Annotated in this window: 55 protein-coding genes (2 of these 55 cut by a window edge); 25 read left to right on the plus strand and 30 right to left on the minus strand. The window is 67.3% G+C overall.

From position 1 onward, the window contains the following. Window positions 1-557, plus strand: the 3' portion of a protein-coding gene (locus tag BKE09_RS09040; protein ID WP_075675521.1) for a siderophore-interacting protein. Its footprint begins 241 nt before the window's first position; 557 of the gene's 798 nt are visible here — the last part of the coding sequence; its start codon lies off the left edge, out of view; its stop codon occupies window positions 555-557. Between the two features lie 73 nt (window positions 558-630). On the opposite strand, the gene BKE09_RS09045 is transcribed toward BKE09_RS09040, so the two are convergent. Beyond that, on the minus strand, window positions 631-1,464 hold the full coding sequence (locus tag BKE09_RS09045) for a hypothetical protein (RefSeq protein WP_075675522.1): 834 nt from the start codon (window positions 1,462-1,464) through the stop codon (window positions 631-633). 281 nt (window positions 1,465-1,745) lie between these two features. On the opposite strand from BKE09_RS09045, the gene BKE09_RS09050 reads away from it, so the two are divergent. Then, entirely contained in the window at window positions 1,746-2,147 is a 402-nt protein-coding gene (locus BKE09_RS09050) for a hypothetical protein (protein WP_075675523.1), read from the plus strand. Between the two features lie 196 nt (window positions 2,148-2,343). On the opposite strand, the gene BKE09_RS09055 is transcribed toward BKE09_RS09050, so the two are convergent. Further along, complete coding sequence (locus tag BKE09_RS09055) at window positions 2,344-3,051, minus strand: YceI family protein (RefSeq protein ID WP_005415047.1); 708 nt, start codon at window positions 3,049-3,051, stop codon at window positions 2,344-2,346. 75 nt (window positions 3,052-3,126) lie between these two features. Next, complete coding sequence (locus BKE09_RS09060) at window positions 3,127-3,717, minus strand: malonic semialdehyde reductase (protein WP_049443517.1); 591 nt, start codon at window positions 3,715-3,717, stop codon at window positions 3,127-3,129. A gap of 126 nt (window positions 3,718-3,843) precedes the next feature. On the opposite strand from BKE09_RS09060, the gene BKE09_RS09065 reads away from it, so the two are divergent. The 6 genes from BKE09_RS09065 (at window position 3,844) to BKE09_RS09090 (ending at window position 7,828) form a co-directional block, all read left to right on the plus strand. Then, window positions 3,844-4,803, plus strand: a complete 960-nt coding sequence (locus BKE09_RS09065) for a mitochondrial fission ELM1 family protein (protein ID WP_075675524.1) — start codon at window positions 3,844-3,846, stop codon at window positions 4,801-4,803. A gap of 193 nt (window positions 4,804-4,996) precedes the next feature. Then, the gene (locus BKE09_RS09070; protein WP_014645731.1) at window positions 4,997-5,224 is read left to right on the plus strand and encodes a hypothetical protein; all 228 of its coding nucleotides are present in this window, start codon (window positions 4,997-4,999) and stop codon (window positions 5,222-5,224) included. A 48-nt stretch (window positions 5,225-5,272) separates the two neighbouring features. After that, window positions 5,273-6,124: a DUF2145 domain-containing protein gene (locus tag BKE09_RS09075; RefSeq protein WP_075675525.1), complete on the plus strand. Its 852-nt coding sequence runs from the start codon at window positions 5,273-5,275 to the stop codon at window positions 6,122-6,124. A 19-nt stretch (window positions 6,125-6,143) separates the two neighbouring features. Next, window positions 6,144-6,647 carry a hypothetical protein gene (locus tag BKE09_RS09080; protein WP_075676663.1) on the plus strand — a complete coding sequence of 168 codons (504 nt, stop codon included), beginning with the start codon at window positions 6,144-6,146 and terminating at the stop codon, window positions 6,645-6,647. Between the two features lie 32 nt (window positions 6,648-6,679). Continuing rightward, on the plus strand, window positions 6,680-7,192 hold the full coding sequence (locus BKE09_RS09085; protein WP_014035766.1) for a hypothetical protein: 513 nt from the start codon (window positions 6,680-6,682) through the stop codon (window positions 7,190-7,192). 75 nt (window positions 7,193-7,267) lie between these two features. After that, complete coding sequence (locus tag BKE09_RS09090; protein WP_075675526.1) at window positions 7,268-7,828, plus strand: queuosine precursor transporter; 561 nt, start codon at window positions 7,268-7,270, stop codon at window positions 7,826-7,828. 232 nt (window positions 7,829-8,060) lie between these two features. On the opposite strand, the gene glnE is transcribed toward BKE09_RS09090, so the two are convergent. Beyond that, window positions 8,061-10,856: a bifunctional [glutamate--ammonia ligase]-adenylyl-L-tyrosine phosphorylase/[glutamate--ammonia-ligase] adenylyltransferase gene (gene glnE / locus BKE09_RS09095; protein WP_075675527.1), complete on the minus strand. Its 2,796-nt coding sequence runs from the start codon at window positions 10,854-10,856 to the stop codon at window positions 8,061-8,063. Between the two features lie 364 nt (window positions 10,857-11,220). Between glnE and BKE09_RS09100 the strand changes: the two genes are divergently transcribed. Next, window positions 11,221-12,735, plus strand: a complete 1,515-nt coding sequence (locus tag BKE09_RS09100) for an acetyl-CoA hydrolase/transferase family protein (RefSeq protein WP_014035763.1) — start codon at window positions 11,221-11,223, stop codon at window positions 12,733-12,735. Between the two features lie 162 nt (window positions 12,736-12,897). On the opposite strand, the gene BKE09_RS09105 is transcribed toward BKE09_RS09100, so the two are convergent. The 9 genes from BKE09_RS09105 to BKE09_RS09145 all read right to left on the minus strand — a co-directional run bounded on the left by BKE09_RS09105 (window position 12,898) and on the right by BKE09_RS09145 (window position 23,930). Next, complete coding sequence (locus tag BKE09_RS09105; protein WP_075675528.1) at window positions 12,898-14,262, minus strand: VOC family protein; 1,365 nt, start codon at window positions 14,260-14,262, stop codon at window positions 12,898-12,900. A 165-nt stretch (window positions 14,263-14,427) separates the two neighbouring features. Beyond that, on the minus strand, window positions 14,428-14,916 hold the full coding sequence (locus tag BKE09_RS09110; RefSeq protein ID WP_075675529.1) for a hypothetical protein: 489 nt from the start codon (window positions 14,914-14,916) through the stop codon (window positions 14,428-14,430). Between the two features lie 31 nt (window positions 14,917-14,947). Beyond that, a complete protein-coding gene (locus BKE09_RS09115) occupies window positions 14,948-15,700 on the minus strand; it encodes an HAD family hydrolase (protein ID WP_049412263.1) in 753 nt (250 codons plus the stop codon). 95 nt (window positions 15,701-15,795) lie between these two features. Beyond that, entirely contained in the window at window positions 15,796-16,206 is a 411-nt protein-coding gene (locus BKE09_RS09120) for an EF-hand domain-containing protein (protein ID WP_014035758.1), read from the minus strand. A gap of 232 nt (window positions 16,207-16,438) precedes the next feature. After that, window positions 16,439-16,810: a hypothetical protein gene (locus tag BKE09_RS09125; RefSeq protein WP_014035757.1), complete on the minus strand. Its 372-nt coding sequence runs from the start codon at window positions 16,808-16,810 to the stop codon at window positions 16,439-16,441. Window positions 16,811-17,174: 364 nt separating this feature from the next. Continuing rightward, window positions 17,175-17,888, minus strand: a complete 714-nt coding sequence (locus BKE09_RS09130; protein ID WP_075675530.1) for a M15 family metallopeptidase — start codon at window positions 17,886-17,888, stop codon at window positions 17,175-17,177. Beyond that, a complete protein-coding gene (locus BKE09_RS09135; protein ID WP_075675531.1) occupies window positions 17,821-19,362 on the minus strand; it encodes a serine hydrolase in 1,542 nt (513 codons plus the stop codon). The genes BKE09_RS09130 and BKE09_RS09135 overlap by 68 nt, the downstream gene beginning before the upstream one ends. Before the next feature lie 32 nt (window positions 19,363-19,394). Continuing rightward, entirely contained in the window at window positions 19,395-22,394 is a 3,000-nt protein-coding gene (locus tag BKE09_RS09140) for a TonB-dependent receptor (protein ID WP_075675532.1), read from the minus strand. Window positions 22,395-22,445: 51 nt separating this feature from the next. Further along, a complete protein-coding gene (locus BKE09_RS09145; protein WP_075675533.1) occupies window positions 22,446-23,930 on the minus strand; it encodes a transglutaminase-like domain-containing protein in 1,485 nt (494 codons plus the stop codon). 132 nt (window positions 23,931-24,062) lie between these two features. On the opposite strand from BKE09_RS09145, the gene BKE09_RS09150 reads away from it, so the two are divergent. From BKE09_RS09150 to BKE09_RS09175, 6 genes are all read left to right on the plus strand, one after another. Further along, a complete protein-coding gene (locus tag BKE09_RS09150; RefSeq protein ID WP_075676665.1) occupies window positions 24,063-25,499 on the plus strand; it encodes an SH3 domain-containing protein in 1,437 nt (478 codons plus the stop codon). After that, window positions 25,500-26,594: a dipeptide epimerase gene (locus BKE09_RS09155; RefSeq protein WP_075675534.1), complete on the plus strand. Its 1,095-nt coding sequence runs from the start codon at window positions 25,500-25,502 to the stop codon at window positions 26,592-26,594. A gap of 373 nt (window positions 26,595-26,967) precedes the next feature. After that, window positions 26,968-27,816 (plus strand): MurR/RpiR family transcriptional regulator, encoded by an 849-nt coding sequence (locus BKE09_RS09160; RefSeq protein ID WP_075675535.1) that lies wholly within the window; start codon window positions 26,968-26,970, stop codon window positions 27,814-27,816. Between the two features lie 15 nt (window positions 27,817-27,831). Next, the gene (locus BKE09_RS09165) at window positions 27,832-28,593 is read left to right on the plus strand and encodes a L,D-transpeptidase family protein (protein ID WP_075675536.1); all 762 of its coding nucleotides are present in this window, start codon (window positions 27,832-27,834) and stop codon (window positions 28,591-28,593) included. Next, entirely contained in the window at window positions 28,590-29,885 is a 1,296-nt protein-coding gene (locus BKE09_RS09170) for an amino acid permease (protein WP_075675537.1), read from the plus strand. The genes BKE09_RS09165 and BKE09_RS09170 overlap by 4 nt, the downstream gene beginning before the upstream one ends. A 141-nt stretch (window positions 29,886-30,026) precedes the next feature. Further along, window positions 30,027-30,350: a hypothetical protein gene (locus BKE09_RS09175; protein ID WP_075675538.1), complete on the plus strand. Its 324-nt coding sequence runs from the start codon at window positions 30,027-30,029 to the stop codon at window positions 30,348-30,350. Window positions 30,351-30,457: 107 nt separating this feature from the next. On the opposite strand, the gene yiaA is transcribed toward BKE09_RS09175, so the two are convergent. Next, on the minus strand, window positions 30,458-30,910 hold the full coding sequence (gene yiaA / locus BKE09_RS09180; RefSeq protein ID WP_014645710.1) for an inner membrane protein YiaA: 453 nt from the start codon (window positions 30,908-30,910) through the stop codon (window positions 30,458-30,460). 169 nt (window positions 30,911-31,079) lie between these two features. Between yiaA and BKE09_RS09185 the strand changes: the two genes are divergently transcribed. Further along, a complete protein-coding gene (locus tag BKE09_RS09185; RefSeq protein WP_075675539.1) occupies window positions 31,080-32,246 on the plus strand; it encodes a PQQ-dependent sugar dehydrogenase in 1,167 nt (388 codons plus the stop codon). A 70-nt stretch (window positions 32,247-32,316) separates the two neighbouring features. Here BKE09_RS09185 and BKE09_RS09190 read toward each other — a convergent pair whose 3' ends face one another. The 4 genes from BKE09_RS09190 to folB form a co-directional block, all read right to left on the minus strand. After that, window positions 32,317-32,871 (minus strand): hypothetical protein, encoded by a 555-nt coding sequence (locus BKE09_RS09190; protein WP_075675540.1) that lies wholly within the window; start codon window positions 32,869-32,871, stop codon window positions 32,317-32,319. Window positions 32,872-33,003: 132 nt separating this feature from the next. Next, window positions 33,004-35,178 carry a glycoside hydrolase family 3 N-terminal domain-containing protein gene (locus tag BKE09_RS09195; protein ID WP_075675541.1) on the minus strand — a complete coding sequence of 725 codons (2,175 nt, stop codon included), beginning with the start codon at window positions 35,176-35,178 and terminating at the stop codon, window positions 33,004-33,006. 128 nt (window positions 35,179-35,306) lie between these two features. Then, window positions 35,307-36,578, minus strand: coding sequence for a mechanosensitive ion channel domain-containing protein (locus BKE09_RS09200; protein ID WP_075675542.1), 1,272 nt, complete (start codon window positions 36,576-36,578; stop codon window positions 35,307-35,309). A 62-nt stretch (window positions 36,579-36,640) separates the two neighbouring features. After that, window positions 36,641-36,994, minus strand: a complete 354-nt coding sequence (gene folB, locus BKE09_RS09205; protein ID WP_014035740.1) for a dihydroneopterin aldolase — start codon at window positions 36,992-36,994, stop codon at window positions 36,641-36,643. Between the two features lie 359 nt (window positions 36,995-37,353). On the opposite strand from folB, the gene BKE09_RS09210 reads away from it, so the two are divergent. Beyond that, window positions 37,354-38,019 (plus strand): hypothetical protein, encoded by a 666-nt coding sequence (locus BKE09_RS09210; protein ID WP_075675543.1) that lies wholly within the window; start codon window positions 37,354-37,356, stop codon window positions 38,017-38,019. A gap of 42 nt (window positions 38,020-38,061) precedes the next feature. Here the strand turns inward: BKE09_RS09210 and tsaD are convergent, their stop codons facing one another. Beyond that, window positions 38,062-39,087 (minus strand): tRNA (adenosine(37)-N6)-threonylcarbamoyltransferase complex transferase subunit TsaD, encoded by a 1,026-nt coding sequence (gene tsaD, locus BKE09_RS09215; protein ID WP_075675544.1) that lies wholly within the window; start codon window positions 39,085-39,087, stop codon window positions 38,062-38,064. A gap of 166 nt (window positions 39,088-39,253) precedes the next feature. Between tsaD and rpsU the strand changes: the two genes are divergently transcribed. The 6 genes from rpsU to BKE09_RS09245 all read left to right on the plus strand — a co-directional run bounded on the left by rpsU (window position 39,254) and on the right by BKE09_RS09245 (window position 44,477). Then, a complete protein-coding gene (gene rpsU / locus BKE09_RS09220) occupies window positions 39,254-39,469 on the plus strand; it encodes a 30S ribosomal protein S21 (RefSeq protein WP_002808376.1) in 216 nt (71 codons plus the stop codon). A 133-nt stretch (window positions 39,470-39,602) separates the two neighbouring features. Next, the gene (locus tag BKE09_RS09225) at window positions 39,603-40,046 is read left to right on the plus strand and encodes a GatB/YqeY domain-containing protein (RefSeq protein ID WP_014035737.1); all 444 of its coding nucleotides are present in this window, start codon (window positions 39,603-39,605) and stop codon (window positions 40,044-40,046) included. Between the two features lie 158 nt (window positions 40,047-40,204). Continuing rightward, window positions 40,205-41,149 (plus strand): YihY/virulence factor BrkB family protein, encoded by a 945-nt coding sequence (locus BKE09_RS09230; protein WP_075675545.1) that lies wholly within the window; start codon window positions 40,205-40,207, stop codon window positions 41,147-41,149. 60 nt (window positions 41,150-41,209) lie between these two features. Next, window positions 41,210-42,949 carry a DNA primase gene (gene dnaG / locus BKE09_RS09235; protein WP_075675546.1) on the plus strand — a complete coding sequence of 580 codons (1,740 nt, stop codon included), beginning with the start codon at window positions 41,210-41,212 and terminating at the stop codon, window positions 42,947-42,949. Window positions 42,950-42,976: 27 nt separating this feature from the next. Continuing rightward, entirely contained in the window at window positions 42,977-43,477 is a 501-nt protein-coding gene (locus BKE09_RS09240) for a protein tyrosine phosphatase family protein (protein WP_075675547.1), read from the plus strand. Between the two features lie 28 nt (window positions 43,478-43,505). After that, window positions 43,506-44,477: a bile acid:sodium symporter family protein gene (locus BKE09_RS09245; protein ID WP_049457760.1), complete on the plus strand. Its 972-nt coding sequence runs from the start codon at window positions 43,506-43,508 to the stop codon at window positions 44,475-44,477. Window positions 44,478-44,575: 98 nt separating this feature from the next. On the opposite strand, the gene BKE09_RS09250 is transcribed toward BKE09_RS09245, so the two are convergent. The 5 genes from BKE09_RS09250 to BKE09_RS09270 form a co-directional block, all read right to left on the minus strand. Next, window positions 44,576-45,382: a calcium-binding protein gene (locus BKE09_RS09250; RefSeq protein WP_075675548.1), complete on the minus strand. Its 807-nt coding sequence runs from the start codon at window positions 45,380-45,382 to the stop codon at window positions 44,576-44,578. 145 nt (window positions 45,383-45,527) lie between these two features. Continuing rightward, complete coding sequence (gene cyoE, locus BKE09_RS09255) at window positions 45,528-46,421, minus strand: heme o synthase (RefSeq protein WP_014035731.1); 894 nt, start codon at window positions 46,419-46,421, stop codon at window positions 45,528-45,530. Between the two features lie 4 nt (window positions 46,422-46,425). Further along, window positions 46,426-47,589: a COX15/CtaA family protein gene (locus BKE09_RS09260; RefSeq protein ID WP_075675549.1), complete on the minus strand. Its 1,164-nt coding sequence runs from the start codon at window positions 47,587-47,589 to the stop codon at window positions 46,426-46,428. 10 nt (window positions 47,590-47,599) lie between these two features. After that, on the minus strand, window positions 47,600-48,169 hold the full coding sequence (locus BKE09_RS09265; protein ID WP_042358441.1) for a hypothetical protein: 570 nt from the start codon (window positions 48,167-48,169) through the stop codon (window positions 47,600-47,602). A 95-nt stretch (window positions 48,170-48,264) separates the two neighbouring features. Further along, window positions 48,265-48,981 (minus strand): SURF1 family protein, encoded by a 717-nt coding sequence (locus tag BKE09_RS09270; RefSeq protein WP_075675550.1) that lies wholly within the window; start codon window positions 48,979-48,981, stop codon window positions 48,265-48,267. A 57-nt stretch (window positions 48,982-49,038) separates the two neighbouring features. Between BKE09_RS09270 and BKE09_RS09275 the strand changes: the two genes are divergently transcribed. Then, a complete protein-coding gene (locus tag BKE09_RS09275; RefSeq protein ID WP_049444502.1) occupies window positions 49,039-49,257 on the plus strand; it encodes a twin transmembrane helix small protein in 219 nt (72 codons plus the stop codon). Between the two features lie 20 nt (window positions 49,258-49,277). Here the strand turns inward: BKE09_RS09275 and BKE09_RS09280 are convergent, their stop codons facing one another. Genes BKE09_RS09280 through BKE09_RS09305 form a run of 6 tightly spaced genes read right to left on the minus strand, consistent with a single transcriptional unit; the run spans window position 49,278 to window position 54,116 of the window. After that, entirely contained in the window at window positions 49,278-50,153 is an 876-nt protein-coding gene (locus BKE09_RS09280) for a cytochrome c oxidase subunit 3 (protein WP_014035726.1), read from the minus strand. 13 nt (window positions 50,154-50,166) lie between these two features. Next, window positions 50,167-50,757, minus strand: coding sequence for a cytochrome c oxidase assembly protein (locus BKE09_RS09285; protein WP_014035725.1), 591 nt, complete (start codon window positions 50,755-50,757; stop codon window positions 50,167-50,169). Continuing rightward, window positions 50,754-50,990: a hypothetical protein gene (locus BKE09_RS09290; protein ID WP_075675551.1), complete on the minus strand. Its 237-nt coding sequence runs from the start codon at window positions 50,988-50,990 to the stop codon at window positions 50,754-50,756. Before BKE09_RS09290 ends, BKE09_RS09285 begins: the two co-directional genes overlap by 4 nt. An 8-nt stretch (window positions 50,991-50,998) precedes the next feature. Continuing rightward, a complete protein-coding gene (ctaD, locus tag BKE09_RS09295; RefSeq protein ID WP_014035723.1) occupies window positions 50,999-52,606 on the minus strand; it encodes a cytochrome c oxidase subunit I in 1,608 nt (535 codons plus the stop codon). A 59-nt stretch (window positions 52,607-52,665) separates the two neighbouring features. Beyond that, entirely contained in the window at window positions 52,666-53,628 is a 963-nt protein-coding gene (gene coxB, locus BKE09_RS09300) for a cytochrome c oxidase subunit II (RefSeq protein ID WP_075675552.1), read from the minus strand. Between the two features lie 11 nt (window positions 53,629-53,639). After that, on the minus strand, window positions 53,640-54,116 hold the full coding sequence (locus BKE09_RS09305) for a DUF2244 domain-containing protein (protein ID WP_014035721.1): 477 nt from the start codon (window positions 54,114-54,116) through the stop codon (window positions 53,640-53,642). A 274-nt stretch (window positions 54,117-54,390) separates the two neighbouring features. Between BKE09_RS09305 and putA the strand changes: the two genes are divergently transcribed. Then, on the plus strand, window positions 54,391-56,221 hold the 5' portion of the coding sequence (putA, locus tag BKE09_RS09310; RefSeq protein ID WP_075675553.1) for a bifunctional proline dehydrogenase/L-glutamate gamma-semialdehyde dehydrogenase PutA. 1,388 nt of this gene lie beyond the right edge of the window; only the first 1,831 of its 3,219 coding nucleotides appear in the window; it begins with the start codon at window positions 54,391-54,393; its stop codon lies off the right edge, out of view.

Raw genomic sequence — 56,221 nt, forward strand, 5'->3', positions numbered from 1 at the left:
CCTCGCCGTCGCGTGACTACACCCCGCGCTGGTGGGACCACGAATCCGGCGAGCTGGCCATCGACTTCGTGCTGCACGACCAGGGCATTGCCGGGCCGTGGGCCGAGCAGGCCCAGCCGGGCGACGTGCTGGTGATCGGTGGCCCGCGCGGCTCGTTCGTGGTGGCCGACAGCTACGACGCCTATGTGCTGATCGGCGATGAAACCGCGCTGCCGGCCATCGCCCGCTGGCTGGACGTGCTGCCGGACGGTGCCGAGGTGCAGGCCTTCATCGAAGTGAGCGATGAGGCCGAACGCCAGGACCTGCCGCAGTACGAGAACGTGCGCATCCACTGGCTGGAACGCAACGGCTTCCCGGCGGCCAGCAGCACGCTGCTGGAAGACATGCTGACCGATTTCGAAGCACCGGACGGCGATGTCTTCTACTGGATCGCCACCGAATCGCGCCGCGCGCGGATGATGCGCAAGTTCATCGAAGGCCACCTGGGCGTGCCGCGCGACTGGATCCGCTCGACCGGCTACTGGAAGGCGCACCCGGACGAAACCGACGGCGATTGATCAAAAGGCGGTGGGTGCGGACCGTTGGTCCGCACGCCTTCCAATGGGTAGTGCCGGCCGCTGGCCGGCAACCTCATGAACCTTCGGCAGGAACCTGCAGCTGCCGGCCAGCGGCCGGCACTACCGCGTTGGATGCCACCCGCCGCGTCCACCCGAACCGCTGCGCGGCCCAGATCTCCACCGCCACCAGCAGCGCGATGACCAGCAGCGGCAGCAGCAGCCCGAAGTACACGCCGGGCATCATGCCGTTGATCTGCGCCTTCACCAGCCGCAGCACGCCACGGGTGTGCAGCAGCTCATCGACGTGCATCGTCAGCGCCTCGCGCACCACCTTGGGCTCCAGGCCAATCGTGCCGGCCTTGTCCACCAGCGTGTCTTCCACCATGCCGCGCAGCAGGCCTTCGCGCACTTTGCCGATCACCCAGCCGGTGCCGCGTGCCAACGGGCCGTTGCCAAGACGATCAAGGCCGGGCAACGGATGTTCGCTGAGGTAGGCCGAGGCGATGGTGTCGGCCACATCGCCCACCGTGCCCTGGCTGCGCAATGCCTCGCGCATGCGCGGGTCGTCCAGTGAATCGGTGAAGCCTTCGCTCCAGCCTTGCACCAGGGTCTGCAGGTGCGGCTGGAAATGATCGAGCTGCTTGAACAGCGCGCGGTGCGCACCGGCAGTAAAGCCCAGCTGCAGGCCGAAGAAGGCAGTAGCCAGCGGCAGCAGCACCACGTAACTGGCCAGCAGCCAGTGATGCCAGCGCTTGCGCCGCTGCAACCAACCACGGCGGTGAAGCCAGCGCCAGCCGAGGGTGCCCAACACCAGGCCAAGCAGCGTGCCAAGCACGCTGCCGCCCACCAGATCGAGCACGCTCAGGCCCGACCAGAATTCGTTCAACCAGTACTGCGCGTCCTGCATGGGTCTTCCTTCCGTGGGTGATACAGCGGGCCATTGTAGAGCCGAGCCCACGCTCGGCTGCTCCTTGCCTCCGGTGGGTGCGGACCGCCGCCGACTGGAGGGTGCGAACCGCCATCGACTGGTGGGTGCAGACCGCCATCGACTGGTGGGTGCAGACCGCCATCGACTGGTGGGTGCGGACCATTGGTCCGCACACTCCCATGCAATTACCGGCCAGCGGCCGGCACGACCCGGCAAGCAATGCGACAATCGCGCTCCTTTCCTGCAGCAATGAGGCCCACATGGCCAAACTGACCCTGGCCAGCGTGGACGCGCTGCGTACCCGCTTTGCCGATGACGCCGCCTGCGATGCCGCACTGGCCGCCTTCGCCGATACCGCTGCGCTGCACGTACCGCTGCGTGAGCTGGTGGAGGCACAGCACCGTTACCTGCAGGCCGAATTCGAAGTGGCGCAGGTGGCCGACGTGCTGCGCCGCGACCAGAAGTACGCGCCGGTGGGCCGGCCGTCGATCAACATCGTGCAGCTGCGCAAGCAGCAGGCCGCGACCAAGCAGGCGGCACTGATCGCACGCCAGGTGGTGGCACAGGCCGCGCAGACCTTCGTGCGGGTGAGCGGGCTGGCGGTGAAGGCCAAGCAGAGCCCGAGCGAAGCGTGTGGGGTGTGGTTGGGCGCGCTGCGCTGAGCGATCGTGCGGACCAACGGTCCGCACCCACCAAATGTAGGTCCGCACCCTCCCAATGCAGGTTGGCACCTAGCGGGTAGTGCCGGCCGCTGGCCGGCAACCCCGTCAGCATCGGGTACCTCGCATGCAGAACCCAAAAAGAAGGCCCGCTTTTCAGCGGGCCTTCTGCCTTCTCACGACGAGTGAGCGGGGTGCATCAAGCCGCCGGCTTTTCGCCGGTGGCTTCGGTGGTGATGCGGATCTTCACTTCATCGCTGACGTTCGGGGCGTAGGCGCCGACACCGAAATCGCTGCGCTTCAGGGTGGTGGTGGCATCGAAGCCGGCGGCCGGAACCTTGGCCATCGGGTGCTCGCCGCCGCCATTGACGGTCACGTCCAGGGTGACCGGCTTGGTGATGCCCTTGATGGTCAGGTCGCCGGTGACGGTCAGCTTGTTGGTGCCGGCCGCTTCCACCTTGGTGCTCTTGAAGGTGGCATCGGCGAACTTGGCGGCGTCGAAGAAGTCGGCGCTCTTCAGGTGCTCGTCGAACTTGGCGGTGAAGCTGTTCAGGCCGCTCAGCGGCAGCTTCACTTCCACGGTGGACTTGGTCACGTCTTCAGCGTTGTACACCAGGGTGCCTTCGACGTTGCCGAAGTGCGCGCTCGGGTTGGAGAAGCCGAAGTGGCTCCACTGGGCCAGCACGTCGGTGTGGCTCGGGTCCAGCTTGTAGGTGCCCGAGGCGATCTTGATCGCTTCGGCGGCCGGCGCAGCGGCGGCGGCATCGGCAGCCGGGGTGGCGGCCTGCTCGGTGGTGGCCGGGGCGGCGGCATCGGCCGCCGGGGCAGCGGTGTCGGCCGGCTTGGAGCAGGCGGCGATGGCCAGGGTCAGGGCCAGCGGCAGCAGCAGTTTACGGGTGGCGCTCATCTCAGGAACTCTCCGGATCGTAGGGTGGGTACAGCAGGGACCGCCAAGGGGGCGGCCCGGAATCGATACAGCGACTTACGCGATGCGCGCCGCTTCGTCGAACGACAGGCGCGGCAGACGCGGGAACAGGCCCGCCGGGTCACCGTAACCCAGGTTGACCAGGAAATTCGACTTGATGGAGGTGCCGGCGAAGAAGGCTTCATCCACCTTGGCCGCATCGAAGCCGGACATCGGGCCGGCATCCAGGCCCAGCGCGCGCGCGGCCAGGATCAGGTAGGCACCCTGCAGGCTGCCGTTGCGGATGGCGGCTTCGTGGCGGCCTTCCTGCGGGCCGTCGAACCAGGCCTTGGCATCGGTGTGCGGGAACAGGTACGGCAGCTTTTCGTGGAAGTCCAGGTCGAAGCCGATGATGGCGGTGACCGGGGCGGCCATGGTCTTGGCCAGGTTGCCCTCGGACAGGGCCGGGGCCAGCTTGTCCTTGGCTTCCTTCGAGGTGACGAAGACGAAGCGGGCCGGCGTGGTGTTGGCCGCGGTCGGGCCCCACTTCACCAGGTCGTACAGTTCCTGCAGCAGGCTGGCCGGGACCGGCTTGTCGAGGAAGGCGTTCTGGGTACGGGCAGTGCGGAACAGCTGATCGAGGGCAGCAGCGTCGAGCGCGTGGGACATCGGTGGATCTCCAGGGCGGCTAAGGGAAGTCAGTGCCCGCGGGCGGCGCGGGGCGAATCGACGAGCCGCAGTGTAGAGTGTCGCGACTGTTGCAACACCCAGCAGGGCTGAAACGAATTAATGCCAATGGTGAAACGATCGAGCGCGCCCTGGACGGTCACAGACGGCCGCGCGGGCAATGTCCGCCAGGCGGTCGCGCTGGCCTCGGCGCTGCGCCAGGGCACCCATCGGCCGCTGCTGCTGCAGCCACGCGCGCCCTGGCGCTGGCTGTCGCCGCGCCGCCTGCCCGGCGATGTGAACGGCTACGGCGAGGCCTTCGCGACACTGGCCGCCGAGGCTCCAGCGCTGGCGATCGGCTGTGGCCGCCAGGCCGCCGGTGCCTTGCGCGTGCTGCGTGCGCGCGGCAGCCAGGTGGTGCAGATCCTCGACCCGCGCATCGGCGCCCGCCACTGGGATGTGGTGGTGGTGCCCGAACACGACGCCCTGCGCGGCAGCAATGTGTTGACCCTGCTCGGCAGCCTCAACCCGGTGGACGACGACTGGCTGGCCTGGGGCCGCGCCGCGTTCGCCGGTTTCAGTACCCTGCCCGGCCCGCGCACTGCGCTGCTGGTGGGCGGGCCGACGCCGCTGGCGCCGTGGGATGAGACGGCGATGGTCGGCGTGTTCCAGGCGCTGGCCGACCAGATCCGCAGCGAAGGCGGCAGCCTGCTGGCCACCACCTCGCGACGCACGCCGCCGGCCTTGGCCGAGATCCTGCGCGCGAAATTCGCCGACCTGCCGCACGTGATCTGGGGCGATGGTGGCGACGGCACCAATCCCTATGGCGGCCTGCTCGGCTGGGCCAACCGCGTGGTGGTCTCGCCCGATTCGGTGAACCTGCTCTCTGAAGCCTGCGCCACGCGCATGCCGGTGATGGTGGCGCTGGCCGATACCGTGCAGGGGCGGTTGGCGCGCTTCCAGCAACAGCTGCGCGAGCGCGGGCGATTGCAGGCGCACTGGCTGGACTGGCAGTACGACCGCATCGAGCCACTGCGCGAGACCGCGCGGGTGGCGGCAGAAGTGAAAGCGCGGCTGGCATTGCGGTAGTGCCGGCCGCTGGCCGGCAATCCTGGGCGTCTGGAAGCACGGTAGTGCCGGCCGCTGGCCGGCAACGCTGTACGCATTGCCGAACACTTGCCGGCCAGCGGCCGGCACTACCCGGGGTGCCCAGCGATTTCTGAACATTTCGATCCAGCTGCACGGTTAGAGTCCAGCTTCCCCCATCACTCTGAACGTCTTCATGCGTACCCTGCTCCTGCTGCCCCTGGCCCTGCTCGCCGCGTGCTCCACCGCGCCCACCGAGCTGGACCCGATCTCCTATCAATGCCAGCAGCAGCTGGACGCGTACCGCGAACAGCCGGCGCTGCGCGATCCAAAGGGCCAGCGCCCGCCATTGCCGGTGGCCCCGATCAGTGACGCCTGCGACAAGGAACTCAAGCGCAAGGGCGTGGACCGCCCGCTGCGCTGACCAGCGTATGATCGGCGCGCGGGCCTGCCCGCCGTTGAAGGTATCGACATGGATCGTTTTTCCCGCCTGCCCCGCGCCGCGCTGCTGATTGCCAGCCTGCTGGCGACCGCACCGGCATGGGCGAACAGCACCGAGTGCCGCGAGCGCTACCCGAGCGTGGCGTCGCAGGCGGCGATGCTGGACGTGGCCTGGACCACCGCCGAACGCCTGGACGCGCTGCCCGATGTGGACGTGGTGGTGGCCGCGCGCGGTGGCCAGGACCTGAGCCGCTATGGCCTGCGCCACAGCCACCTGGCGTTCCTGCTGCGCGAGGACGACGGCCGCTGGCGCGCGATGCACCTGCTCAACCGCTGCAAGACCGACAGCTCGCAGCTGTATCACGAAGGGCTGGGCAACTTCGTCGGCGAGAGCGGTGGCCATACCGACCTGCGCATCGGTGTGCCGTCGGCACCGTTGCGTGCCGCACTGCGCGCGATGCTGGTGCCGCCGTCGATCCAGCCCAAGGCGCTGCACGAGACAAAGTACAACGTGGTCGCCTACCCGTTCGCCACCGACTACCAGAACTCCAACCAGTGGGTGCTGGAAGTGCTGGCCGCGGCGATGGCGCAGGCCGAGGGCGCGCCGGCCATCGTCAAGCGCGAACAGGCGCAGCAGTGGCTGCGCCAGCAGAAGTACCAGCCCAGCGTGCTGCATATCGGCCTCGGCAAGCGCGTGGGTGCGCGCCTGTTCGTGGCCAACGCCACCACCACCGACCATCCGGCCGGCGAGCGCATCTCCGGCAATTATTCGGTGGTGACGGTGGAATCGGTGTTCGACTTCCTGCACCAGCGCAGCCAGCTGCAGCAGGAACTGGTGATCCCCCATGTGCCAGTGGCCGGTGCCACTGCCGCCACGCCTTGAATTGCACGAGGAGAACGACATGCGTCCACTGCATACCGCCCTGTTGTCGATGGTGATCGTCGCTGGCCTGGCCTGGTCGACGGCCGCACACGCCGAACGCCGCATCGTGATCATCCATGACCCGGGCCCGCAGGGGCCCAGCCTGGAGATGTCCACGCAGATGGTGGCCTCGGCCCGCGCGGCGGCAGCGGAGGAAGCCCAGGATGCGGCCGACGCGGGTCGCCCGTTGGCCCGCCCGCAGCAGATCAAGCTGCCGCAGATGCAGGTAAGCGCCATCGCCACCACCGTGGATGGCCGCCGCGAAGTGCTGCTGCGTGATGCCAACGACCCGCAGAACACCGCGTCGATGCAGTACCCGCGCGGCATCGGTGATCCCGCCGTGCAGTTCACCGTGGGCCAGACCGTGAACTTCGAGCCGACCGGCGCCGACCAGGGCTGGCAGCTGAAGGACAACCAGGGCCGCCCGCTGGAATACCTGCCCGAGGCCACCGGCCCGCGCGACATCTTCGATACCCGGCGCTGAGCCGCCGTCCCCACCCTGACCAGGAGGTCTCCATGTTCCGTTGCCTGCGCGTTCCCGCTTCTGCCCTGCTGCTCTCGGCGCTGCTGGTGCCCACCGTCCATGCCGGCGCCGCGCCGCAGTTGAACAGCAGTGAGGCCAGCGTACTGATCACCTCGCTGATCGTGGTCTCGGTCCCCCTCGCTGCATCGGCGGGCCTGTCCGAACTGTCGAAGGCGCCGTTCAAGGCCAGCGAACGCAATGCCAGGGCCGCCCGCACCAAGGCGGTGCCGCTGCCGCCGATGGAAGTGAAGAAGGTGGAGACCACCCCGGCAGGCGAGCGCCAGGTGCAGCTGCAGGTGCCCGACAAGGCCGACCAGACCGCCACCCTGCGCTGGCCGGCGCGCGTGCACGAAGACCAGACGGCGGCGTTCGTGGTCGGCCAGCAGGTGCATTTCGACCCCACCGAGGCCGGTGCCGGCTGGACCGTGAAGAGCGCACAGGGCCAGGCGCTGGCCTATGTGCCGACCGCCTACGCCGCTGGCGACGTGATGAGCGAAGCGCTGTAAAGCTGAACGACCGGTTTTGGCTTTGCCGCGGGCCGGGCGGATAATGGGCGATCCCTTTTGTCCCCCTGGCTCGCCATGTCCGTGCGTCCTGCCCCTGTGTTTGCCCCGTTGACCGCCCGCGCCCTGGTGCTGGCGGTACTGGCCATGGGCGCGGTGGTGCTGCTGTCCAACGTGCTGGTGCAGTACCCGATCAACGACTGGCTGACCTGGGGTGCCTTCAGTTATCCGGTCGCGTTCCTGGTCAGCAACCTGATCAACCGCCGCTTCGGCCCGGGCCCGGCGCGCCGCGTGGCGTGGATCGGTTTCGCGGTGGCGGTGCTGCTGTCGATCTGGGTGGCGACGCCGCGCATCGCCATTGCCTCGTGCTCGGCCTTCATCGTGGCCCAGCTGCTGGACATCACCGTGTTCGACCGCCTGCGCCGTGGCAACTGGTGGCGCGCACCGATGGTGGCCACCACCTGCAGCGCGACGGTGGATACCACCATTTTCTGGTCGATCGCGTTTGCCGGTTCCACCCTGCCGTGGGTGAGCTGGGCCGCAGGCGACCTGGCGGTGAAGCTGGCGATCGGCGTCTGCCTGCTGGCCCCGTTCCGCGCGCTGCTGTGGAAGATGGCGCCGCTGCGCGCGGCCGGCTGACCGCCGTCGCCCTGGTAGGTGCCGACCAACGGTCGGCACCTACCAATAGCAGACCATCGCCGGGCCATTGATCCGGTAGTTGCCAACAGCGGGGCATCACCGGGCCAATGATCTGGTGGGTGCCGACCGTTGGTCGGCACGCTCCATCAGCGTTCATCGCTGCCGACAGATTGTGCCGACCAACGGTCGGCACCCACCCAAAGCAGGCCATTGCTCTGGTCGGTGCAACCCCTCAGGCGAACGGCAGCTCCGCAGCACTACACGCCGCCGTAATCGCGGCACACGCCTCTTCAATCGCAGGCGTGGTCGGTGCCAGCCTCGGGCGCCGGTCCAGCGTGCAGGCCAGGCCTACCTCCAGCAATGTGGCATGCGCTGCATGCAACGCCTGCGCGGTGTCTTCCGGCAGGAAGCCAGCAACGGCCAACGCATCGATCAACGATGGCGTATCGCGCGGCTGCAGCAACGCCACGTGCTGCGCACTGCGCGCCAACACACCGGTCTGCAGCAGGAACTCCAGGTCCACCACGCCGCCAGCACCCTGCTTCAGGTCCAGTCGCGCGGCATCGCTGCGGTCCAGTTCGGTGCGCATGCGGCCGCGCATCTTCAGCACGTCCGCATACAGCACACCCATGTCGCGCTCACGCCCCAGCGTCTGCGCACGCACCTGTTCGAAGTCGGCCAGCAGGCTGGCATCGCCGGCCACGCCGCGCGCGCGCACCAGCGCCTGGTGTTCCCAGGTCCACGCACGCTCGCGCTGGTATTCGGTGTAACTGGCCAGCGAAGACACCAGCGACCCCTTGCCGCCATCCGGGCGCAGGCGCACGTCGATGTCGTACAGGCGCCCGGCAGCGGTGACCGCACCAAGCAGCGCCATCACCTTCTGCGCCAGCCGCGCATACCAGCGCCCCGGCTCCAGCGGACGTGCGCCATCGCTGGCATCCACGCCGGCTGGATTGTCGTGCAGGAACACCAGGTCCAGGTCGGAACCGAAGCCCAGTTCAAGCCCACCGAGGCTGCCATAGCCGATGATCGCGAAGCGCCCGCCAGGAATCTCGCCATGTGCGGCGCGCATATCCGCCTCGGCCATCGCCAGCACGGTGACCACCACCGCCTGCGCCAGCTCGGCCAGTTGCCGCGTGCTGTCCACCGCGCCCTGGCGGCCGTCCAGCGTGGCCATCGCCATGCGGAAGCTGAGTGCCAGCCGCGTCTCGTTGAGCCAGCGCAGTGCGGATTCGGGATCTTCCACCGCCAGCACCTGCTGGCACTCGGCCAGCATGCCGGCGGCATCGGGCATCGGCCCGGACACGCGCACGTCCAGCAGTTCGTCCAGCAGCAGCGGGTACGCGGCCAGCCGCTCGGCCAGCAGTGCGCTGCGCGCCAGCACATCGACCAGACGCGCCAACGCGCTCGGTTGTTCGTCCAGCAGCGCGAGATAACTGGTCCGGCGCAGCACCGCCTGCAGCAGGCCAAGCACGCGCTTGAGCGCGGCGTCGGGCTGTGGCGAGCGCGTTGCCGCATGCAGCAACGCGGGCAGTACGCGATCCAGCCGCGCACGCGCGGCATCGGACAATGACTTCACGCCGGTGCCCTGTGCGAAATCGCGCAGGGACTGGTCGGCGCCATTGGCATCGAGGAAACCGGCCTCGGCCAGCAGCGGCGCATTGCTGCCCTCGGGCAGGCTGCGCCAGTAGTTGGCCAGTGCATCGGGCGCGGCCTGGCCCTTGCGCGGCGCCAGCAGCGCGGCGAATTCAGTACTGACCCGCTGCTGCTGCACGGCCAGTGCCGCGCGCAGCACCTCCCAATCCGGGTAGCCCAGGCCGACGGCGATGCGCTCGCGGTCCAGCGCATCGCTGGGCAGCACGTGGGTCTGCGCGTCGCGCAGCATCTGCAGGCGGTTTTCCAGCCGGCGCAGGAACAGGTAAGCCTCGCGCAGCGCGCTGCCATCCTCGGGCGCGATCTGCCCGGCCGCCACCAGCGCGTCCAGCGCCACCAGCAGCCGACGCTCGCGCAAGGTTGGTTCGCGGCCACCGCGGATCAGCTGCAGCGCCTGGCACAGGAATTCGATTTCGCGGATGCCGCCGGCGCCGCGCTTGATGTCCTCATGCAGTTCGCGGCGCGCGACTTCGGCGGTGATCGCCGCCTTCATCTCGCGCAGGCCGTCGAGCGCGGTGAAATCCAGGTAGCGGCGATACACGAACGGGCGCAGGGTCTGCAGCCACGCTTCACCGGCGTCGATATCGCCGGCCACCGCGCGCGCCTTCAGCCAGGCATAGCGTTCCCAGTCGCGGCCTTCGCGCTGGAAGTACTGGTCCATCGCGGCGAACGACAGCGCGACGCGACCGGCGCTGCCGAACGGGCGCAGGCGCAGGTCGACGCGGTGGCTGAAGCCATCCACGGTGGTTTCGTCCAGCAGCTTGGCCAGGCGCTGGCCGAGGCGCGCGAAGTATTCTTCAGCGGCCAGCGCGCGCGGGCCGTCGGATTCGCCGCCGTGCGGGTAGGCGTAGACCAGGTCCACATCGGAACTGAAGTTGAGCTCGCCACCGCCGAGCTTGCCGAGGCCGAACACCACCAGCTGCTGCGGCGTGCCTTCGCCATCGCGGACCACGCCATGGCGTTGGGCGAATTCCTGCTGCAGGGCGTCCAGTGCCAGCCGCAGGCAGTCTTCGGCCAAAGCGGTGGCGCCGGCCAGGGTCTGCGCCACGTCGTCCAGGCCGGTCAGGTCGCGCCAGATCAGCCGCGTCGACATGGCGGTACGCCAGCGCCGGATCTGCGCCGGCCAGTCGCTGGGCTGCAGTGGATCGAGCACCGGCGCCGGGATCGGCGGGCAGCCGGGCACGGCCAGCTGTGCCAGCAGCGCCGGTTGCCGCACCAGGGTGTCCAGCGCGAAGTCGCTGGCCACCGCCAGGCGGGTCAGCAACGGCAGCAGCTCGGCAGGAACGGGCACGGGCAGGACCTGGGCCAGGCGCGCCAGGGCGCGGTCGACAAGGGGCTGCAGGGACGCGGGAAGGTCGGCGGGGGCGAGGGTCATGGGCTGATTGTATCGACCCGGTAGTGCCGGCCGCTGGCCGGCAGATCCGATGATGCTGCCGAATGTTACTGGGGTTGCCGGCCAGCGGCCGGCACTACCGATAATGGAGGCCGCGCATTCATAATGGGCGACAGGCAATAAAAAAGCCCGCTTGCAGCGAACTGCCAGCGGGCTCTGCTCCCTCCCCCACGTCGGGATGCAGGGCCATCGTGCGGGCTGCGAAAGGACTTTGCACGCTGCACTGCAAAACAAAACCGGTGGGTATGGGTGACCCCTGTGGGGAAAAGCCATTCCACGAAGGTAGAACCCCCCGTACGGATGAGGATGGCCGATAATCGGCTTTCCCCCCAGAAACACTGTCGTCATGTCTGTTGATCGCATCGCCAACGCGCGTCTCCGTGACCGCGTGGTCTCCGCCGAGGCCGCAGCCGCGCTGATCCAGCCCGGTGAAACCGTGGCCATGAGCGGCTTTACCGGCTCCGGGTATCCCAAGGCCGTCCCCGTTGAACTGGCCCGTCGCATCGAAGCGGTGCACGCCCAGGGCCAGCCCTTCCAGATCAAGCTGATGACCGGCGCCTCCACCGCGCCGGAGCTTGATGGCGCGCTGGCCAAGGCCGATGGCATCGCCATGCGCATGCCGTTCCAGAGCGACCCGGATGCGCGCAACCGCATCAACGAGGGCAAGCTGGATTACATCGACATCCATCTCAGCCACGTCGCCCAGCACGTGTGGTTCGGTTTCTACGGCGAGATCGATACCGCCGTGATCGAAGTCTCGGCCATCCGCGAGGATGGCTCGCTGGTGCCCTCCACCTCGGTCGGCAACAACAAGACCTGGCTGGACCTGGCGAAGAAGGTGATCGTCGAGGTCAACGAATGGCAGCCGGCCGGCGTCGACGGCATGCATGACATCTACTACGGCACCGCGCTGCCGCCGCACCGCAAGCCGATTCCGCTGGTGAACGCCAACGACCGCATCGGCGACACCGCGCTGCGCTGCGACCCGGACAAGATCGTGGCCGTGGTGCGCACCAACGGCCCGGACCGCAACAGCCCGTTCAGCCCGATCGATGCAACCAGCGAGCAGATCGCCTCGCACCTGATCGAGTTCCTCAAGCACGAAGTGAAGAAGGGCCGACTGCCGCCGAACCTGCTGCCGCTGCAGTCGGGCGTGGGCAACATCCCGAACGCGGTGCTGGCCGGCCTGGCCAAGAGCGGTTTCCGCGACCTGGCCGCGTTCACCGAAGTGATCCAGGACGGCATGCTCGACCTGCTGCGCGACGGCGTGCTGAGCTACGCCTCGTGCACCGGCTTCGCGCTGAGCCCGCAGGCCAACGAGACGTTCAAGGAACACATCGATTTCTACCGCGAACGCATCATCATGCGCACGCAGGAAATCTCCAACCATCCGGAACTGGTGCGCCGCCTTGGCTGCATCGGCATGAACGGCATGATCGAGGTGGACATCTACGGCAACGTCAATTCGACGCACGTGATGGGCACGCGGATCATGAACGGCATCGGCGGTTCCGGTGACTTCGCCCGCAACGGTTTCCTGTCGGCGTTCCTGAGCCCGTCCACCGCGAAGAACGGCACCATCTCGGCGATCGTGCCGATGGCCAGCCATGTCGACCACACCGAGCACGACGTGTCGGTGATCGTGACCGAGCAGGGCCTGGCCGACCTGCGTGGCCTGACCCCGCGCAAGCGCGCGCAGGTGCTGATCGATAACTGCGCGCACCCGGATTTCCGCCCGCAGCTGCAGGACTACTTCGACCGTGCCAGCCGCGAGAGCTACGGCAAGCACACCCCGCACCTGCTGCCGGAAGCGCTGTCGTGGCACCAGCGCTGGCTGGATACCGGCACGATGAAGGGCTGAGACCCGCTTTTGTAGAGTCGAGCCATGCTCGACTGCTTTTCTCGGCAGCCGAGCATGGCTCGGCTCTACAGAGGGCAGCGCCATGACCCCAGGCACGGACATCGGGTAGAGCCGGCCGCTGGCCGGCTTCCCAAAACAGCCGGCCAGCGGCCGGCTCTACCTTCACGCGGTGCGCAGGCTCGCCAGCGATTCCGCCTGCAGCCGCTCGTAGATTTCGAACTCGTCATTCACCGCCACGCCCAGCGCCTGCTCGAAGGCCTCGCGGTTGGCATGCGCGGCATAGGCACGCTGTTCTTCACCGCCCAGGTTCGACTGGAAGATGCCCGCGGCACTGACCGGCAGGAAATCCTCGTAGACGATCGGGTCGGCCGTGGCCAGGCCGGCGGCCACCAGCACTTCGGCCGGCAGATCAGCCACGCGCTCCGGCGCGGCGCGGCCGGCGTCGGTCAGCTGGTAGCGGTAGTAGCCCAGGCCTTCCTGGCGCAGCGTGTCGTGGTCATCCGGGAAGCTGGCGAACACCGCCTGCAGGCGCTGGCCGTAGTCGCCGCCGGTACTGCCTTCGCCACCGGCATCGCGTGCCTGCGACAGCAGCTGGTCGTACAGCGCGCGGCCCTTCGGGGTCAGCGCAAGGCCACGTTGTTCGATCTCGCCGAAGCGCGCGGTATGGGTGCCGGCATCGCCACCCTCGCTGTCCGGGAAATGCACGGCTTCTTCCAGTGCCTTGAAGCTGGTCTGGCGCAGCAGGATCGGGCAAGCACGGCGCGGCGGGCCTTCGATCACCGCCTTGGCCGCCATGCCATGCTCGATCATCGCCGCCTGCGCCGCGTCGATATCCAGCGTGCGCGGGGTCAGGTGGTTGATGTGCGGGCCACGGAAACTGACCACGTCGGCCACCAGGCGATGCGCGTTGTGCAGGGCGTGGTAGGTCGGCAGGTCGACGGTGGCATCGCCGTGCCAGCGGAAGGTTTCCAGTGCTTCATCGACGAAGCGCTCGGCATCGGCCTGCGACAGCCCGCCATCACGCTCGGCCTGGTCGATCAGCGCCAGTGCGCCATCGGTGAAGATGCGGCGGCGTTCGAGGATGCGCGCCGATTCGGCACGCAGCGCTTCGTCTTCGATCAGCTCCAGGCGCAGCAGCGAGGTGAACACGCGGAACGGGTTCTGCGCCAGCGCGGCGCCGGTCAGCGGCCGGAACGCGGTGGAGTGCACCGGCACGCCGGCCACCGACAGGTCGTAGTAGCCGACCGGGAACATGCCCATCACCGCGAACAGGCGGCGCAGCGTCGCCAGTTCCTGCACGGTGCCGACGCGGATCGCGCCATGGCGCTCCTCGTCCAGGCGCGCACGCTCGTCGTTGCGCAGCAGCTGCGCGGCCAGCGCAGGGTCCTGGTCAAGCACCTGCGCGTTGATCCGCTCCACCAGTTCCACCAGCGTGCCGTACAGCGGCACTTCGGTGCGGTACATGCGGGACATGGCCTGCGCGAACAGGCGGCGGATCACATCAGGCGAAACGAAAGAGGCGCTCATCAGTCACTCGATTACGGGAACGGGGAACAGCTCGAACCCGTATTGTCGCCGGAGCGCGCGGCGGCGGCGATATGCACAGCAACATGAAAGAAATCGGTAGTGCCGGCCGCTGGCCGGCAACCCCCGGATGCCTGGAAGGGTGCAGTTGCCGGCCAGCGGCCGGCACTACCGCTTGAGCTGGCGCTTCAGGGTCGCATCCAGGGTGATCGGCCGGTCCCAGTGCTGGTAGCTGGCCACGATGGCGTGGCGCATCGCGCGGTAATGCAGGTTCTCCGGCTTGGTCGGCATCCGCTTCACCACCGCCTCCCAGCCGCCGGCCGGGTCCTGGCTGAAGGCGCGCACGCTGTCGCGGCAGGTCTGGCCGCTGGCCTTGGCCCAGAAGCAGGCGAAGTAGATATCCCCGGCCTGCCAGCCATGGGTGGTGAACAGTGCGCTGATATAGCCGCGCGGTACGTCGGCATAGCGCGACACCTCGTCGAGGAAGGCGTCGGGGTAGCGCTCGGCGTAGTGGTTGATGTCCTGCAGCTGGGCATCGACCCAGCTGTCACCGGTTTCCACCGCGTAGGCCGCCGAACGCTCGGCGGTCTGCTGGGCCAGCACGGTGGCCGGCACCAGCAGCAGGGACAACAACAGCGCGCGCAGTCGGACGTTCATGCCCCGATTCTGCCGCAGCCGCCGGGCCCTGTCAGGCCGCTGCAGCGGCCTTGGCCTCGATCGCCGCCAGTGCAGCCGGCCAGTCGTGGGCGGTATCGGCGGTGACCATGCGCGGTTCATCGTCGGCCACGCCATGCTGGGTCTCGTGGGCCCAGGTCACCGCGTACGGGGTATGCACGCCCCAGCCACCCAGGGTCACCACCGGCTCGATGTCCGAGCGCAGCGAGTTGCCGACCATCACGAAGCGTTGCATCGGCAGGTCGAATTCGGCCAGTACGCGGGCGTAGGTCTCCGGGTCCTTCTCGGAAACGATCTCGATGCGCGGGAACAGCTCGGCCAGGTTGGCCACCTTGATCTTCGCTTCCTGGTGGAACAGGTCGCCCTTGGTGATCAGCACTACCGGGTAGTGCTCGGCGATGGCCGCCACCGCTTCGCGCACGCCGTCGATCAGCTCGACCGGGTGGCGCAGGGTGTCATGGCCGATATCCAGGATGCGCTGGATGTCCTTGGCCTCGATGCGCTGGCCGGTGATGTCGATGGCCGCTTCGATCATCGACAGCGTCATGCTCTTCACGCCGTAGCCGAAGGTGCCCAGGTGGCGCTGCTGCACTTCCAGCAGGTGGCGCGCGGTCTGCGTGTCATGCACGTCGACGTAGCGCGACAGCAGGTCAAGATAATCCTGCTCGGCCTTGCGGTAGTAGTCCTCGCTCTTCCACAGCGTATCGTCACCGTCAAAACCGACCAGGCCGATGGCGCGCGACGGCGCAGGCGTGGGGGTGTTCATCGTGCAAGGATACAGGGGTGCTGGTGACGATAAAAACCCGGGCGGCCGCAGCCGCCCGGGTCCCCATGCACCGGTCTTCCCGAATCAGGTGTAGATCAGCGGCCCTGCGCCGCGCCGGCACCTGCTCCGGCCTGCTGCGCAGCCACGTAGGCCTTGTACTCGTCGGCGCTCAGCTCTCCGTCCTTGTTGGTATCGGCCTGGTCGAACACCTGGGCCAGGCCGGCGTTCACCTGCGCCTCGGTCTTGCTGATGGTGCCATTGCCATCGGTATCGATGCTGGCCCAGGTCTGGCCACCGCCGTTGGCCTGCGCCGATGCCGCTGCGGCCGCATCGGTCGCCTGGTCAGCCGCCTGCCCAGCCTGTGCCGCCGCCTGCTGGGCCTGCGCCGCTTCATTCTGCGCATGCGCGGCCTGCTGCTTGGCCGACTGTGCCATCGCCGGGATGGCCAGCACACTGCCGGCGGCGACGATCAGGGCGATCAGGGGCTTGCGGTTGCGAATAGTCATCAGGGGTGTCTCCTACCAATTGGGTGGTGTTGCGCGGCCTGTTGTTTCCGCACGGCACCTACCCTGCCACCGCCTTTCTGAATCGATTTTGGGCCGCGGCCGGCCTCCACACGCGCGATTAACCACTCGCCTCCACGCATGCTTTAGCGCGCTGGTTAGCGGGGAGTGAGTGGCTCATAAGATGCGCATTCAGCGCCTCTGGATTTAACCGGCAGGCAACGAAAAACCTGCGTCAGTCGACGGTTTTTTCCAATGACCGCGAACTGAACAACACCCATCCCAGGGCGACACCGGCGAGCGCGCCGGCGATTTCCAGCACGACACGGCTACCAAGTTCGTTCGGATCGTGGATGGTGGCGAGGAACAGGCGCGCGTACAGCGGCGACTCCAGCCGCACGATGCCCATGTAGAACAGCTTCCACGCGTCGATGCCGGCGGAGGCCACCACCGAGATGACGCAGGACCAGCCGATCGCATGCCCCACCGACCAGTGCAGCAGCCGGCACAGCCGCGACCACAGGAAGTACACCAGCAGGCCGACCAGCAGGGCGATGGCGCCGGCTTCCAGGGTGCCGAGCAGGCCGAAGTGCAGGGGAAGGTTCATCGGGCGGGCTGGGATGAGAAGGCGGCCAGTGTAAGGGATCTGCCCCGGATCCGATCCGGTGGCCACGGTAGATCCACGCCATGCGTGGATGAATCTCCATCGAGATCGAATATCTCGACGATTGAAAAAAGAGCAGCCGAGCATGGGCTCGGCTTTACAACGGACTCCGCGGGAAACTGTCAGAGGCGGGGCGGTGCCGGAGTGCGGGGTGTCAGCCGCATGAATGCGGCTGCCAAGCCTCCATGGACGGATTTACGGCGTCCCCGCACTCCGGCACCGCCCCGCCAACCCACGGAACGCACGCCGTTGCTGTTGATTCGGCCGTTGCCTCTGCAGGTGCAGGGCGCAGCCCTGCCGAAACCCCCTAGAGCACCGGAACGTCGTACGCGGTGCCGGGATCCGGTTCCGGCTGCAGAGTGTAGTGCCACCACTCCTGCGGATAATTGACGAAGCCCCGCCGCGCCATCGCGCGCACCAGCTGCTGGCGGTTCGCCTGCTGCGCATCGCTCAATCCGCTGGTCTGCGTATGCGCGCGTGGTCCGAAGAAATCGAAGTCGGTGCCCATGTCCAGCGGCGTACATGCACCGCTGCGGCAATCCAGCAGCCCCAGATCCACCGTGGCGCCGCGACTGTGTCCGGAACGTTCGGCGATGTAGCCGTCGGCCAGCAGCCGCGGCTTGTCCAGATCCGGGTACTGCAATGCCTTGCGCGAGCGCTCGCGCGGGTCGTTCACCCAGGCCATGAAGGCCTGCACCGAGCGCACCGGGCGGTAGCAGTCGTAGATCCGCAGGCCGAATCCATCCGCACGCAGGTCCTGTTCCACCTGCGCCAGCGCCTTCGCCACCGGCGCCAGCAGGTAGCACGAGGGCGCCTCGTATCCCGGTACGCGCGCGCCAGTGAAGTTGTTGGCGCTGGCGTAGCGGATATCCATCTCGATGCGTGGCGACAGCGAACGGATCTCGACCAGACCGGCACTGGCGGCGTCGATCGCCGGCGAAACGCGCGGCGGCTCAGCGGCGCTGGCGCTCGCTGCCAGGGCAGTCGCCAGTACGAGTGAAATGCAGGTCCTGGAAGTCATAGCTGAAGTCGATGTCCGGGTCGATGGCACGCAGGTCCAGTGTGGGCGGCGCACCGTCACCGGGCTGCAGCCAGGCCTGTGCGTCTTCGCCCAGCGTATCCCAGCGCAGCAGCCAACGCCCTTGCAACTGGAGCACCGTGGCCTGCAGTCGGGGCGACTTGTCGACGCTGAAACGCAGGCCGTCCGCGCCCGGGCACAGTGAGGCCGGGCCCAGCCACGGATCGCGGTAACGACCCTGCCAGCGGGACAGGTCCGTGCGGCTCGTCACCTGCGCCGCAGCGGCGGATGGCCGCGAATGGCCGCTCGCGGCCCGCGTTGCCTGGTCCGCCTTCAGTTCGGCCAGGTACTCCATCGCCGGACGCGCATCGTCGGGGGTGGTGAAGCGCTTCAGCGCTGCCTGCATCAGCGCTGTGCGCGCATCCTCGCCTTCACCGTTGATCAGCATCACCACGCCCACTTTCCGGTCAGGCAGCAGCGCCAGCGACGAGTACATGCCCGACAGCGTGCCGGTGTGCGCTACCTTCCACTGCCCATCCATGTCGGACACGCGCCAGCCATAGCCATAACCGTAGAAGTGCGCGTTGTCCCAGCGCTGCTGGCGCTCACCCAGCGGCATCGGCATGTGCAACGTCCACAGCGTGCGGCGCTGTTCACTGTTCAACCAGTCAGGCACCACGGCAGGATCCAACAGCACCTGCATCCAGCGCGTCATGTCGCGCAGCGAGCAACGGATGCCACCGGCCGCCATCGACGGCAGGTCCGGGCTGATGTCAGCGTCGGCGTTCACCACCTCATTGCGATCACCACGCCATGCATGCGGCTGCGCGACATTTCCCACGCGTTTCACCGACCAGGCGCCCACTTGGCAGCGTGCCAGGCCGAGTGGTTCGAACACCTGCTCGCGCATCAGCTGGTCATAGGGTTTGCCACCGGCCGCAGCGGCCACTTCCCCGGCCACCACGTACATCAGGTTGTCGTAGGCGTAGTGGCTGCGGAAGCTGCTGACCGGCTTGAGGTGCGCCAGTCCGGCGATGATGTCGGCACGGGTGAACGTGTTCGGTTCCGGCCACAGCATCAGGTCGCCAGCGCCCAGGCCGAGCCCGCTGTTGTGGATCAGCAGGTCGCGCACCTGCATCTGCTGGCCGACCCATGCGTCCTGCATGCGGAAATCCGGCAGATGGCGCTGCACCGGATCGTCCCAGCGCAGCTTGCCCCGCTGCACCAGCCGCGCCAGCAACGCGGCGGTCATCGCCTTGCTGTTGGAGGCGATCTTGAACAAGGTGTCCTCGTCGATGCGGCCGCCATCGCCACGCGAACCCTCGGCGCGCTGGTAGACCACGCGCCCCTGTTCGACCACGGCCATGGCCAGCCCGGGCAGATGCTCGTGCTGGACCACGGCCGCGACGTCGGCATCGATCGAGGCGGTCGCGCTCGTCTGCACCGCCGCGACCGGAAAGACCGCCAACGCCGCCATGCAGAAGCTGCGTCGAGCGTGCTGGGCTGGCTTCAGTAGGCCCATGTGACCGTCAGCTGCGCATAGCGCGGTGACTGGAAGCCGGTGCCGTAGCGGTACAGCGGGTTGGGTGAGCCGATGCCGTTCTGCGGCTCGTAGTCCTGGTCCACGGTCACCACGCGCTGCTGGTTCAGCACGTTGTACACCGCCAGCTTCAGGCGCAGGTCGGTGGGAATCGGCACCTTGTAGGAAACGCTGACATCGAGATCGTAGGTCCACGGCGTGCGCCCATCACCGCCGCGCGGCGAGTGTACGAACACACGTTCGGATGGCACCGTCGCCTGGCAGTTGGACACGCAGACGTAGTAACTGTGGAAATCGGTCGCATCGAACGGATTGCCGGCACCGAAGCGGGTGATCGGGCTGCCCGACTGCACGCCCAGGGTTGCCGCCACGCTCAGGTTCTCGGTCAGCGCGTAGCTGCCGCGGAACTTGAACTGATGGCGGCGATCATTGGCCAGGTAGCCATAGCCCCGGTAGTTCACCCACGGATTGTCGAAGTTCTCGGTGCGACCGGCATCGGCGAAGTCGGTATCGGAGTTGACCGGCCCCTCGGCGTTGCCGCGGCCATAGGCCAGCGTGTAGGACGCATTGAAGCCCCACTTGCCGTCCCACGCGCGGTCGACCTGCAGCTCCAGTGCCTTGTAGTCGCGCTTGGGCTTCACCCAGCCGCGCTGGCCGACATAGTTGCCGTTGTCGTCATACAGCGCCCAACCTTCCTTCGAGGTGTCGATGCTGATCCAGCCATCGTTGCGGCCATCGCAGTCGGTGTCGCCCCACACGGTGTTGGTACGCCCCGGGTTGCCCATGATCCACACGCTGTCGATGGCACCACACTGCCCGGTGGCGGTGATGTTCATGTCATCGATGGCGTTGTGCAGGCGCCGGTAGGTCACGCTGGCGCCCACCGACCAGGCCTCGTTGATCATCTGCTGGAAGCCCAGGATGGCTTCATCCTGGTAGACCGGGTCCATGTCCCGGTTCACTTCCGCACGCAGGTCCGGCACGCTGCCGTCGCCCTGCGAGTTGTCCACCGGGCCGATCTGCGCACCCAGGTTGGGGATGTTGTTGGCTGCGCCGGTGTAGCCGAGGAACTCGTACCAGGTGCGCTCGTCGAGGAAGCCACCGGCCTGCTTGATGTTGATGACGTTGGCAACCGGCAGGAAGTAGCGGCCGAGGTTGCCGAACACCTTGGTGGTGCCATCGCCGCGCACGTCCCAGGAGAAGCCGGCACGCGGGGCCAGCATGTTGTCGATCTTGATGTAGCTGTTGCCGTCGCCGCCCTTGTTGTCGAACGCCTCCATGCGCAGGCCGAGGTTGAGCAGCAGGTTCGGCGTGACCTGCCAGTTGTCTTCCAGGTAGTAGGCCGAGTTGATGGTCTTGAACGCACCTTCCACTTCATAGCGGCGGGTGCGCACGACCACGCCGCTGGCCGGCACCACGCCACCGTTCAGCGAGCTGCCCGGGGTACGGTAGTAGATGTCGTAGCGGAAGCCGCCCGGGCCCGGATAGGCGCGGCTGTAGTCGGACGTGTTCTCTTCCCGGTCCAGGCCGAACCGCAGCAGATGGTTGCCCAGGGTCCATTCGAAGTCCGCGCGCGCCGCCTTGCGCGTGTCCAGCGCCGACTCCAGCTGCGAGCTGCTGGTGCAGCTGCGGTCGCCCTGCAGCGATGGCGGCACGCCCTGTCCGGCCGTGCGGTTGTCGAAGACGCGGTTGCAGTTCTCGTCCATCAACGAGCTCTGCACGCGGTTGCGCTTGTTCTCGCCGTACATCAGCTTCATGGTCAGATCGTTGTTGACCTGCCAGCTGTAGGTGCCCGACCAGTTGCGGCCACCCACGGTGTTCATGATCTGGTTGGCACGCTCGCCCACGCTGCTGCCAAGGTCGTAATCGTAGGCATAGACGTCGGTGAGCGTCTTGTTGCGGTCGGAGAAGCCGAACAGCGAGAACATCTGGTTGTCGGTGATGCGCCAATCGATCTTGCCGCCCCAGAACGGGTCATCGGCCTTGCCCTGGTTGAAGCGGGTGCCGGCGTCGTTGGTCGATGTCGGGCGGTAGTCGCGGGCTTCGTACATGCCGAAGAAGAACAACCGGTCCTGCACCAGCGCACCGGAAGCGAACACGTTCAGCGCGCTGCGGCTGTAGTCGTCGCGGCTGGCGGTGATGTAGCGGCTGCCATTGCCGTCGTAACGGTCACGCGCCTGCGACTGCCACGCGCGCGGCTCGAACACCAGCTCGGCACCGGCCTTGAAGTCATTGCTGCCCGAGCGGGTCACCGCATTGATGACACCGCCGGTGCTGCGCCCGAACTCCACCGAATAGCCGCCAGTCTTGACCTGGAACTCCTGGTAGAACGAGAACGGCACCGACGAGAAGCCGACCCGGTTGTAGAAATCGGTGACGTTCAGGCCATTGATGTAGACCGTGTTCTCGGCCACCGACGAACCGCCGAAGGAAATGCCCTGCCCGCCCAGCGACCCCTTGCCCTTCACCGCACCCGGCGCCAGCAGCGCCACGGCGGTGATGTCACGGTCCACCGGCAGGCGCGAGAGTTCCTCGCGGGTGATGTTGGTAGCCGACTCGGTGGACTTCACATCCACCATCGACACCACCTGCGGTGCCCGCACTTCCACCGTGCCCAGCGTGCTGACCGCGCCGAGCGGCACGTTCACCGTCGTTGCGCTGCCGAGACTGACGGTCACCTGGCCAACACGGCTGGCGCCGCCACCGGGCAAGCCCACTTCCATCTCGTAGGTGCCTACCGGCAGCAGCGGAATGCGGTAGCTGCCGTTGGCCTCGGCCTGCACGGAGCGGACGAAACCCGTTGCCGGATTGCGTACGGTCACCGTGGCACCGGCCGGCACCTGCCCGCCCTCGCTGACCAACCGGCCAACCACCGAACCATCCTGTGCGAATGCGTTGGGCGCGATCACGCCCAGACACGCCCCGAGGGCGACGCACAACGCCGCCCGCTTGATGCTGTAAGCCTTCATCCCCTGCTCTCTCCTGCAAGAATTGAATGGTGTGGAATGCGATGTGTCGCGCTAGCGTTGCCCGGCTGGCAGTACCCGCCACTGGAAGTCGTAGCTCCATTGGTCGAAGTACAGGTTGTCGCCTGCCCACTCGGCCTCGCCACGCTGCGAGTCGACCGTTTCCGAGCGGTAATGCTGTTTGGCCGGCACCAAGGGCTGGCCGAAATCATCGTTGAAGGCGATGCGGTAGCCGTCGAGGCCACCCAGGTAGAAGTCGCGCAGGGCCGGCACGTCGCTGGCCAGCGCCCCGGTGGTCACGTCCATCGGCAGCCAACCATACGGCGCCAGGTAGACCTGCCCCCAGTCGTGCAGGTTGTTGTAACCACTGCCATCGTTGGAGAACACCATGCCCGACTGCCAGCGCGCGGGAATGCCGTTCAGGCGCAGCAGCGCGATCAGCAGCAGGGTCTGCTGCCCGCAGTCGGCATGGCCGGCACGCAGCGCGTAATCGCTGATGTTGCTGATCGTGGAATATTCGCGCGCGCCGGCCCAGGGAATGCGGTCGACCGCAGCAAACAGCTTGCGCACCACTTCATACGGGCGCGTCTCGCCCTGCAGCACCTGGTCGGAGAACAGCTTCAGCGCAGGGGTGAAGCGCACATGCGGCAGCTGCTCGGCCAGATAGGGCTTCAACGCCGGATCAGCCGGGGTCGGCCGCACCCTGGCCGGATCGATCGCGGTATGCCGGGCGAAGATCGTGACCGCGTAGCGGACCTCGAAGCGGGTCGGCTGCCCGGCCACCGCCTTGGCTTCCAGATAGGCCGTGCGCTGCAAGGTGCTGGCCGGTGCGACCCGCGCCTTGCCCGGGCTGCCGCCCAGCCACTGCACCTGCTCCTGCTGTCCCGGGATCTCGCGCGGGTACGGAATCCAGGCGCGTACGGTCTCGCCGGCCGGCACGGCATCGGCTTTCACCGTGAGCGACTGGGTGAATTCAATACGCTGCGGCAGCACCGACGCCTGGCCACTCTGTTCGGCCGCGGCAACCACGCGCCCGTGGTGCGCGTTGAGCACTTCGTTGGGGCCCGCCGCCGGCATCGGTGCATCCGCGCGGCGGCGTGCACGCGCCTCATCACTGAGCAGGAACAGGTTCGATGGTGCGCGTTTGAAGTACCAGCGCTCGCCATCGATATCGAGATGCTCGATCAGGCCAAGCTGGTCCCAGCGCGCGAATTCCTCGTCGGTCAGGTCGGGAATCCAGCGGCGCACGGCCGCCTTCGCGGCTGCCTGGTCCAGGCTGAAATCCAGACGGATGCGGCGCATGCGCTCGAACTGGAAGTCGGCCGGCGGGAAGACGCCTTGCGTGGCAAACGCCATGACCACGCTGTTGAACTGGCCACTGTCGACCCAGTCGATCAGCTGCCATTCCCGCTCACGATCGATCGCCAGATCAAGCGCACTGCGGGGATCCTTTGCCCCCGCCGACCACGCCCACAGCAGCAGCGCGGCACACAGGCCGGCAGCAACAGGCAGACGCGGTTTGCGAACGGCAGGATCCACAGCGACACTTCCCCAGCGCGGGTGGTAACGGCTGTGTAACACGGGCCGGGATGCCGGTCAATAATTTATTCTTGCTTTCGACGCCAAAAGGAATAAATATTCCAAAAGGCATTCGAGGAGGGTGTGCAGCGCATGATCCTGGCTTCCCGCGAACGGCATCGGCATTGGCCACGCCGCTTGACCCTGGCCCTGTGCCTGCTGGCCGCACCGGCCTTTGCGCAGGCCGCCCCGGCACCCGATCCCGGCGCACCGCTGCCCTATGTGATCGGCCTGCACGAGGCCTACCTCACCCCGCAGTACTGGGCCGCGCGCCTGGACAACGCCGATGCACCGATCCTGGACCGCAGCCAGATCGAGGCACAGAACGCGCGGATGCGGGCACAGGACAGCCACATCCAGGACATCGCCGCATTGCCAGCCCAGCTGGATGCGGCGGCGGTGCGCGCCAGCATCACCGCGCTGTCGAGCTGGCCCACGCGTGCCCTCTACAATGACAAGGGCCAGGCCATCACGCCGGCACTGCGCAGCGCGATCGAAGCCAACCTCGGCCTCGATGCGATTCCCGCGCGGATGGCACCGCAGTATGGGCTGGTGGTGAAGCGCGCAGCACTGCGCACCTTCCCCACCCGCGAACGCGTCTTCAGCAGCGTCGGTGACACCGACATCGACCGCTTCCAGGAGTCGGCGCTGTTCCCCGGCGACAAGGTTGCCGTGGTCCACCGCAGCGCCGACGGCCACTGGCTGTTCGTGCACAGCGAGCGCTACAGCGCGTGGATCGAGGCCGATGCCATCGCCAGCGGCGACAAAGCCACCGTTCTCGGCTATGGCGCCAAAGGCCCGTACCGGATCGTCACCGGCGCCACCGCGCAGACCGCCTACACCCCGGAAGAACCGCGCGTCTCGCGCCTGCAGCTGGACATGGGCGTGCGCCTGCCGGTGCTGGCCGACTGGCCGGCCGCCGAACCGGTGAACGGCCAGCAGGCGCATGCGTCGTGGGTGGTGCAGTTGCCGGTGCGCGAGGCCGATGGTCGATTGAAGCTGGTGCCGGCGCTGCTGCCACGCTCGCAGGACACCGCCGCCGACTATCTGCCGCTGACCCCGCGCCTGCTGCTGCAGCAGGCCTTCAAGTTCCTCGGCGAGCGCTACGGCTGGGGGCACGACTACGACACCCGCGACTGCAGCGGTTTCGTCTCCGAGATCTACCGCAGCTTCGGCGTGCTGCTGCCACGCAATACCAGTGCACAGGCGATCAGCCCGGCGCTGGATCGCCTGCCGTTCACCGGCAAGGACGGCAAGGCGGTGCGCGACCGCGCCGTCACCGACCTGCAGGTGGGCGACCTGGTCTACATCCCCGGCCACGTGATGATGGCCATCGGCCACGTCGACGGCCGCACCTGGGTCATCCACGATACCGCGGGCGGCAGCTGGTTCGGTGCCGACGGCACGCGCGTGCAGGCCCATCTCAATGGTGTTTCGGTCACGCCGCTGGAGCCGATGATGGCCAGCGATACCGTCCGCTACATCGACCGCATCACCAACATCCAGCGCCTGCGCGCCAAGACCCTCTGAATGAAGATCACTGCCATCGAACTGGGCATGCTGCGCGTGCCGTTGAAGACACCGTTCAAGACCGCCCTGCGCACGGTGGAGACCGTGGAAGACGTGGTGGTGCTGATCCGCACCGATACCGGCAACACCGGCTACGGTGAAGCTCCGGCCACCGCGGTGATCACCGGCGATACCCACGGCTCGATCATCGAAGCGATCCGCCACTTCATCGCGCCGCGCCTGATCGGCCAGGATGTGGTCAACCTCAACCGCCTGTGTGGGCTGGTGCAGACCGCGATGGAGCGCAACACCAGCGCCAAGGCCGCGGTGGAAATCGCGTTGTATGACCTGTGGGCGCAGCTGCACGGTGCACCGCTGTACCAGATGCTCGGCGGTGGCGACCCGGTGATCACCACCGACATCACCATCAGCGTGGACTACATCGACAAGATGGTGGCCGACTCGCTGTCGGCGATCGAACGCGGCTTCGAGTCGCTGAAGATCAAGGTCGGCAAGGACATCGGCCTGGACATCGAACGGGTCAAGGCGATCCACGCCGCGGTGGAAGGCCGCGCCCTGCTGCGGCTGGATGCCAACCAGGGCTGGACCGCCAAGCAGGCGGTGCACGCGATGCGCACGCTGGAGGAAGCTGGCGTGGTCCTTGAGCTGCTCGAGCAACCGGTGAAAGCAGCCGACATCAGCGGCCTGAAGTACGTCACCGACCGCGTCAACACGCCGGTGATGGCCGACGAAAGCGTGTTCAGCCCGAGCCAGGTAATGGACCTGATCCAGCAGCGCGCGGCCGACATCATCAACATCAAGCTGATGAAGACCGGCGGCCTGTCCAACGCGATCCGCATCGCCGACATCGCCGGCATCTACGGCGTGCCGTGCATGATCGGCTGCATGATCGAGTCCAGCATCAGCGTGGCTGCGGCCGTGCACCTGGCCGTGGCCAAGAGCGATGTGATCACCAAGGTCGACCTCGACGGCCCTTCGCTGGGCCAGTTCGACCCGGTCAGCGGCGGCGTGCATTTCAACGAATCGGAGATCAGCATCAGCGACGTGCCGGGGCTGGGCATCACCGAAGTGCGCGGGCTGGAGATGCTGGGGTGACCCGCGCAGTCGAGCATGGCTCGACTCTACAAGGGCCCCGCGCCAGTAGATCCACGCCATGCGTGGATGCTCCTGCTTCTGCCCTACCCCGTATCCCCTTCGCGGCTGGCACGCGCGCGATCTGTCCGGGGTCGGGCGGGCGGGGTTTGCAGGGGTGTCCGCCGCATGGGCCCGAGGCATGCCTCGGGCGGGTTGGGCAGGACGCCCAACCCCGGTCTTGCCGTTTGTGCAGGACAGCGCAAACGCGCAAGCGCGGCCAAGCCTCCATGGGCGGATTCACGGCGTCCCCTGCAAACCCCACCCGCCCGACCCATTCCATGACACGCTCTACGCTGCCAACCGCAACGCGCCTACCCATGCCCGGACACCCCGCATGCCGCCCCTGCTGAAGATCCGTTCCGAGCGCGGGCAGATGTCGGCCATCGAGCGCCGCATCGCCGACTTCATCCTCGACAATGCCCACCTGCTGCGCGACTACTCGTCCCAGCAGCTGGCCAGCGCACTGGGCATCAGCCAGTCCAGCGTGGTGAAGTTCAGCCAGAAACTCGGCTTCAAGGGCTACCCGGACCTGAAGTACTCGATCGGCCAGGATGTGGCCCGCGCCGGTGCCGATCCACAACAGGCCCCCAGCGAACCCGACAGCGGCGATGACTACCTGCGCCTGGGTGAGGCCCTGCGCCGCAGCAAGGCGCAGGCCGAGGAGGAAACACGCCAGGCCAATCCACGCGAGGAGATCGAGCGCATCGTGCAACTGCTCGACGACGCGCCCAAGCTGTTCGTCTACGGCCTGGGTGACGACGGCCTGTATGCCCGCGAATTCGCCATGCGGCTGTCGCTGCTCGGCCTGCTGGTGGTGCCGCACACCGACCCGATCCTGATGCTGGCCAACCTGTCGGCCGCACGCCCCGGCGATGTGCTGCTGGTGTTCTCCGAGTTCGGCAACCTGCCCCAGCTTTCTCAGTTGTCGCGGCAGTTCCAGGACATGGGTGGCAAGGTGATTTCCATCACCCGCCACACCGCCAACCCGCTGCGCGCGCATGCTGATGCGGCACTGGTGGTGTGCGCGCACGATCGCACGCCGCAGGTCGCGCAGCTGCTGTACCGTAGTGCCATGCACGCCCTGCTCGATTTCCTGTTCGTGCTGCTCTGCCACGCCAATCCGGACCGCCAGCAGCAGCTCGCGGTGAACCTGGAGCGGATCGACCACCTGCTGGATTCCTGACCGGAGCGCACGTTGATGAGATCGCTGGTCCGCCTTGCCACCACCGCACTGCTGCTTGCCGCGGCGGTGTCCGTCCACGCCGCGCCACTGGACGGCGCGCGCCAGCTGATCGTGGTCACCAGCGAAGGCTGGGACAGTACCGAGGGGCAGCTGCAGGCCTATGTGCGCGACGGCAAGGGCTGGCATGCGCATGGAAAGGCGTTCCCGGTGGCGCTCGGCCGCACCGGCAGCGCCTGGGGCCTGGGCCTGCATCCGGCACAGGCCGATGGCCCGCAGAAACAGGAAGGGGATGGCCGCAGCCCGGCCGGCATATTCGCGCTTGGCAGTGCATTCGGCTATGCCGTCACCCGCCCCGGCACCACGATGCCCTACCAGCCGATGCTGGACAGCAGCTACTGCATGGACGTGCCCAGCTCGCCGTTCTACAACCGCATCGTGGATGAAAAGAAGGTCGGCAGCGCAGCGGTCAAGGGCTCCACCGAGCCGATGCGGCTGGACCTGCACAACAAGGGCGATGTGCGCTACCGGGAAGGTTTTGTCATTGCCCACAACCCGGGCAACCAGCCCGGCAAGGGCAGCTGCATCTTCGCCCATCTCTGGCGCCAGCCCGGTGAGGCCACCGCCGGCTGTACCGCCATGCCACAAGCACGCATGCAGGCACTGCTGGACTGGCTGCGGCCGCAGGATACGCCGCGCTTCGTGCTGCTGCCGCGCGCCGAGTACACGCGCCTGCAGGCCCAGTGGCAGCTGCCCGCACTGAGCGGAGATGCCCGTTGAGCGCGCAGGACGAACCGCAGCTGCAGCGCGCGGTCAGCCGCTGGCAGATCGTCGGCCTGTCGATCAACGACGTGATCGGCAGCGGCATCTACCTGCTGCCAGCCGCCACCGTCGCCCTGCTTGGTCCCTTCAGCCTGTGGGGCGTGGTCGCCGCCGGCATCGTCGTCGCGCTGCTGGTGCTCTGCTACGCGCAGGCCGCCAGCTACTTCGATGAACCCGGTGGCAGCTACCTGTACGCCCGCGAGGCGTTCGGCCGTTTCGCCGGGTTCGAGATCGGCTGGATGATCTGGCTGACCCGCATCAGCTCGGCAGCCGCATTGAGCAACGCGCTGGCCGATGCGGTCGCGCGCTTCTGGCCGTGGGCCGGCGCCGGCATGGGCCGCATCGCGGTGATCGTGGTGTCGCTGGGCTTCCTCACCGGCGTCAACATCATCGGCGTGCGTTCTGCCGCGCGTACCGGCGTGGTGCTGGTGATCGGCAAGATGCTGCCGCTGCTGCTGTTCGTGGCCATCGGTGCGTTCTACATCGATCCGCAGCTGGCCTTCTCCGGCCAGCGCCCGGACCCGCATGACCTGCAGCGCATGGGTGAAGCCGCGTTGCTGCTGCTGTACGCCTACGCGGGCTTCGAGAACATCCCGGCCGCCGCCGGCGAGTACCGCAATCCGCGCCGCGATATTCCGTTCGCCCTGATCACCATGATCATCACCGTCACCGTCATCTACGGCGCGGTGCAGGTGGTGGCGCAGGGCACGCTGGCCGGCCTGGCCAGCTCGGCGACGCCGCTGGCCGATGCCGCCGCCGGCTTCGGTGGCGAGGCACTGGCACTGATCCTGACCATCGGCGCCACCATCTCCATCCTCGGCACCAACAGCAACACGATGATGATGGGCCCGCGTTTCCTGTTCGCACTGGCACGCGATGGCTACGGGCCGAAGATCCTGGCGCAGGTGCATCCGCGCTTCCACACGCCGGCCGCGTCGATCCTGTGCCAGGGCCTGATCGCACTGGGCCTGGCCCTGTCCGGTTCGTTCGTGCAGCTGGCGCTGCTGTCGATGACCACGCGCCTGTTCGCCTACATCGGTACTGCCGCTGCAGTACTGGTGCTGGCCAAGCGCTACGCCGACCGCCCCGGTGCATTGAAGCTGCCCGGTGGCCCGCTGATTCCGGTGCTGGCGCTGCTGCTGTGCGTTGCGCTGTTCGCCAGTGCCAGCTGGCAGAACATCGCCGCGGCGCTGGTGGCGTTTGCCATCGGCGCGGTGATCTACAAGCTGCCGCGCAAACCCGAACTGTAGAGTCGAGCCATGCTCGACTGGGGTTTGGGATGCATGAGTCGAGCATGGCTCGACTCTACAGACTCGCCCTTCACGCTGCCGGACCGGGCCGTTAACCGCCACGCAGGCACGATCAGGCTTCGTCCACAACGGAGCCCTCCCATGACCGAGTACCAGATTCCCGGCCGCGTACCGGACGACAGCACACCGCGCGACGCGGTCAGCAACTACTGGCGCGAGCGCTACACCGCCGAGCCGTACTACGACGACCAGCTGTTCTTCGAGGACTATGAGCCGGCCTATCGCATCGGCCACGCCGCGCGTGCGCAGGACATGATCCGCGCCTACGAGGAAGTGGAACGCGAGCTCGAATCACGCTGGGCCAGCGAACGCGGCCGCAGCCGCCTGGACTGGGCGCAGGCACGCAGTGCCGTGCGCCGTGGCTGGGAGGAAGCGCAGCAGGTGGAACCGCGGTTGAATCGATAGCGCCAGGCTGCTGTAGAGCCGAGCCTACGCTCGGCTCTCGCACCACGTCTGTAGAGTCGAGCCATGCTCGACTGAGCCGAGCATGGCTCGGCTCTACACCGGATCGATCACTCCTGCTCCGGCAGCGGCGGTACGATCGCACTGCGCTTGCTCTCGCCGCCACCGGCGGCGATCAGATCGCGGGTGTTCTTCTGCACCGCCACCGCACCGAACAGCGACAGCGCGTACGCCATGCCATAGAAGCCCTTCTCGCTCGGCGCCAGCGTGGCATTCCACAGGCCGACCAGCAGCAGCATCAGCGCCGACAGCAGCGCGAACCAGCACAGCGCGTAGTACAGGCCACTGACCGGAATGCCTTCGACGCGGTCGCGCACGCTCTTCTGCAGCGACACCGCCGCGAACAGGCCGAACAGCAGCAGCGTCAGGTAGTAGCCCTTCTCGTTGAGCGCCATCGTGGCGTTGAACAGGCCGATCAGGTAGGCCGCCGCACCCAGCAGCAGGGCCACCCAGGAGGCGGCAATGAAGGCGGTGGACGGCTTGTGGGGCATGGCAGTGTTCATTGCAGATCCTTGGCAGGCAGACGGGCAGGCTTTGCCCGGGCGTGCCCACCCTAGACGATCCCGCTGCCGTCGCACAGGGGGGCGCAGGACCTTCGGGCCACGACGGTCACCGCTGCAGTGGTATACAAGGGACAGCCCGGCCATCCGCATCCCCGCCCTGGAGATACCCATGACCCGCACGCCCCTGCTGCTCGCCCTCGGCCTCGTGCCGATCCTCGCCACCTCCGCCTGCAATGCTGCCGACCCCGCCGCCAACGGCGCCCAGGCTGCTACGCCGGCAGCCACTCCGGCTGACCAGCGCCCGTTCACCGCCACCGAAGTCAGCCGCTTCGACCAGCCGTGGGCAATGACCTTCCTGCCCGATGGCAGCCTGCTGGTCACCGAAAAGCGCGGCAAGCTGCAGCACCTGGACCCGGCCAGCGGCCAGAAACGCGAGATCACCGGCGTTCCGAAGGTTGCCTACGGTGGCCAGGGTGGTTTCGGGGACATCATCCTGCACCCGGACTTCGCCCGGAATCATGTCATTTACGTCAGCTACGCCGAGGAAGGCACGCTGGATACCCGCGGTGCCGCCGTGGCCCGGGCCACGCTGGCGCTGGACGCCAACGGCGCCGGCCAGCTGAAGGACCTGAAGGTGATCTGGCGGCAGAGCCCGAAGGTCAGCGGTGAGGGCCACTACGGCCACCGCCTCGCCTTCGGCCCGGACGGCAAGCTGTGGATCAGCTCCAGCGAGCGGCAGAAGTTCGATCCGGCCCAGGACATGGGCAGCAACCTCGGCAAGATCATCCGCCTCAACGACGATGGCAGCCTGCCCGCCGACAACCCGTTCGCCTCGCAGGGCGGGGTTGCCGCACAGGTGTGGTCGCTGGGCCACCGCAACATCCTTGGCATGGCCTTCGATGCCAACGGCAAGCTGTGGGCGCACGAGATGGGCCCGGCCGGCGGCGACGAACTGAACCTGATCGTGCGCGGCGCCAACTACGGCTACCCGATCGTCTCCAATGGCAACCACTACGACGGTCGACCGATTCCCGATCACGATACCCGGCCGGAGTTCGCCGCCCCGAAGGTGACCTGGACGCCGGTGATCTCGCCGGCCGGCTTCGTGATCTACAGCGGCACCCTGTTCCCGCAGTGGAAGGGCAGCGGCTTCATCGGTGGCCTGTCATCCACCTCGCTGGTGCGCGTGGCCTTCGACGGCGACAGCGCGCGCGAAGCCGAGCGCTTCAACATGGGCGAGCGCATCCGCGAAGTGGAACAGGGCCCGGATGGCGCGCTGTGGCTGCTGGAAGATGGCAGCAAGGCGCGCCTGCTGAAGCTCACGCCGAAGACCTGACAGGGTGGTAGTGCCGGCCGCTGGCCGGCATGTTTGCCCGCAACGGCCCCGCACGCGGGGCCGTCCGCATTCACTGGATGGTGATGACCTTCACTTCGGTCTGCGCACAGGCCTTGTCCAGGCACTGCCCGTTCAACCACACCTGCCCGTCACCGATCATCACGCCCTGCTGGTTGACGAAAACTTTGCCGAAGTCCTGCTCGGACATCGCCTTGACCACCGCCGGGGTGATGATCTTCTCGTAGTTGCGCTGGAACTCACCGGGGCCGGTGATCTTCTTTCCGCCGCTGATGTTCAACGGGAAGCGCACCTCTTCCACCACCGCAGCGCGATCACCGCCGACCACCGCGGTCTTGAACGCGTTGAAGACCTTTTCGTACTGCGCGGCATCACCGAGCACGCTCTCGATGCGCGCACGTGCATCTTCAGCAGGCGCGTCCGCTGCAGGAGCAGCCGGTGCAGTTGCAGCGGGTTCGGCAGCAGGCATCGCCGGTTCAGCCGCAGGCGTCGCAGCAGCATTGGCCTCCATCGGCGGCGGCGCATCCGCCGCAGGCTCGGCCGGCGGTGCCGGCTGCGAACAGGCCGCCAGCAACAAGGCGGGAATCAACACAGCGATCGTACGCATGCGCGGGCATCCATCGGTTCAAGAACACCGATGGTAGCGCCGCCGCAGTGAGGACAACAAAAAAGGGGACGGAGGGGATTAAGTCGTTTTGGCACAAACGACTTAATCCCCTCCGTCCCCTTTTTGCGTTGATCAGGCCTTCAGCAGCTCGAACTGCACGGCGTCACCTGCCGCCGACGAGGCGCAGACCCACAGGTCGAACTGACCCGGCTCGGCACGCAGTACGCCGTCGCGGCCGGTGAACGCCAGCTGCTCGCGGGTCAGGGTGAACACCACCTCAGCCGACTCGCCCGGCTGCAGCGCCACCTTGCGGAAGCCCTTCAGTTCGCGCACCGGACGTACGCGGCTGGCCACGCGGTCGTGGATGTACAGCTGCACCACTTCCTCGCCGGCCACGTCGCCGCTGTTGGTCAGCGTGGTGGTGATGGTCAGGGTGTCGTCCCAGCCAAGCTGGGCTGCACTCAGCTGCGGCACGCCGTAAGCGAAGGTGGTGTAGCCGATGCCATGCCCGAACGGGTACAGCGGCTCGTTCGGAATCTCGCGCCAGCGTGCCTTGAACTCCGACATGGTCGGCAGTTCCGGGCGGCCGGTGCGCGGGTGGTTGTAGAAGTACGGCTGCTGGCCGGACACCTGCGGGAAGCTGACCGGCAGGCGGCCGGACGGGCTGTAGTCACCGAACAGCACATCGGCCACCGCATGGCCGGTCTGCGTGCCCAGGTACCAGGTCACCGCCACGGCCTGTGCATTGCGCACCGCGCCCTGCAGGGCCAGCGCGCGACCATTGCGCAGCAGCACCACCAGCGGCTTGCCGGTCATCGCCACGGCCTCGGCCAGCGCCTGCTGTGCCGGCGGCAGGGTGATCTCCACGCGCGACTGCGCTTCACCGCTGTAGCGCTGCGGTTCGCCCAGTGCCAACACCACCACGTCGGCGCGCAGCGCGGCCGCCACGGCCGCTTCGGTGCCGCCCGCAATCGCGGCTTCCAGATCGCAACCCGGCACGATTTCCAGCAGCGCCTCGTCGCCGATGGCGGCACGCACGCCGGTTTCCAGGTCCACATAGCGCTGCTTGTCGCCGAACAGCGTCCAGCAGCCTTCGATGTTCTCGCGGTCCTGCACGAACGGGCCGATCAGCGCGATCTTCTGCCCGCGCTTCTGCAGCGGCAGCACGTTGTCACGGTTGTTCAGCAACACGATCGAACGGCGCGCGGCATCGCGCGACAGTGCGTCATGGGCGGCAATATGCGAGGTATCCGCTTCGCGCGCCGGGTCCAGCGAACGGTACGGGTCGTCGAACAGGCCGATGGTTTCCTTCAGCCACAGGATGCGGCGCACGCCTTCATCCAGCACCGCCATCGGCACTTCGCCGCTCTCGACCAGGCCCGGCAGGTGTTCGGCGTAGAAGCCGCTCTGCATGCTCAGGTCCAGGCCGGCGGTGAACGCCTTGGCAGTGGCATCACGGTCATCGGCGGCATAGCCGTGCGCGACCAGTTCCATGTCGGCGGTGTAGTCGGAGATCACCACGCCCGGGAACTTCCACTCACCGCGCAGGATGTCGGTCAGCAGCTCGGCATTGGCGCTGGCCGGCACACCATTGATGTCGTTGAACGAGGACATCACGGTGATCGCGCCCGCATCGAAGGCGGCCTTGAACGGCGGCAGGTGCACGTCGCGCAGGGTCTGCGGCGAGATGTCCACCATGTTGTATTCCATGCCCGCCATCACCGCGCCGTAGGCGGCGAAGTGCTTCGGCGTGGCCAGCAGCGAATCGGCGGCGCGCAGGTCGCGGCCCTGGAAGCCACGCACGCGGGCGGCCGCGAACGCACACCCCAGCACCACGTCCTCACCGGCACCTTCGGCGCCACGGCCCCAGCGCTGGTCGCGGGCGATGTCCACGGCCGGGGCATAGGTCCAGTGCAGGCCAGCAGCGGTGGCTTCGATGGCGGTGGCGCGCGCGGTGCGCTCGGCCAGCTCCGGCTCGAAGCTGGCGGCCTCGCCCAGCGGAATCGGGAACACGGTACGCATGCCGTGGATGACGTCGGCGGCCAGGATCACCGGAATGCCCAGGCGGCTCTCCTCGGTGGCGACCTGCTGGATGCGGCGGCCCAGCTCGGCGCCCACGCCGTTGAACAGGGAACCGACCTTGCCCTCGCGCACCTGCTGCAGCACCTGGTCGGCATTGCGCACGTTGGCTTCCGGGTTCACGTCCGGGGCGAACGGGCGGACCATGTCCGCGAAGACACCCAGCTGGCCGACCTTTTCCTCGACGGTCATCTGGGCAATGAGGGATTCGATGCGATCGGAGGCCACCAGCAGTCCTTGATGAAAACGTTTACAAGCCCGGCATTCTAGCGATCCCGAGCCGTTTGGCGAGAGGTTTCGTCATTCAGTTTCAGCCACCAGCGGGGTCCGTATGGCCCCGCCGGAGGCATCGCAGCTTACTCCGAGCCGGCCAACTGGCGCTGCCCGGCCATCAACATGGCGTCGCTGGAGGCCTGGAACACCCGCAGGCCGAACGCCGGCAGGATCGCCAGCAGGTGGTCGAAGATGTCCGACTGGACCGCCTCGTACTCGCCCCAGGCGGTGCTGCGGGTGAAGCAGTACAGCTCCAGCGGCAGGCCCTCGGTGGTCGGCTGCAGCTGCCGTACCAGCAGGGTCATGTCGGTATGGATGCCCGGGTGGCTGCGCAGGTAGCGCTCCACATACGCACGGAAGGTGCCCAGGTTGGTCACCCGGCGGCTGTTGACCTCGGCCACGCCCTGCTCGCGCAGGCGCCCGTTCCACTGCCCCAGCTCCTGCGCCTTCTCCTGCAGGTAGTCACGCAGCAGCGCGAACTCGCCGAGGAAGGCCAGGTCGCCTTCGTCCAGGAAACCGACGCTGTGCTGGTCTAGGTACAGCGCGCGCTTGATCCGGCGACCACCGGCCTCCTGCATGCCGCGCCAGTTCTTGAACGACTCGGTCACCAGCTTCTTGGTCGGGATGGTGGTGATGGTCTTGTCGAAGTTCTGCACGGTGATGGTGTGCAGCGCGATATCGATGACGTCGCCATCGGCGTTCTGGCTGGGCATCTCGATCCAGTCGCCGATGCGCACGCGGCCATCACCACTGATCTGCACGCTGGCCACCAGCGACAGGATGGTGTCCTGGAAAATCAGCATCAGTACCGCCGTGGCCGCACCCAGGCCGGTCACCAGCGGGCCCAGCTTCACCCCCAGCAGGGTGGCGACGATGGACAGGCCAGCGGCCACGAACACCACGATCTTGACCACCTGCAGGTAGCCCTTGATCGGCTTGTTGCGTGCATCGGGCTTGCGCTCGTACAGGCTGTTGGCCGCGTCCAGCGCATGCGAGAACGCCATCGACACCGTCAGTACGGCCCACACGATGCACAGTTTGATGATGACGTTGACCAGGCTGGTCGGCAGGTCGGGGATGAGGGTGATGCCCGAGGCGATCACCTGGCTGGGCACCACGTTGGACAGGCGCGAAATCACCCGCATCAAGTGGCTGCCGCGCCCGGACTCGGCGCCCGGCAGGCGCTGCAGCAGGCGCCGCAGGCCACGCACCAGGATGCGCTTGGTCACCCAGTTGGCCAGGCCCGCTGCAATCAGCAGCGCCGAGATCATCAACGCCAGGTAGGCGCCGGGATAGGGTTCCAGTGTGTTCTGCAGCTTTTCCAGCCACTGTACCGCCACCACCGCGTCCACCATCAGTTGTCTCCTTCTTCCTTCATTGATGTTGAGGTTGCCGGCCAGCGGCCGGCACTACCGGGTCAGTCCCGCGAGCGCTCGATGATCACGCCCACCGCGCGCGCGCCGCGCACCGCGCCTGGCTTGCTCAGCTTCAGGCGCAGCCACTTCACCTCGAATTCGTCCAGCACGATCTGTGCACAACGCTCGGCCAGGGTCTCGACCAGGCCGAACTCCGACTCGCGCACGAACTGCTCCAGGCGCTTGCTGACCGCCTTGTAGTTCAGGGTGTGGGCGATGTCGTCGGTGGCCGCGGGGCGACGGTTGTCGAAGCCCATTTCCAGGTCGAACACCAGGTCCTGGCGGATCCGTCGCTCCCAATCGTAGATACCGATCAGGGCGTCGATCGTCAGCCCCTCGATGAAAACCTTGTCCATTGCGCTTACCAGCCCGAATACAGGGGGCCATGGTAACGGCACGGCGGTGAGCCTGCCCGGAACGGGCGGTGGGTGGCCGGCAGGAACGCGGCTCCAGAAAAGACAAAGGGCCCTGCTAGCGGGGCCCTTTGGTACTACCGTTTGTCCCCGGGGGGAGCTGTTGAACAGCCGCGGGTCCCGGTGGCGCAGGCACGCAGATTAGGCAAGGACCCGATCGCCGGTCAAGGCCAATTCCGACAGGGCAGGTCAGGTAGTCGTCCGAGGCCAAACGCAGAAAATCAGCCGCGCGGACAACGACGTTCCCTGATGGTGGTCGCCGCCCACTCTCGCGAACATCGATTCCTCCTTCACCACCGCACATGACGATGGCTCCATACGATGTACTGCGGCGCGCGTTGTCAGCGGAGCGTCTGTCTACTTACGAGAGAATCGCGTCGACCTGCAGCCCCGACGTCACAGCCGAATCCCTGTACCTGTGGAACATGCGGATGTGCAGTGCACTGATGATGCCGGTCCATCTGTGCGAAGTGGTCACCCGCAACGCCGCTGCAGCTGTGCCCGCCCGGCAGCATGGCCCGCGTTGGCCCTGGAATGATGCCTTCCGACGCAGGCTGCCAACCTCGTCCTGTACTTCCGCACGTGCAGCACTGGAACAGGTTGCTGGCCGCACGACCGATACACCCGAAATCGTCGCCAAGCTGCCGATGGTGTTCTGGCAGCAGCTTTTCACCTGTCGCTTCGACGCCACGCTGTGGATACCCGCACTCAACGGAGTTCTGCGGCATGCACCCTCAGCTCATCCCAGCGTCATCAGAAAAGCCATCCACGCTGACATCGGACGCATTCGCCACCTGCGCAACCGCATCGCGCACCACGAGCCCATCCTCGAGCGCGACATCGGCGCTGACCTGGCGGCGATCGGGCGGCTGATCCACGCCCGCTGCCCGCATACGCTGGGCTGGCTGCAGCGCCATGAGCGAGCGACGACGGTGTTGGCGGCGTCGCCGTTGGCAGGGCGTCCGTAAAGCGTCCGCCGGGCATGGCCCGGCGCTACCGGTTCCGGGGCTTCACACCGCCGGCAGGGTCGCCATGTCCCAGCGCGGGGTCACGTCCACCTTCGGCGGGTTGTGCTGGCCGGCCTGCAGCCGCAACGCGCCGGCGAAGGCGATCATCGCGCCGTTATCGGTGCACAGTGCCGGCCGCGGGAAGCAGGCACGGCCGCCGAGACGCTCGGCCATCTGCTGCAGGCGGGCGCGCAGGCGCTTGTTGGCGCCGACACCGCCGGCCACCACGATCACGTTGGTGCCCGCCGCTTCCAGCGCGCGTTCGCACTTGATCGACAGGGTCTCGACCACCGCGTCCTCAAAGCCCCGGGCGATGTCGGCACGGGTCTGCTCGCTCTGGTCGCTGTCGCGCCAGGCCATCAGGACCTGGGTTTTCAGGCCGGAGAAGCTGAAATCCAGCCCCGGGCGGTCGGTCATCGGCCGCGCGAAGCGGTACGCGCCCGGCGTGCCCTGCTCGGCCAGCCTGGCCAGCTGCGGGCCGCCCGGGTACGGCAGGCCCATCAGCTTGGCGGTCTTGTCGAAGGCCTCGCCAGCCGCGTCGTCCAGGGTCTCGCCCAGCAGGCGGTACTGGCCGATGGCGTCCACCGCCACCAGCTGGGTGTGGCCACCCGATACCAGCAGCGCCACGAACGGCGCTTCCGGCGGATCGTCCTCCATCAGCGGGGCCAGCAGGTGGCCTTCCATATGGTGTACACCCACCGCCGGCACCTCCAGCGCCCAGGCCAGCGAGCGGGCCACGCCGGCGCCAACCAGCAGCGCGCCGACCAGGCCGGGGCCGGCCGTGTAGGCCACGCCGTCAATGTCGTCTACGCCGAGGCCGGCGTCGGCCAGGGTCTGGCGCACCAGTGGCAGCAGCTTGCGGACGTGGTCGCGGCTGGCCAGCTCGGGCACCACACCACCGTACTCGGCGTGCAGGGCGATCTGGCTGTAGACCGCATGGGCGCGCAGGGCCGCGCTGCCGGCCAGGTCGGTGTCATACACCGCCACGCCGGTCTCATCACAGGAAGATTCGATGCCAAGGACTCGCATGCCTGCTATTATGACGCCCCTGCCGCCCCCTCGGGGGACGTGCAGATCTCACTGCTTTCGAACCCCCGGCCCGTATTCAGGGTTGACCGCTTGCAGTTTGTCGTTTCGCCGCTATAATGTGCGGCTCGCCGGGCGTGACCCGGTTCTACTGTGTCCCGGAGATTCCATGCCCAGCGTCAAAGTCCGCGAGAACGAGCCCTTCGAGTTTGCTCTTCGCCGCTTCAAGCGCACTTGCGAAAAGGCCGGTGTGCTGGCCGAAACCCGCAAGCGCGAGTTCTACGAAAAGCCGACCCAGGAGCGCAAGCGCAAGGCCGCCGCTGCTGTGAAGCGTCAGCTGCGCCGCTCGTCGCGCGACGTCACCAAGCGTCAGCGCCTGTACTGATCGGACGCATCTTCATTGCGGCGGGCTTGCCTGTCGCGATGGAGCCGAAGCCGGCACGCGCGAGCGTCGCCGGCTTTTTGCGTTTCCGGGTTCGGGCATCCGCCCCGCCCCACCTACCACCACGAGGTTCCTCATGAGCATGAAGCAGCAGCTCACCGAAGACATGAAGGCCGCCATGAAGGCGGGCGAGAAGCACAAGCTGGGCGTGATCCGCCTGATCAACGCCGCCATCAAGCAGCGCGAAGTGGACGAGCGCATCGAGCTGGATGACACCGCCGTGATCGCCGTGCTCGACAAGATGGTCAAGCAGCGCAAGGACTCGGTCAGCCAGTTCGAAGCCGCCAACCGCGAAGACCTGGCCGAGATCGAGCGCGCCGAGATCGTGGTCATCGAAGCCTACCTGCCGGCCAAGATGGGCGAAGCCGAGATCGTGGCCGCCATCCAGGCCGCCATCGCCGAGACCGGTGCCGCCGGCCCGGCCGACATGGGCAAGCTGATGGGCGCGCTGAAGCCAAAGCTCGCCGGTCAGGCCGACATGGGCCTGGTCTCCAAGCTGGTCAAGCAGCTGCTGGCGTAAGCCGGCGCCCGGGGTCGGATCCCTTTCGCAACGCGAAAGGGCTCTGACCCCAATGTGGAACTGGCAGGGTCGGATCCCTTTCGCTCGCGAAAGGGCTCTGACCCCATCGATGCACCCGCTTCACCGCACCTTCGACCCCCGGCTGCTACAAAGTCCCCATGGTCGAGCAATCGCATTCCCCCGCCGACACGCGTCCCCACGGCATCCCCGCACGGCTTCGCCACTACGCTGACCGCCTGCAGGACAGCTTCCCGATGGCGGTGGCCAAACGCTTCGTCGAAATCGACGTGCTGACCCAGGCCGCTTCGGTCTCCTTCTACGCCCTGCTGTCGATGGCACCGCTGCTGGTGCTGCTGTTGTGGCTGACCGCCTCGCTGTATCCGCCCGCACAACAGGCACTGATCGGCCAGATCGGCTCGGTCGCCGGCAGCAGCGTGGCCAGCGTCGCCGACACCGTGCTGCACAACGCCAACAGCCAGCCCAGCGTCGGTTCGCTGGCCGGGCTGTGGAGCACCCTGCTGCTGTTCGTCGGCGCCACGGCGGTATTCGCCCAGCTGCAGAACGCGCTGAACCGGATCTTCCACACCAGCGGCCAGCGCCTGGAAGGCGTCAAGGCCTGGCTGCGCAAGCGTGTGTTCTCGTTCGGCGTGGTGCTGGCGCTGGGCTTCCTGCTGATCCTGTCGATGACCGCCACCACCGCCCTGCAGGTGGTGTTCGCGCAGCTGCCCTCGGTACTGCCGGCGATCGGCTACCTGACCTCGCTGCTGCTGTACACGCTGGCCTTCGCCTTCCTCTACCACTACCTGCCGGACCGCCGCGTGGCCTGGCGCCAGGCCTTTATCGGCGGCGCCATCACCTCGGTGCTGTTCACCCTCGGCCGCTACGGGATTGGCGTCTACATCGCCACCGTGGCCCCGGGCAGTGCCTACGGCTCGATGGGCGCGCTTGTGATCTCGCTGGTCTGGATCTACTACGCCACCGCCGTGTTCTTCGTCGGTGCGTTGATGACCGCGGTGATCGACGAACGCCAGCATGCACGGGCGCAGCTGGCCAGGGCCGGCGTCGACGCCGAACAGGCCAGCCCCGGCACCGCCAGCGAGTAAACTAGAGGAATCCGCCGCCCCTGCTGCGCGCCCTGGCGGCCGCGCCCTGCCCTGTTGCCCATGGCCCGTATCCCCGACGCTTTCATCGACGACCTGCTGGCCCGCACCGACATCGTCGAGGTGGTGGGCAGCCGCGTGCCGTTGAAGCGCCAGGGCAAGGAGTACGCCGCCCGCTGCCCGTTCCATGACGAGCGCTCGGCCTCGTTCACGGTCTCGCCCACCAAGCAGTTCTATCACTGCTTCGGCTGTGGCGCGCACGGCACCGCGATCAGCTTCCTGATGAACTACGACCGCCTCGAGTTCCTCGACGCGGTAGATGAACTGGCCAAGCGCGCCGGCATGGAAGTGCCGCGCAACGAGAACCCGCGCAGCCCGCAGCAGCAGGACGACAGCCGCGAGCTGTACTCGGCGCTTGAGGCGGCCACCAAGTTCTTCCAGAACAACCTGCAGGGCAGCGACAAGGCCCGCAGCTACCTGGATGGCCGTGGCGTGGATGAAGAGAACCGCGCGCGCTTCCAGATCGGCTACGCACCGGATGGCTACAGCGGCCTGCGCGATGCGCTGGGCAAGGACGAGCGGCGCATGAAACTGCTCGACCGCGCCGGCCTGTTCTCCAAGAACGATCGCGGCCACGTCTACGACAAGTTCCGCGACCGGGTGATGTTCCCGATCTTCGACCGCCGTGGCCGGGTGATCGCCTTCGGCGGCCGCGTGTTCGAGAAGGACGACGGCCCCAAGTACCTCAACTCGCCCGAGACCGCGCTGTTCCACAAGGGACGCGAACTGTATGGCCTGTGGCAGGTGCGCCAGGCCAACCAGAAGATCGAGCGGCTGATCGTGGTCGAGGGCTACATGGACGTGGTCTCGCTGTTCCAGTTCGGGGTCACCCAGGCGGTGGCAACGCTGGGCACCGCGACGACGCCGGACCATGCCGAGCTGCTGTTCCGCAACGCACCGGACGTGTTCTTCTGCTTCGACGGCGACGCCGCCGGCCGCCGCGCCGGCTGGAAGGCGCTGGAGTCGGTGCTGCCGCGCATGAAGGATGGCCGCCAGGCCTTCTTCCTGTTCCTGCCCGATGGCGAAGACCCGGACACCATCGTGCGCAAGGAAGGCGCCGAAGCGTTCAACGAGCGCCTGAAGCAGGCCACGCCGCTGTCGCAGTTCTTCTTCGACGAACTGACCCGCGAGATCAACCTGGGCACGCTCGATGGCAAGGCCCGCCTGGCCGAGCGGGCCAAGCCGATGCTGGCGCAGATTCCCGACGGTGCCTTCGGCGACCTGATGAAGCAGCAGCTGGCGCAGCTGACCGGGCTCGGCGGCAACGCCCCGTCTGCACGCGCGCCGATGCCGCAACGGCAACCGCAGCGGACGATCCAGCCCGTGGCCAAGCGCAGCCTGGTGCGCGGCGCGATCGCCGTGCTGCTGCAGCAGCCGTCGCTGGCGCTGACGCTGGGCGGCAAGCACCACTTCCAGGGCCTGCGCCTGCCCGGCGTGGAACTGCTGCTGGAGCTGCTGGGCCTGGTCGAACAGCGCCCGGACATCAGCACCGGCGCCCTGCTGGAGCACTTCGACGGGCGCGAGGAACAGGCGTCGCTGCACACCCTGGCCGCGCAGACGCTGCCCGGCGACGACGCGATGTGGACCCAGGAACTGCACGATGCCGTGGCCCAGCTGGAGAAACAGCTGCTGGTGCAACGTCTGGAGGAGTTGTTGGCAAAGCAGCGCCAGCAGGGCCTGGACGATACTGACAAGTACGAACTGCGCGAGCTGCTGAAGGCGCGCGCCGGACTGCGCCTGTAGCGGCAGAACGTTTTCACGGAGAGGACCATGCTGCTGCGCCTGACCTGCCTGCTGTTGTTGTCGCTCTGCCTGCCGCTGACGGCCCTGGCCGAAGACGCGCCCCTCAACGAAGTCCGCCCCGGCCTGTACGCCGGCGGCCAGCCCAGCGCTGTACAGCTGCAGGCCTTGGCCGCACAGGGCGTGCGCACCGTGATCGACCTGCGCCAGCCCGGCGAGGACCGGGGTTTCGATGAAACCCGCGTCGCCGAATCACTGGGCCTGCGCTACGTGCGCATTCCGGTGGCCGGTGCCGAGGGGCTCGATGCCGCCAACGTGCGCGCCGTGCACCAGGCCCTACAGCAGAGCCAGGGGCCGGTGCTGCTGCACTGTGCGTCCGGCAACCGCGCCGGTGCCGTGCTCGGCCTGGTCAGTGCACGCTACGAACATGCCAGCCCCGAACAGGCCCTGCAGCTGGGCCAGCGTGCTGGCCTGAGGTCGCTGGAAGCCGCCACCCGCCAGCGCCTGGCCACGCCGGTCACCTCGCCCTGAACCCTCCGCACCAAGGACTCTGCCCACCATGACCCGCTGGTGGTCGCGCCTGCGACCGGACAACTTCACCCTCGCCCTGCTGTGCACCGTCGGCCTGGCCTCGCTGCTGCCGATGAAGGGCGCCGCCGCCATCGTGCTCGACGATGTCACCACCGTCGCCATCGCCGCGCTGTTCTTCCTGCATGGTGCGCGCCTGCCGCGTGAGTCGATCATCGGCGGCATGCTGCACTGGCGGCTGCACCTGACCATCCTGGCCTGCACCTTCATCCTGTTCCCGCTGCTGGGGCTGATGTTCAAGCCACTGTCGGGCTGGCTGCTGACGCCGGAGCTGTACCTGGGCGTACTGTTCCTGTGCACCCTGCCCTCCACCGTGCAGTCGTCCATCGCGTTCACCTCGATGGCACGCGGCAATGTACCCGCAGCGGTGTGCAGCGCCTCGCTGTCGAGCATCCTCGGCGTGTTCCTGACCCCGCTGCTGCTGACCGCGCTGGCCGGCACCTCTGGCGGCATCCACGACCCCCTGCATGCGATCGGCGGCATCATGCTGCAGCTGCTGGTGCCGTTCGTGGCCGGCCACCTGCTGCGGCCGTGGATCGCCGGCTGGGTGGAGAAGCAACGCGCGCTGCTGCGCTACACCGACCAGGCCACGATCCTGCTGGTGGTGTATTCGGCCTTCGGCGAAGCGGTCACCGAGGGCCTGTGGAGCAAGACGCCGCTGCTCTCACTGCTGGCCGTGGCGGTCGTGGCCGCCGTGCTGCTCGGCATCGCCATGCCGCTGATCACCTTCATCGCGCGTCGCCTGCGCTTCAACCGCGAGGACGAGATCGCCATCGTGTTCTGCGGCTCGAAGAAGAGCCTGGCCACCGGCGTGCCGATCGCCAAGGTGCTGTTCGCCGGCGGCAGCCTGGGCGCGATCGTGCTGCCGGTGATGATCTACCACCAGATCCAGCTGATCGTCTGCGGCGTGATCGCGCAGCGGTATGCGCGGCGCAAGCCCTGACAGGGCGCGCGGGTTGTTGCGGGTAAATCATCCACGCATGGCGTGGATCTACTGTAGAGCCGAGCCCATGCTCGGCTGATGATTGGCCACGCGTGGATTCACGGTTCTGCCAGCGTGCCGACGCTCAGCTGCGGCATCCACACCCACAGGTCGTATTGCCGGCCCGCATGAGTATCCACCCGCGGCCCTCGCGCCGCCTGTTCCGGCAATGGCCTGGCCGAGCATCGGTCAAGGCACGCCCAAGTCTCACCACGCTGTGCTCCCAACCGCACACTGTAGATGTCCAGATCACGCACCGCCGATGCCATTGGCCGGGTCTGCATTTCCGGCGGCGCACCGCCCGGCCGCTGCAGCATGGCGTGCACGTTACCGGCCAGCACCAGCATGCGTGCGTCAGCCGGCAGGCGCCGGTACAGGCGCCGCAACTCGGCGGCCATGCGGTCATCGCGTGCCTGGTTGCCGCCCTTGCTGGCATTGACGTCATAGCCAACGACTTCGATGACACGCCCCTGCGCCTTCAGCGCGCGCAGGCCTTCGATCATCGCCAGCATGTCGCGGCTGCGACGGCCATCGTGCTGGTCATCGCGCACGCTCCAGAAGGCACGCCCGCGCAGCTGCTGGCGTGCCTTCTCGCCGCCGTCGGAAGCCAGGTAATCGCGTAGCGTGGGGGTTTCGCCGCGCGGCAGTTCCAGCGCCAGCACGACCGGGCCATTGCGGCTGTAATCCTCCACCAGCTGGCGCACCAGCAGCGGTGTCTCGCGAGTACCGTGGAATTCGCCCAGCACCAGCAGGCGGTGGTCGCCGGCGTGCTGGCGGATCTGCGCGGCGGTGTCGTCGGCATGTGCATTGAGGGCCATGCCGAGCGCCAGCAACAACGCGCTGGTCCAGCGGAAGATCGAATGCATCCCTGCGCCTTCCTTTCCTTGGGGTCAGGAATAGCAATGGCGACGCCTCAACCGTAGTTCAAGGTGATCCTCGCCATGCATGGATGTTCCCGCCATCAGACCGGGCCTGAGTCGAGCATGGCTCGACTCTACAAAGGGCAGCCCCTTACAGCCAGGGCAGGATCCAGTGGTCGACCAGCAGGAAGGCGAACAGCGCCATCAGGTAGACGATGGAGTAATAGAACATCTTCATCGAGAACAGCTCGTCCGGCGGGTCCAGCATGCGCCAGGCGTACCAGAGGAACACGGCGTTGAGCACGATCGCGCCGCCCAGGTAGAACGCACCGCTCATGCCCACCAGGTACGGCAGCAGGCAGACCAGCGCCAGCACCACCGAATACACCATGATCTGCTTGCGGGTGTGCACCACGCCGTGGGTCACCGGCAGCATCGGGATCTCCGCCTTGGCGTAATCCTCGCGGCGGAAGATCGCCAGCGCCCAGAAATGCGGCGGGGTCCAGATGAAGATGATCAGCACCAGCAGCGACGAGTACGCCCAGTCCGACGAACCCTGCATCCCGGTCACTGCGGCCCAGCCCAGCATCGGTGGCATCGCGCCGGCCAGGCCACCGATGACGATGTTCTGCGAGGTCGCACGCTTGAGGTACACGGTGTAGATCACCGCGTAGCCGATCAGCGAGGCAAAGGTCAGCACCGCGGTGATCAGGTTCACCCACAGCACCAGGATGGTCATCGACAGCACGATCAGCACGCCGGCGAACACCAGCACCTGCCACGGCTTGACCTTGCCCACCACCAGCGGGCGCCACGAAGTGCGGGCCATCTGCGCATCGATGTGCGCATCGAGCAGTTGGTTGATCGCGGCGGCGGCCGAGGCCGCCAGCCAGATACCGAGGAAGCCGAGCACGCCGGCGCGCACCTGCTCCCAGCTGGGCACGCCGGGGATGGCCAGGACCATGCCGACCAGGGCGGTGAAGACAATGAGGGCAACGACCTTGGGCTTGGTCAGGTCCCAGTACTGGCGGTAATTGGAAAACATGGAATCAGTCCGGGGCACGCAGGCGGGCCAGCAGGCTGACCAGCACGAACAACAGGGCAACGGCCACGCCGTTGTGGGCCACCGCCACTTCCAGCGGCAGCGCCAGCTTCACATTGAGGATGCCGAGGGTGACCTGCAGCACCAGCAGCGCGATCAACGCGCTGGCCCAGCCACGCATGCTCGGCAAGCGGAACAGGCGCACGCCCAGCCACAGCAGGTAGACGACCACCACCACCGCGAACAGGCGGTGTGCCATCTGGATGGCGATGCGCGAGGCGCCATCCAGCACGCCCCCTTCGTAGTCCACGCCGATGCCACGCCACAGGGTGAAGCCTTCGACGAAGTTGTGCTGCGGCCACCACTGGTTGGCGCAACGCGGGAAGTTGTCCAGCGAGGCGCTGCCCCCGCCGCAGGCGAGTGCGGCGTAGTTGGCGCTGACCCAGCCCCCCAGTGCGATCTGGGTGACCAGCACCGCCACGCCGATGCGCAGCAACCACTTCAGCTTCGGCGCTTCAGCCAGGGTGATCGGCATGTGCGTCGCGCGCCAGGCCATCCACACCAGCAGGCCGAACATCAGCATGCCGCCGAGCAGGTGGCCCATCACCACGATGGGTTTGAGCAGCAGGGTCACCGTCCACATGCCCAGCAGGGCCTGGAAGATCACCACAGCCAGGGTCAGCAGCGCCGCACGTGCGAGATCGATGTTGCTCCAGCGCAGCGCGGCGATCAGCAGGATCGCCTCGCCGATCAATGCCAGGGCACTGGCGGTGCCGTGCCAGCCCATCATGTACAGCGGTATGCCGGCGGCCACCAGTACGCAGGCGGTCACCACCGCCGTGCTTCCGAACCGCCGCTTGCGCGTGGCCAGCAGCGCCAGGGTCAGGATCTCGATGCCCAGCGCGCCGGCCAGGAAGCGGTGCACCTGCTCACGCCAGGCCTTGTGGGTCTCCAGCGGGCGGATCTCCGCCGCCGGATGGCCGATGGTCTCTTCCACGTGCTGCGGCCAGGTGGCCTGGCCATAGCAGGTCGGCCAGTCCGGGCAGCTCAAACCGGCATCGGACAGGCGCACGAAGGCGCCGAACATGATCGTGCTCGCGGTCATGATCATGGCGAACCACGCCAGGCGGTGAAAATTGCGGTGCAGCGCCGGACGCGCGGAAAGGCTCATCAAACGGGACTCACTTCAGTTTCAGCAACGTGGCCATGTCCTTGCGCAGGCCACCGAGGTCGGAACCCGGGGCATGGCGCATGATCACGAAGCCGTTCGGATCGATCACGTAGACCGGCAGTCCCGCCGGATCATCGACGCCCGGCAACGCCGCGCGCAGGGCTGGCGACGGAGCCAGCGGCCGCAGCGCGGGCAGCGAGGCGATCGACGCCGGTGGCGTACCCAGCCACAGGATCTCGACATTATCGGCGTTATGGCCGAACAGCTGCCACACCTTGCCCAGTCCCTGCGACAAAGTGACGCACTGCGCGTCGCAGGCGCCAGGCGGGGCCACCAGCAGGCGCCAGGTGCGGGCCTCGGGGTTCCAGGGATACGGCTGGCCGCTGGCCAGGGTCGGCGCCTGCTGGCGCAGGTCCACCGGCGGCTTCAGCAGCTGGCCGGCATTGCGGTGCCCGGTCGGCTGCCAACCGGAGAAGCGCAGCACGGCGGCCAGCGCCATCGCCCCGAAGAACACGGCAAACAGCAGCACCAGGGTCCGGCGGCCGGAACCGCGCGCCTGCGGGGACGTAGCAGTGTTCATGCGGGGCATTTTCTCATGGTTGGGAAAGGGATGCCGGTAGTGCCGGCCGCTGGCCGGCATCGAGGAAACCGGGGGTTGCCGGCCAGCGGCCGGCACTACCGGGCGATGGGGCGTCTCCTGCGCCGCTCCAGCACCACGGCCACCACCAGCACGGTCAGGGCCAGCCCGAACCACTGCACGGCGTAGCCCAGGTGACGCTGCGGCGGCAGCGTGTTCGGCAGCAGGTCCAGGTCGCGCTCATCGCCGAATGGCAGCGCCGGGTCCAGGCGCAGGACGCGGTCGGGTAGCGCCTGCAACCCCAGCGCGCGTGCCAAGCCGTCGGCCGGCAAGCGGCTGGCCAGCCAGAGCCCGGCCTCACCGGTGGCGGAGAATGCGGGGCCCAGTACCAGTCCCGCCGACGGTGGCGGTGCCAGCAACCCGCGCACCGCCACCGGCGAAGGCGGCGCCGGTATGTCCGGCAGCGTGCGATCCGGCGGCAGCGCACGCCAGCCGAGGTCGACCAGCAGCACGCTGCCGTCGTCACTGCGGAAGGGGCGATAGATCTTCACCCCGGCGCGGCCATGCCGGGTCTGGTTGTCCAGCAGCACCACGCCGGGCAGGAAGCGGCCGTGGTCGGCCACGCCGTGCAACGCGCCGGGCGCGGCCAGGGCCTGCGACAGCGGCAACGCCTGTGCCACCGCTGGACCCTGCGCATCCAACATTGCCTGTTTGGCATGCATGCGCTGCAGCTGCCACAACCCCAACGCGCTGAAACCCGCCATCACCAGCACGGCCAGCAGCCATCCGATCACGCGCGTGTGCTGGCGCATCATGACAAGTCCGCGCAAACGCGGTCAGATAGGCACATCCACCCTGCCCTCGAGCCGCGCATGAGTGATTCGCTGAAGACCCTGCTGGTAATCGCGTTTCTGATCGTCATCGTCTGGAACCTGGGCGCCGGCCTGTACTACCTGGTGGTCGACCGCGGCCAGACCAAGCGCACGGTCAACGCACTGACACGTCGCATCTCGGTGTCGGTGGCGTTGATCCTGCTGGTGATCGTGAGCATCTACATGGGCTGGATCAAACCGCACGGCATCGGCGGCTGAAGCCACCGCTGCCTGCGCGGTCAAAGCACGTAGACGAACAGGAACAGCATCAGCCACACCACGTCGACGAAGTGCCAGTACCACGCGGCCGCTTCGAAGGCGAAATGGTTGTCGCGGGTGAAGTGCCCCTTGGCCGAGCGCAGCCACATCACGATCAGCATGATCGTGCCCAGCAGCACATGCGCGCCGTGGAAGCCGGTCAGCATGAAGAACGTCGACCCGTAGATGCCGGAGCCGAGCGTCAGGTTCAGTTCCTTGTAGGCGTGGATGTATTCCTCCGCCTGCAGGGTCAGGAAGCCGAGGCCGAGCACCACGGTCAGGCCCAGCCAGATCAGCAGCTGGCGGCGGTTGCCGGCCTTCAGTGCGTGGTGGGCAATGGTCAGGGTCACACCGGAGGTCAACAGGATCAGCGTATTGATCAGCGGCAGGCCCCAGGCCGGGATGGTCTGGAACGCACCACCGATCGCCGCCGGGCCATTGGTCGGCCATCCTGCGGAATAGCCCTGCCAGAGCAGCTCGTTGGTCATCACCCCGCGGCCTTCGCCACTGAGCCACGACAGGCCCAGGTTGCGGGTGTAGAACAGCGCGCCGAAGAACGCGCCGAAGAACATCACCTCGGAGAAGATGAACCAGATCATCCCCATCCGGAATGATCCGTCGACCTGGTGGTTGTAGTTGCCGGCCTGCGATTCTCGCACCACGTCGCTGAACCACCAGAACAGGGTCAGCACCAGCATCGCGATGCCGATGTAGAACGTCCAGCGTCCCCAGCTGGCATCGTTGAGCCAGCTGGCCACGCCCACCATGGTCACCATCATCGCGATGGAACCCACGAACGGCCATTTGCTCTGGGCCGGGACGAAGTACACGTTGGCGTCGGTCGGTGTCTGGGCCATGTCGGTATCCGGGTCAGGGTGCGGCGTGCGCGCCGTCCGAGGTAGCGGCCGGGGCCAGCCGATCGGACAGCGCGTCGTTGCGGTAGAAGGTGTAGGACAAGGTGATCGTCTTGATCTCCGGCGGCAGGTCCGGATCGACGATGAAGCGCACCGGCATGTCGCGCTTCTCGCCGGCCTGCAGCGTCTGCGCGGTGAAACAGAAACACTCGGTCTTGCTGAAGAAGCCCGACGCACGCGCCGGCGCCACCGAAGGTACCGCGCTGCCGACCACGGCAGCCGCGCTGTCGTTGCGGGCGAAGTACAGCGCCTCGTTGAGTTCGCCGGGCACCACGTCCATGGTCAGCTGCTCAGGATGGAACGACCAGGGCAGGCGCGAATTGACGCCGCCATCGAACTCCACGCGCACGGTGCGCTTGCCGGCCGCGGCACCTGCACTGGCTTCGCCACCGGGGCCGCGCTCCAGGCGCACGCCGAACACCTTCTCGCAGGCGATGCGGTACAGCGGCACCAGCGAGAACGTCAGCAGGAACACCGCCACCGCCACACCGATCAGGCGCGGCAGCCCGGCGCTGCGGGACGGTGTGCTGGCCGGTGCCTCGCTCATCGGCCGATCACCCCGCTGAGGATGAAGCCGACGTAGACCAGCACGGCGACGGCGCCGACCCACATCGCCGTGCGCTTCGCACGCTGGCGCTGCTGTTCGATGCTTCCGCCCTGGTAGAGCCGACCGCTGGCCGGCTGCTCTTCGTTGTTGTAGAGCCGAGCCATGCTCGGCTGCTTTTCGTCAGTCGAGCCTGGCTCGACGCTACCGATCGGGAGCGGGCTCTCGTTATGCATGCCCCACCTCAATGCGTGATGTCGTCATGCGCCAGATCCCCCGGGCGGATGGTCGGCGGCGTGGTGAAGGTATGCGCCGGTGCCGGCGACGGCAGCGTCCACTCCAGGCCACGCGCGCCTTCCCAGGAACGGGCCTCGGCCTTCTCGCCGTTGCGCAGCGAGGACAGCAGGATCGCCGCCATCATGAACGGGGTGACGAACATGCCGAACGCACCGATCGAGCTGATCAGGTTCCAGTCGGCGAATGCCACGCTGTAATCGGGAATACGGCGCGGCATGCCGGCCAGGCCTAGGAAGTGCTGCGGGAAGAACAGCAGGTTGACGAACACGATCGACCACCAGAAGTGCACCTTGGCCCACTTCTCGCTGTACATCCGCCCGGTCCACTTCGGCCACCAGTAGTACACCGCCGCGATCAGTGCGAACACCGCACCGGTCACCAGCACGTAGTGGAAGTGGGCGACCACGAAGTAGGTGTCGTGGTACTGGAAGTCGGCCGCCACGATGGCCAGCATGAGGCCGGAGAAACCACCGATGGTGAACAGGATGACGAAGGCCACCGACCACAGCATCGGCGCCTCGAACGTCAGCGAGCCACGCCACATGGTGCTGACCCAGTTGAACACCTTCACGCCGGTCGGAATCGAGATCAGCATGGTGGCGAACATGAAGTAGATCTCGCCGCCCAGCGGCATGCCCACGGTGAACATGTGGTGGGCCCAGACGATGAACGACAGGAACGCGATCGCGGCGGTGGCGTACACCATCGCCTGGTAGCCGAACAGCGGCTTGCGGCTGAAGGTCGGGATGATCTCGCTGACCACGCCGAAGGCGGGCAGGATCATGATGTAGACCTCGGGGTGCCCGAAGAACCAGAAGATGTGCTGGAACATCACCGGGTCACCGCCACCGGCGGCGTTGAAGAAGCTGGTGCCGAAGAACTTGTCGGTCAGCAGCATGGTCACCGCACCGGCCAGCACCGGCATCACCGCGATCAGCAGGAACGCGGTGATCAGCCAGGCCCAGCAGAAGATCGGCATCTTCAGCAGGTCGATGCCCGGCGCACGCATGTTGAGCACGGTGGCGATGATGTTGATCGCGCCCATGATCGAGCTGATGCCGGCCACGTGGATGGCGAACACGGTGAACGCAACGTTGTAGCCGCCCTGCAGCGACAGCGGCGGGTACAGCGTCCAGCCGCCGGCAGGCGCGCCGCCGGGCAGCAGGAAGGTCAGCAGCAGCAGGCTGAAGGCCACCGGCAGCAACCAGAACGACCAGTTGTTCATGCGCGGCAGCGCCATGTCCGGCGCGCCGATCTGCAGCGGGATCATCCAGTTGGCCAGGCCGACGAAGGCCGGCATCACGCCACCGAAGATCATCACCAGTGCATGCACGGTGGTCAGCTGATTGAACACCTCCGGCCGGATGAACTGGATGCCGGGCTGTGCAAGCTCAAGCCGGATCAGCACGCTCATGAAGGCGCCGATCACGAACATGATGAAGCTGAAACCCAGGTACAGCGTGCCGATGTCCTTGTGGTTGGTCGAGAAGAACCAACGCTCGAAGAAACTCTGCTGGTGATGGTGATCGTCGTGCCCAACTGCCGAGTGCGCCATTGCAAAACACCTCTCAGAATCGGTTGTCACCACGGCCGCGGGCGGCCGCGGGCTTTACATCACGCGCCGCTCGCTGCGGTGGCAGGCGTGCTGCCGGTTTCGGCAGCGGCGGGTGCGGCCGGCGCTGCCGGAGCCTCGCCCGCCGGTGCAGTCGGCTCGGCCGGTGCCGCAGGCGTTGCCGGCGCGGCAGGCGGCGCCGGCTTGCGCTGCGCCAGCCACTGCTTGAACTCTTCCTTGGACACCGCCTCGACCACGATCGGCATGAAGCCGTGGTCCTTGCCGCACAGCTCGGCGCACTGGCCGCGGTACACGCCGGGCTGCTCGATGCTGGTCCAGGCCTCGTTGATGAAGCCCGGGATGGCGTCCTGCTTCCAGCCCAGCGCGGGTACCCACCAGGCGTGGATCACGTCGTCGGAGGTGATGACGAAACGCACCTTGGTATCGACCGGCAGCACCAGGCGGTTGTCGACATCCAGCAGGTAGTGCGGATGGCTTTCGCGCGTCGGCACCTTGCCGCTCTGCCGCATGCGGTCGGACTCGCGGTCCAGGCGGCTGGTGAAGGTGACGTTCTCGCCGAGGTATTCGTACTTCCACATCCACTGGTAGCCGGTGACCTTCACCGTCATCTCGGCATCGCGGGTGTCGTACATCTTGATCAGGTTGGCCGTGGCCGGCCACGCCATCACGATCAGGATGATCACCGGGATCACCGTCCAGATGATCTCCGCCTTGGTGTTGTGGCTGAAGGTGGCGGCGACCGCGCCCTTGGATTTGCGGAACTTGAAGATGGCGTAGGCCATCGCGCCGAACACGATGACGCCGATCACCGTGCAGATGATCAACGAGAGATTGTTCGATTCCCAGGCCAGGCGCGAGGTCTGGGTCACCCCCTTGCCCATGTTCAGCTGCCACGGCTTGGGATCGGCCGCCTGGGCCCAGGCCAACGCCGGCATCAGTCCCCCGGCCACCATGGCGGCGACCGCTGCAACGCACTTCGTGCCCCACCTGCTGCTTTGCTTCATTGCCTAGACCCTTAGCGTCGTCGGTTGCCGCCATCGCTGGCGGCGAGCAAGCTTTCAAGTGTCTCTGCGAGCGTCTGACGTTCGGCCGGCGCGAGGAAACTCCCCACCTCCACCTGCCGGCCGCTGGATGCCAGCCGGACCCTCTCATCGTCGGTGAGCAGGCGCACCCAGTGGGGGTGGGCCCGGAACACCGGCGATCCACCGGGTACGGGGATGACCTCCACGTACGCCGGTACTACCCGGATCTCCTCCTGCCGTTCACCACTGCGCCACAAGGCACGCAGCGCCGCCGCCAGCACCAGGCTGTACAGCAGCGCGAACAGGGGGGCGAATGCATTGCCGGCCAACCACCCGAAGGCGGACACCAGCCACATCGCACCCGACAACACGGTGAACAACAGGACGAACTGCCGGGCATCGAGCGCCCGTGGGGGACGCAGCCGCAGCTGCGTACCTGACCCATCCGGAGCTGGAAGCACCTCGATCATGTCGCAACCGCGTTCCTGCCGCGGGAAACGTCTCGATGGTAGCCCCGCCCTCTCGCCGGTAGCAAGGGTGCATTCACACTTTTTCCCATGCTGCAACACAGCATGAGGTCGGCGGCACGAATGACGAATTCAGCACAAATATTGTCGGGCTTGCTGAACACGCTGAATCCACCACCGCTAGGGGCTATCAGCCCTTCACGAAGGTGGCTGCGGGGCACTTCCGCAACCCGCAAAAATGATTAAAATCGCCAAGTTTTCCATTGGCCGGACCGGCATGAACGCACCTTCCTCCTCCCCTGCCGCCAGCGACGCCCCGCGTCCCGGCGCGCTGCTGTCGCCGGAACTGCCGGCGCCCCCCAACCCGTTCCGCCAGGCCATCACCGATGCCTGGTTGAAGGACGAGGCCAGCCACGTCCGCGAGCTGCTGGCGCAGGCCCGCCTGCCGGCCGAAGAGCAGGCCAGGGTGCAGGCGCTGGCCGCCGACCTGGTCGGCCGCGTGCGCGTGCGTGCCAAGGACCAGGGCGCGATCGAAGCCTTCATGCGCCAGTACGACCTGGGCAGCGAAGAAGGCGTGCTGCTGATGTGCGTGGCCGAGGCGCTGCTGCGCATTCCGGACCAGGACACCGCCGACAAGCTGATCCGCGACAAGCTGGCCGATGCCGACTGGGAAAAGCACCTGGGCGGCAGCGACTCGGTGCTGGTCAACGCCTCCACCTGGGGCCTGATGCTGACCGGCAAGCTGGTGCAGATGAACGACGCCACCCGCGCCGATGCGCCCAGCGCGTTCAAGCGCCTGGTCGGCCGCGTCGGCGAGCCGGTGGTGCGCCTGGCCGTGCGCCAGGTGATGAAGATCATGGGCCACCAGTTCGTCATGGGCCGCACCATCAGCGAAGCGCTGTCGCGCTCGCACAAGGGCGACAACGCGAACTACCGCTACTCCTTCGACATGCTGGGCGAAGGCGCGCTGACCATGAAGGACGCGCTGCGCTACCTGGAAGACTACCGTCGCGCGATCCACGCCATCGGCGGTGATCACAAGGCACGCGGCGGCCGCCCGGAGGGCGACGTCAACAACGCCCCGGGCATCTCGATCAAGCTGTCAGCGCTGTACCCGCGCTACGAGCACGCCAAGCGCGAGCGCGTGCTGAAGGACCTGGTGCCGGGCGTGCTGGAACTGGCGCAGCTGGCCAAGAGCTACGGCATCGGCTGCACCGTCGACGCCGAAGAGTCCGACCGCCTGGAACTGTCGCTGGACATCATCGAGCAGGTGTTCTCCGACGCCTCGCTGGCCGGTTGGGATGGCTTCGGCGTGGTCGTGCAGGCCTACCAGAAGCGCACGCCGTACACGATCGACCACCTGGCCGACATGGCGCGCCGCGCCGGTCGCCGCCTGCAGGTGCGCCTGGTCAAGGGCGCCTACTGGGATGCCGAGATCAAGCGCGCGCAGATCGAAGGCTATCCGGGCTACCCGGTGTTCACCCGCAAGCAGAACACCGACGTGTCGTACCTGGCATGCGCGAAGCGCCTGTTCACCCATGCCGACGCGATCTACCCGATGTTCGCCACGCACAACGCGCACACCATCGCCGCTGTGCGCAGCATCGCCAACGGTGGCGTGTACGAGCACCAGAAGCTGCACGGCATGGGCGACGACCTGTACGCCGAAGTGGTGCCAGCCGATCGCCTGGGCCTGCCCTGCCGCGTGTACGCGCCGGTCGGCTCGCATGAAGACCTGCTGCCGTACCTGGTGCGCCGCCTGCTGGAAAACGGCGCCAACTCCAGCTTCGTCAACCGCATCACCGACGAGCGCGTGCCGATCGCCGACCTGATCCGCGATCCGGTCGAGATGGTCGCCTCGTTCGCTTCGATTCCGCATCCCAAGATCCCGCTGCCGGTAGACCTGCTGCGCAGCCAGAACCACGACAGGAAGAACTCCATGGGCGCCAACCTCGCCAACGACAACGAACTGCGCGCCCTGGCCGAGCAGCTCAACGCGGCCGTGAAGCCGTGGCAGGCCGCCCCGCTGGTACCGGGTGCCAACCCGGCCGGCGCCGCGCTGCCGGTGACCAACCCGGCCGACACCCGCGAAGTGGTCGGCCAGTGGC

Origin of the sequence: Stenotrophomonas sp. TD3 (assembly GCF_001939825.1) — a bacterium.
Classification (GTDB): Bacteria; Pseudomonadota; Gammaproteobacteria; order Xanthomonadales; family Xanthomonadaceae; genus Stenotrophomonas.

Bases quoted from the DNA above. Each gene is read 5' to 3' on its own strand.
- BKE09_RS09045 (WP_075675522.1), bottom strand. From the start codon at position 1,464: ATGCAGGACGCGCAGTACTGGTTGAACGAATTCTGGTCGGGCCTGAGC.
- BKE09_RS09050 (WP_075675523.1), top strand. From the start codon at position 1,746: ATGGCCAAACTGACCCTGGCCAGCGTGGACGCGCTGCGTACCCGCTTT.
- BKE09_RS09055 (WP_005415047.1), bottom strand. From the start codon at position 3,051: ATGAGCGCCACCCGTAAACTGCTGCTGCCGCTGGCCCTGACCCTGGCC.
- BKE09_RS09060 (WP_049443517.1), bottom strand. From the start codon at position 3,717: ATGTCCCACGCGCTCGACGCTGCTGCCCTCGATCAGCTGTTCCGCACT.
- BKE09_RS09065 (WP_075675524.1), top strand. From the start codon at position 3,844: ATGGTGAAACGATCGAGCGCGCCCTGGACGGTCACAGACGGCCGCGCG.
- BKE09_RS09070 (WP_014645731.1), top strand. From the start codon at position 4,997: ATGCGTACCCTGCTCCTGCTGCCCCTGGCCCTGCTCGCCGCGTGCTCC.
- BKE09_RS09075 (WP_075675525.1), top strand. From the start codon at position 5,273: ATGGATCGTTTTTCCCGCCTGCCCCGCGCCGCGCTGCTGATTGCCAGC.
- BKE09_RS09080 (WP_075676663.1), top strand. From the start codon at position 6,144: ATGCGTCCACTGCATACCGCCCTGTTGTCGATGGTGATCGTCGCTGGC.
- BKE09_RS09085 (WP_014035766.1), top strand. From the start codon at position 6,680: ATGTTCCGTTGCCTGCGCGTTCCCGCTTCTGCCCTGCTGCTCTCGGCG.
- BKE09_RS09090 (WP_075675526.1), top strand. From the start codon at position 7,268: ATGTCCGTGCGTCCTGCCCCTGTGTTTGCCCCGTTGACCGCCCGCGCC.
- glnE (WP_075675527.1), bottom strand. From the start codon at position 10,856: ATGACCCTCGCCCCCGCCGACCTTCCCGCGTCCCTGCAGCCCCTTGTC.
- BKE09_RS09100 (WP_014035763.1), top strand. From the start codon at position 11,221: ATGTCTGTTGATCGCATCGCCAACGCGCGTCTCCGTGACCGCGTGGTC.
- BKE09_RS09105 (WP_075675528.1), bottom strand. From the start codon at position 14,262: ATGAGCGCCTCTTTCGTTTCGCCTGATGTGATCCGCCGCCTGTTCGCG.
- BKE09_RS09110 (WP_075675529.1), bottom strand. From the start codon at position 14,916: ATGAACGTCCGACTGCGCGCGCTGTTGTTGTCCCTGCTGCTGGTGCCG.
- BKE09_RS09115 (WP_049412263.1), bottom strand. From the start codon at position 15,700: ATGAACACCCCCACGCCTGCGCCGTCGCGCGCCATCGGCCTGGTCGGT.
- BKE09_RS09120 (WP_014035758.1), bottom strand. From the start codon at position 16,206: ATGACTATTCGCAACCGCAAGCCCCTGATCGCCCTGATCGTCGCCGCC.
- BKE09_RS09125 (WP_014035757.1), bottom strand. From the start codon at position 16,810: ATGAACCTTCCCCTGCACTTCGGCCTGCTCGGCACCCTGGAAGCCGGC.
- BKE09_RS09130 (WP_075675530.1), bottom strand. From the start codon at position 17,888: ATGACTTCCAGGACCTGCATTTCACTCGTACTGGCGACTGCCCTGGCA.
- BKE09_RS09135 (WP_075675531.1), bottom strand. From the start codon at position 19,362: ATGGCGGCGTTGGCGGTCTTTCCGGTCGCGGCGGTGCAGACGAGCGCG.
- BKE09_RS09140 (WP_075675532.1), bottom strand. From the start codon at position 22,394: ATGAAGGCTTACAGCATCAAGCGGGCGGCGTTGTGCGTCGCCCTCGGG.
- BKE09_RS09150 (WP_075676665.1), top strand. From the start codon at position 24,063: ATGATCCTGGCTTCCCGCGAACGGCATCGGCATTGGCCACGCCGCTTG.
- BKE09_RS09155 (WP_075675534.1), top strand. From the start codon at position 25,500: ATGAAGATCACTGCCATCGAACTGGGCATGCTGCGCGTGCCGTTGAAG.
- BKE09_RS09160 (WP_075675535.1), top strand. From the start codon at position 26,968: ATGCCGCCCCTGCTGAAGATCCGTTCCGAGCGCGGGCAGATGTCGGCC.
- BKE09_RS09165 (WP_075675536.1), top strand. From the start codon at position 27,832: ATGAGATCGCTGGTCCGCCTTGCCACCACCGCACTGCTGCTTGCCGCG.
- BKE09_RS09175 (WP_075675538.1), top strand. From the start codon at position 30,027: ATGACCGAGTACCAGATTCCCGGCCGCGTACCGGACGACAGCACACCG.
- yiaA (WP_014645710.1), bottom strand. From the start codon at position 30,910: ATGAACACTGCCATGCCCCACAAGCCGTCCACCGCCTTCATTGCCGCC.
- BKE09_RS09185 (WP_075675539.1), top strand. From the start codon at position 31,080: ATGACCCGCACGCCCCTGCTGCTCGCCCTCGGCCTCGTGCCGATCCTC.
- BKE09_RS09190 (WP_075675540.1), bottom strand. From the start codon at position 32,871: ATGCGTACGATCGCTGTGTTGATTCCCGCCTTGTTGCTGGCGGCCTGT.
- BKE09_RS09200 (WP_075675542.1), bottom strand. From the start codon at position 36,578: ATGGTGGACGCGGTGGTGGCGGTACAGTGGCTGGAAAAGCTGCAGAAC.
- folB (WP_014035740.1), bottom strand. From the start codon at position 36,994: ATGGACAAGGTTTTCATCGAGGGGCTGACGATCGACGCCCTGATCGGT.
- BKE09_RS09210 (WP_075675543.1), top strand. From the start codon at position 37,354: ATGACGATGGCTCCATACGATGTACTGCGGCGCGCGTTGTCAGCGGAG.
- tsaD (WP_075675544.1), bottom strand. From the start codon at position 39,087: ATGCGAGTCCTTGGCATCGAATCTTCCTGTGATGAGACCGGCGTGGCG.
- rpsU (WP_002808376.1), top strand. From the start codon at position 39,254: ATGCCCAGCGTCAAAGTCCGCGAGAACGAGCCCTTCGAGTTTGCTCTT.
- BKE09_RS09225 (WP_014035737.1), top strand. From the start codon at position 39,603: ATGAGCATGAAGCAGCAGCTCACCGAAGACATGAAGGCCGCCATGAAG.
- BKE09_RS09230 (WP_075675545.1), top strand. From the start codon at position 40,205: ATGGTCGAGCAATCGCATTCCCCCGCCGACACGCGTCCCCACGGCATC.
- dnaG (WP_075675546.1), top strand. From the start codon at position 41,210: ATGGCCCGTATCCCCGACGCTTTCATCGACGACCTGCTGGCCCGCACC.
- BKE09_RS09240 (WP_075675547.1), top strand. From the start codon at position 42,977: ATGCTGCTGCGCCTGACCTGCCTGCTGTTGTTGTCGCTCTGCCTGCCG.
- BKE09_RS09245 (WP_049457760.1), top strand. From the start codon at position 43,506: ATGACCCGCTGGTGGTCGCGCCTGCGACCGGACAACTTCACCCTCGCC.
- BKE09_RS09250 (WP_075675548.1), bottom strand. From the start codon at position 45,382: ATGCATTCGATCTTCCGCTGGACCAGCGCGTTGTTGCTGGCGCTCGGC.
- cyoE (WP_014035731.1), bottom strand. From the start codon at position 46,421: ATGTTTTCCAATTACCGCCAGTACTGGGACCTGACCAAGCCCAAGGTC.
- BKE09_RS09260 (WP_075675549.1), bottom strand. From the start codon at position 47,589: ATGAGCCTTTCCGCGCGTCCGGCGCTGCACCGCAATTTTCACCGCCTG.
- BKE09_RS09265 (WP_042358441.1), bottom strand. From the start codon at position 48,169: ATGAACACTGCTACGTCCCCGCAGGCGCGCGGTTCCGGCCGCCGGACC.
- BKE09_RS09270 (WP_075675550.1), bottom strand. From the start codon at position 48,981: ATGATGCGCCAGCACACGCGCGTGATCGGATGGCTGCTGGCCGTGCTG.
- BKE09_RS09275 (WP_049444502.1), top strand. From the start codon at position 49,039: ATGAGTGATTCGCTGAAGACCCTGCTGGTAATCGCGTTTCTGATCGTC.
- BKE09_RS09280 (WP_014035726.1), bottom strand. From the start codon at position 50,153: ATGGCCCAGACACCGACCGACGCCAACGTGTACTTCGTCCCGGCCCAG.
- BKE09_RS09285 (WP_014035725.1), bottom strand. From the start codon at position 50,757: ATGAGCGAGGCACCGGCCAGCACACCGTCCCGCAGCGCCGGGCTGCCG.
- BKE09_RS09290 (WP_075675551.1), bottom strand. From the start codon at position 50,990: ATGCATAACGAGAGCCCGCTCCCGATCGGTAGCGTCGAGCCAGGCTCG.
- ctaD (WP_014035723.1), bottom strand. From the start codon at position 52,606: ATGGCGCACTCGGCAGTTGGGCACGACGATCACCATCACCAGCAGAGT.
- coxB (WP_075675552.1), bottom strand. From the start codon at position 53,628: ATGAAGCAAAGCAGCAGGTGGGGCACGAAGTGCGTTGCAGCGGTCGCC.
- BKE09_RS09305 (WP_014035721.1), bottom strand. From the start codon at position 54,116: ATGATCGAGGTGCTTCCAGCTCCGGATGGGTCAGGTACGCAGCTGCGG.